The following is a 55751-nucleotide window of genomic DNA, read 5'->3' as shown; positions in this document are numbered from 1 at the left end:
GGACGCCGCCTGCTTCGTGATCGCCGACCCGGACGACCGGTACGTGTGCTCGCTCGACCTGCGGCTCTCCCCCGTCGACGCGCTGGTGGCCGACGTCGGCTTCATGACCGCACCGGCGGCCCGGGGCCGGGGCTACCTGCCCGCCGCGTTGGTCGCGCTCAGCGCCTGGGGCTTCAGCACGTTGGGCCTGGCTCGGATCGAGTGGAGGGCGAACGTGGGCAACACCGCCTCCCGCCGAGCGGCGGAGAAGGCGGGTTTCCTGGTCGAGGGGACCGCCCGGGGCGGTGTGCAGCACCGGGGCGAGCGGGTGGACGTGTGGGTCGGTGCGCTTCTCGCCAAGGATCTCGGATGATCCCGCGGCCGGTCGTCGAGGCGTACGGGGTGCGGCTGCGCCCGTTTCGCGCCGAGGACGGCGCCGACGTGGTGGACGGTTGCGCGGACCCGCTGACCCAACGGTTCGTGTCGAACCTGCCAGTGCCGTACACCGAGACCGACGCCCGCTGGTGGATCGACGTCGGCGCCCCGGCGGCCTGGACCGGCGGCGGCGCGGCGTACGCCGTCGCGGACCCCGCCACCGATCGGCTGCTCGGCGCCGTGGGGTTGAACAACCCGGTGCCTGCCCGGGGCCAGTTCGAGATCGGCTACTGGATGCGGCCGGCGGCGCGCGGGCGCGGGCTGGCCACCGCGGCGACTCGGGCGCTGAGTGAGCACGCGTTCGCCAGCGGGACGGCCCGACTGGAGTTGCTCACCGAACCGGAGAACGGCCCGAGTCAGCGGGTCGCGCTGGCCGCCGGCTTCCGCTACGAGGGTCTGCGGCGGTCGGCCGGCGCGTCCCGGGACGCCGGCCGGCACGATCTTCTGGCCTGGGTACGCGTCGCCGGTGATCCGCCCGGCCCGACCGCCCGGCTGCTGCCCGACCTGCCCGGCAGGGTGCTCACCGATCAGGTGGTGGCGCTGCGCCCGCTCGGGCCGGACGACGCGGCGCTGATGTACCGGCTGCACAGCCGACCCGAGGTGGTGGCGAACCAGGCGCCGCCGGTGCCGCCGACGCGTGAGGCGATGGAGCGGCGTTGTCGTCTCGCGCAGAGCGGGTGGCTGACCGGCGAGATCGCCCGGCTGCTGATCACGGACGTGGCCAGCGGAGAGCCCGTGGGCAGTTGCGGCCTGTCGTACACCGATGTGGCCGCCGGCGAGGCGTCGGTCGGCTACGCGTTGCTGCCCGACTGGCGCGGCCGGGGGTACGCGACGCGGGCGGTTCGGCTGCTCGCGGACTGGGCGTTCGGCCCGGCCGGTATCGCCCGGCTGTCGGCGGGCACGGTGCCGGACAACACCGCGTCGCACCGGGTGCTGGAGCGGGTCGGTTTTCGGCGCGAGGCCGTTCAGCGCGGCCGGCTGCCCGGACTGGCCGGCGCCCGTCTGGACGACCTGACCTTCGCGTTGCTCCCCGCCGACCTCCGCTGACAGATCATGGAGTTGTGGTGGGCGTCCCCCACCACAACTCCATGATCGACGCGGATCGGCTGGCGGTCAGGTGGCGAGGGAGATGATGCCGTAGTCGTACGCGTGGCGCCGGTAGACGACGCTGGGGCGGCCGGACTCCTTGTCCTGGAACAGGTAGAAGTCGTGGCCGACCAGTTCCATCTCGAACAGCGCGTCGTCGATGGTCATCGGCTCCGCCGGGTGCACCTTCTCCCGGGCGATGTGCCACGGCTGGTCGTCGTGCTCCTCTTCGACCCGCTCCGCGACCGCGGTGCCGCCGCGGGCGCCGTCACTCGGCGCGCTCAGCGCGGGGGACACCAGGTCCGCGACCGGCAGGCCCGCGGTGGCCTCGGCGACGGAGATCGGCGCGTGCCGACCCCGGTGTACGCGGCGGCGGTCGGCCGCGCGGCGCAGCCGGGTGTCGAGCTTCGCGATGGCCGCGTCGAGCGCGCTGTAGAAGTCGTTCGTGCAGGCCTCGGCCCGAATTACCGGGCCCCGGGAAACGCAGGTGATCTCCACCCGCTGGCAGTGGTCGGCCTGGCGCGGATTGCGCTCGTGAAACAGCTCGACATCGACGCGAATAAGTTTGTGGTCGTAGCGTTCGATCTTCGCGAGTTTCTCGGCTACGTGTACCCGGTAATGATCCGGCACTTCGACGTTTCGACCCTTGACCACGATGTCCACGTGACCTCCATTGTTCGGACGGTCTTCGATCCGGTTACCCGGCCGCGCGCCGTGGGGAGACCCGCTGGCGTCGACCGGTTGGTACGGCTACGCCTCCTCTCACCGCCAGGGGCGGTTGGAACGACCTCCTACCCCCGACAGCGAAACGCTAACTCCTGTTCCCTCAACAGTCACCCCGTGTTGCCGAGACGGCCCAGATTTTTCGTAGCTCATACACCAACGGGTGAAACGGAAACACGATCGGTTACGACTGGCGTCTTTTCTCGGTCGCCGCGAGCACCACGGCGACACTCGGTGCCCATCCCGTCGCGGTCAGCACCCTGCTCGCCGCGGCGAGGGTCACGCCGGTGGTGACGATGTCGTCGAGCAGCACCACGACCGGCGCCGCTCCCGCGACACCACCCCGAAGCGGTCCGGTCGAGCGGGGCTGGAAGGCCGCCTCGGCCGCCGCCGCCCGGCCGGCGCTGTCCAGGGTGACCGAGTCGGGCCGGGGCAACGCCCGCAGCGGACGGCGCACCCGCACCGCCCAACCGCCCCGGTTGAGCCTCGCCGCGCAGTGCCGGGCCAGCCGGTCGAGGTGGTCCCCGTAACGGGACCGGGCCGCCGCGGCGGTGTCCGGGACCGGCACCAACGCCAGCGGCCGAGCCCCGCCGACGGCCGCCGCGACGACCTCGGCGAGCAGGGCGCCGAGCGGGCGGGCCAGCCCGTGCCGGCCGTGTTCCTTGTACGCCAGCAGAGCCTCACGCAGCGGACCCGAGTACGGGCCGAGGGCGACGCAGGACGGCAGCCCCGGCGGGGCGGGGGTCGGACGGACCACCCGGGGCCGCAGGTCGCCCAGCGCGGTGACACAGGCTGGGCAGACCCCGTGCCGCAGACCGGGTCGGCGCTCCCGACAACCGGCGCAATCGGCGGGCAGCACCAGGTCGGCGAGGTCCGCCCAGAGCCCGCTCACCTGATCAGTAGAGGAAGAACGGCGCCGACGGGTTGCTCGGCCGCACACCGGCCGGCACCGGGGCGATGTCGCGTACCCGGCTGGGCTCGATCCGTTCGAATGGGCTGCTGCGGTAGGCCACCCCGTTCGCCTCGTACATGTAGGCCCCGCTGGGCACCCGCACGCTGGGGTTGGTCGGGTACGCGGTCAGGTGGTTGACCTTGGCACCGAGGTCGGTCCGCAGCGGCGTCTCCAGGGCACCGTCGACACTGATCTCGTAGATCGCCGGCTGGCCGACCGATCCCGCCACCACCAGCTGATCCTCCCTGCCCCAGTCGACCGCCGTGGGGTTGGTCAGCGAGGTGACCAACTCTCGGGGCGGGCCGATGGAGACCCCGCCATTGTCGAGGTTGACCGCGGCGACGTAGAGACGGCCGCCGGCGATCAGCGCGACCCGCTGGCCGTCCAACGCGGCGGCCACCGCGGTGGCCTCGGTGGAGGGCAGGTTGAGCGGCACCGGATACATCCGGGCCAGCTCGTCGAACCGGTAGAGCTGCCCGTCGGCCACCACCAGGCCGCTGCCCGGGCGGGAGTCGACCGTACGCAGCCAGACCGGCCGGCTCATCGAGGAGTACTCGGTGCCGCTGCGGCCCAGCACGGAGACCGGGTTGGCGCCCGTGCCCACGGCGAGTCGGTACCGGTTCTTGCTGCTGCCGGTGACCACCATCGCGGCAAGGACTCGCTGGTCCTTGGCCAGCCCGAGGCTGGCCGAGACGACGTTGCGGTTGATCTCGGGCGTCAACGGCACCGTGCCGCTGGGTTCGCCTTCGAAGTCGAGTGGGTGGATCGCGCCGTCGTACAGGCCGAACCGCTGCGGGCTGGCGGCCTGGGGGTAGAGCGCCTGGGAGTTTCGTCGCTCGCTCAGGTCCACCACGGGCTGCGCGTTGTTGCGGATCTTCAACTCCAGCTGACCGGGCAGGTCGCCCAACGACCAGGCGATCTGCGTGATCAACTGTTGGATGCCGTTCTGGTCGTCACCGGACATGTCCAGGTTGACCTCCCACCGACCGTTCCCGCCGGTGGCGTTGTTGATCAGCTCGGTGCGGTCCGGCAGCCCGACGACTCCGGGGCGCAGCCAGTCGGAGGGGCCACCGACAAGCCATTTCACCACCTCGTTGACCCGCCGCTCGACCGGCACCGTCTGCGGCCGGTAGCGCTGGTCGGGCACCAGACGGGTGCGGTCCGAACTCCAGAAGTAGATCGTCTCGTCCTGGTAATACTGTCGAAGGGCGGTGTCGCTGAGCAGCAGTACGTTGGGCGGGTTGATGACGTACAGGCCGGCCCGGTCGTCGTTGACGCCGCCGTTGAACGACGCGCTGCGCAGGCCGAACTCGTACTCCGTCTCGGTCGCCACCGGCGGGGCCAGGGTGCCGTTGGCCCGCAGCACACCGATCTGCTGCACGGCGATCTTCACGGTGGTGGTCGAGTCGCTGTTGAGGGTGTAGACCGCCTCGCCCAGCCGGACCACGTTCAGCGCGACCTCGCTGCCCTTCTTGTCCTGTAGGCGGATCTTGTCCTCCGGGGCGATGAACGCCTTAACCCGCTCGTACGCCCGATCCGGCTCGCCGGCGGCGGCGGACAGGAAGTTGCGGACGAACGCCTCGTTGACGCTGCCGCTGGCCGTCCGCGTCGGCGGCTCGCTGCCCCGGCTGATCACACCGGCCTCGGTCGCGGCACCGCCCTTGCCGTCCACCCGCACGTCGGATGTCGCCGGGATGCCGCAGCCGGCACCCAGCAGCACCATCACGCCGAGAGCCCCGAGCAGAGTCGGCCGTCTCACGAGCGCACCTCCGTCCGCTGCCCGTCCCCGGCCGGAGCCGGGCCGATCGCCAGTGCCCCGCCGGTGCCGGGGCCGATGGCCAGTGGGCCACCATCGCGGGGGCCGCCGAACGGCAGCGCGGCGTCCGCCGGCACCAGCCGCAGCGGCGAGGTGGTCAGCCGGTCCCCCGCGCGGGCCGGCAGGGTGAGCCGGAACTGCGCGCCCTGGCCGGGAGCACCCCACGCCTCCAGCCAGCCGCCGTGCAGCCGGGCGTCCTCCAGGCTGATCGACAGGCCCAGCCCGGTGCCCCCGGTCTGCCGGGCCCGGGACGGGTCCGCCCGCCAGAACCGGTTGAACACCAACTTCTCCTCGCCCACCTTCAGCCCCACCCCGCGGTCGCGGACGGTGATCGCCACGGCGGTCTCGTCGATGCCGAGGGTGATCAGCACCGGGCGGGCCTCACCGTGCTCCACGGCGTTGCCGACCAGGTTGCGCAACACCCGCTCGACCCGGCGCGGGTCGACCTCGGCGATCACCGGGGTGCCCGGCAGGTCGAGTTCGATCGGTACGCCCACCCGCTCGGCCAGGCCAGACAGCCGGTCGACCACCCGGTGCACCACCGGCACCAGGTCGGTCGGCTCGGAATCCAGCATGGCGAAACCCGCGTCGAACCGACTGATCTCCAACAGGTCGGTGAGCAGCTCCTCGAATCGGTCCAGCTCGGCCTGGAGCAGCTCGGCGCTGCGCGCGACCGCCGGGTCGAACTCGTCGCGCTCGGCGAAGATCAGGTCAGCGGCCATCCGGACCGTGGTCAGTGGGGTACGCAGCTCGTGGGAGACGTCGGAGGTGAAGCGTCGCTGCAACCGGGACATTTCCTCCAGGCGCAGGATCTGCCGTTGCAGGTTGGTGGCCATCTGGTTGAACGAGGCGGCGAGCAGGGCCAGGTCATCCTCGCCGTTGACCACCATCCGCTGGTCGAGCAGGCCCGCGGAGAGCCGCTGAGCGGTCCGTGCGGCGACCCGGACCGGGTTGACCACCAGCCGGGTGACCAGCGCCGCGAGCAATCCGAGAAGGATCACCAGCGCGACCCCGGTGGCCACCACGGTGGCTCGGGCGTCGGCGGCGGTGACGTCCTGCCGACCCAGCGGCACCAGGTAGTAGAGCTCGATCTGGCCGAAGCGGGTGGGCACCGGCGAGCCGTAGACCAGGTACTTCGTGGTCTCGCCGGTGAGTCGCCCGGTGCGGATCTGGCTGGCCACCTTGCCGTCGGCGATCGCGGCCCGCAGCTCGGGGGTGATCAGCGACTGGACGTTCGCGGACGGCGAGGTACGCGTCTGGATGTCGTTGGGATAGTCGTCGGCGGTGATCGCCACCACCACCCCGCTGGTCTGCTGGGGGTCGCCGCCGGCCAGGTAGTTGACCGTGCCGTCGATGGTCTCCTGGAGCTGCGCCTCCTGCGGCTGCCCGTAGAAGGAGACCTGCTTGGCCGCGTAACTGGCACCGCTTGTCACCCGCTGCCGGACGTCGCTGCGAGCGCTGTCGAGCAGGATCGTGGTGATCTTGTCAGCGATCAGGAACGCGAACCCGCCCACCAGGAGGCTGGACGCGACAAGCGTGATGGTCACGACCCGGACCTGGAGCGAGCGGCGCCAGGTCTGGTGCGCACGGCCCACCACCCGGGCGACCCGACCGCTCACCGCACGCCAGAACTCCCCGCCGGCGCTGGGCCGGCGGGCAGCCGTACTCGGGGAGGGTGGGGGCGGCGAGGTCGACACAGTGCGACCAGGCTATCCGGTCCCTGCCTTGTAGCCCACGCCCCGCACGGTGAGGATGATTTCCGGTCGCTCCGGGTCCGGCTCGATCTTGGCCCGCAACCGCTGGACGTGCACGTTGACCAGACGGGTGTCGGCCGCGTGCCGGTAGCCCCAGACCTGCTCGAGCAGCACCTCACGGGTGAAGACCTGACGTGGCTTGCGGGCGAGCGCGACCAGCAGGTCGAACTCCAGCGGAGTCAGCTTCACCTCCTCGTCGTTGCGGCTCACGGTGTGCGCCGGCACGTCGATGGTGATCTGGTTGTCGGGCGGCCCGATGGTGAGCATCTCGGGGGCCACGTCCTCGCCCCGGCGCAGTCGGGCCCGCATCCGGGCCACCAGCTCCTTGGGCTTGAACGGCTTGACCACGTAGTCGTCGGCGCCGGACTCCAGGCCGAGCACGACGTCCACGGTGTCGCTCTTGGCGGTCAGCATGACGATGGGCACGCCGGACTCCGCCCGGATCGACCGGGCGACGTCAATACCGCTCATACCGGGAAGCATCAGGTCAAGGAGCACGATATCGGGACGGCTGTCGCGAAAGGCGGCCAACGCCCGCTCGCCGTCCGCCACAAACGAGGGCAGGAAACCCTCACTGCGCAGCACGATGCCGAGCATCTCGGCGAGCGCGGGGTCATCGTCGACCACCAGTACGCGGGCTCTCATGGGATTAATATTGCATCCTCATTCGGTTCGGTGGGACCGGCGTCGGCCGGTAACGCTTCGCGCCGCCGTCAAACCGGGGTGCCCGCGGTCCGCGGCGGCGGCGCCACGTGCTGCGGTGCCCGGCGCACGGACGGACCGTGGGCCAGGCTGCCACCATGATCCCCCTTCGGCGCCGCCCGGCGCCACCACAGGCTGGGCCGATCCGGCTGTCGCCATCCGGACGACGGTCAGCCGAACAGCCCACGCCCCCAGTGGTCGCCGCCGTCGCGTACCCCGGGCGGGCAGGCGAACACCCCGCTGGAGACGTGTCGTAGGTACTCGTTCATCACGTCGTGCCGTGCCAACTGGGTCTGGATAGGCACGAACTGGCGGCGTGGGTCGCGCTGGTAGGCGATGAAGAAGAGGCCCGCGTCGAGCCGACCGAGGCCGTCCGAGCCGTCGACGAAGTTGTAACCCCGGCGCAGCAGCTGGGCGCCGCTGTTCCGGCTCGGGTGGGCCAGCGCGACATGGGCGTGCTCGGCGATCACCGGCTTCCCGTCCGCGCCACGCGCGGCGAAGTCGGGCTCGTCGAACTCGTCGCCGCGACCGAGTGGCGCACCGCTGCCCTTGGCCCGGCCCACGATCTCCTCCTGCTCGGCGAGGGAGGTCCGGTCCCAGGTCTCGACTAGCATCCGGATCTTGCGGGTGACCAGGTACGAGCCACCGGCCATCCAGTCCGGCCCGTCGCCCGGCTGCACCCACAACTGGTCGCGCAGCAGGTCGGTGTCCTCGGCCTTGAGGTTGGCCGTGCCGTCCTTGAACCCGAAGAGGTTGCGGGCGGTGGCCTGGTCCCGCGAGGTCGACGAGGTGCGGCCGAAGCCGAGCTGCGACCAGCGGACGCTCACCACGCCCATGCCGAGCCGGGCCAGGTTGCGGATCGCGTGCACCGCCACCTGCGGGTCGTTGGAGCAGGCCTGGACGCAGAGGTCGCCACCGGAGAGCTGCGGCTGCAACGCGTCGCCGGGGAACTTCGGCAGCTCGGCCAGGGCGGCCGGCCGCCGGTCGGCGAGGCCGAAGCGATCCCGCCCGTCGGCGTCGCGGAACAGCGTCGGCCCGAAGCCGATGGTGAGGGTGAGCTGCGAGGGAGGCAGGCCGAGCGCTTCGCCGGTGTCGTCCGGTGGGGCCTCCGGCATCCCGCCGACCGCCCCCAGCACCCCGGCGTCGCGCCCCGCGGTCATCCGGGCGGCGGCGGCCGTCCACTCCTCCAGCAGTTCGACAAGCCGGGCCCGGTCCTTGGTGATCACGTCGAAGGCCACGAAGTGCAGCCGGTCCTGCGCCGGGGTGACGATGCCAGCCTGGTGCTCACCGTGGAACGGCACCGCCCCGGCCGGGTGGTCGCTCGCCGCGGCCGGGCCGTGGGCGCCGTTCAGCAGCGCCCCCGCGCCGGCCGCCACTCCGGCGACCCCAGCCACTCCGGCGCCGGCCAGGGTGATCGCCCGGCGCCGGGTCAACCTGCTCCCGCTCATCGACTCGACTCTTTCTGTCAGGTGGTCACTTCGCGACGGCCGCGGCGACCTTGCTGATCGGCTCGGCGAGCGCGTTGATCCCGTCGGAGAGCTCCTTGAGCTCGGCCTTGCTCAGCGCGGTGTGCAGCTTCCACCCGTCGCCGTCACGGTGCTTGCCGAGCAGTCCCTCGACGTTGGCGAACTCGGTGTCCAGCTGCGTGACCAGCTCCGGCGAGCGCTGCTGCAGCGCGGGACGCAGGGCGGACACGGCGGCCTTGGAACCTTCGAGGTTGGCGGCGAAGTCCCACAGGTCGGTGTGCGAGTAGCGGTCCTCCTCGCCGGTGATCTTGCCGCTGGCGACCTCGTCGAGCAGTTCCTTGGCGCCGTTGGCGAGCTGGAGCGGGGAGAGCTTCTCGGCGTTCGCCTTGGCCACGATCTCCTTGACGTCGACAAGCAGCCGGTCGGCGATCGGGCCGTCCTTGCTGATGTCGCCGGACTGCCAGAGGTCCTTCTCGATCCGGTGGAAGCCGGTGAACTCCATCCCCTCCTCGATGACCTCCTCGCGGCCGTCGATCTTGGGGTCGAGGTCGCCGAAGATCTCGGCGACCGGCTCGATCCGCTCCCAGTAGGTGCGGGCGACCGGGTAGAGCGCCTTGGACTTCGCGACATCGCCGGCCTTGACCGCGCCGACGAACTCCTCGGTCTTGTCCAACAGCGCGGCGGTCTGGCTCTTGACGTAGCGCTGGTAGTTGTCGGTGGCGTCGCCCAGCGCGGCGTCGGCGGTGAGCGGCTGCGCCGACCCGCTGACCTTGAGCGCGCCCCGGATGCCCTTGCCGCTCATCCCCGGCTTGCAGGCCGTCTGGTACGTGCCGGCCGGCAACTCGACGTGCAGCTCACGGCTCAGCCCGGGAGCGATGTTCTCCACCTCGCCCATCACCCGGTCGCCGTCGGCGTACACGTAGAACTCGGTCACCTTCGCGCCCGAGTTGGTGATCTTGAAGGTGGCGGTGCCGGCACCCAGGTCGGTCGAGCCGACCTCACAGGCGGTGTCGCTCGCCTTGACCACGATCGGTCCGCCGGACGCCGCCGGGTCACCCTTGTCGGAGTCGGAGCAGGCGGCCAGACCGGCCGTCGCCAGCACGCCGGCGGCGGCCAGCGCGAAGAACTGGGTGGTACGCATCTGGGCTGTCTCTCCTCGTGGGTCAGGCACGCTGCGGCGTGGACGCCGCCTCGGCCTCGGCGCCGGTGTCGGCCCCGCGCTCGGTGACGGTGGTGGTGGTCGCGGTGGGTACCGGCTTACGCCGGGCCGGTCGCAGGAAGAGCAGGAGCACCGGTACGGCGTACGCGACCCAGGCGATCGTCTCCAGCACGGTGGGCGCGGGAGTCACGTTGAACATGCCGGCGAGCAGAGCCGCGTACCAGGTGGTCGGGTCGAGCACGCTGGTGATGTCGAAGGCCAGGTCGTTCAGACCGGGCAGGACACCGGCCTCCTGGAAGTCGTGCACGCCGTACTTGAGGATGCCGGCGGCGACCAGGATCAGCAGCGCGCCGGTCCAGGTGAAGAACTTGCTGAGGTTGATTCGCAGGGCGCTGGCGTAGAGCAGCACGCCGAGGACCACGGCGGTGACGATGCCGCCGATCAACGCGAGCAGCGGGCCGCTGTCGCCGGCCGCGCCCTGGGCGGCCGAGTAGAAGATCAGCGCGGTCTCCAGGCCCTCGCGGATCACCGCGAGGAAGGCCATTCCGGCGACGGCGAGAGACCCGACGGCCAGCGCCTCGGTGAGCTTGCCCCGCAGTTCGCCGGCGATGGTCCGGGCGGCCCGGCGCATCCAGAAGATCATCCAGGTCACGAAGACCACGGCGGCGACCGAGGTGATCGCCTCGAACAACTCCCGGTCCTCGGAACGGGCCAGCAGCGAGGTCGACGTGTACTCGATCAGCCAGCCGAAGAGCACCGAGAGCGCCACGGCCAGGCCGACGCCCGCCCAGACCTGCGGCAACCGGTCCCGGCGCTGCGACTTCACCAGGAAGGCGACCAGGATGCTGACCACCAGGGTGGCTTCCAGCCCTTCCCGCAGGCCGATCAGATAGGTGGCGAACATCCGAGCTCCGAGTAGGTTAGGCACGCCTTGGCTGACTTAGGGCAGGCATACCTTCCTCCCTGCTCAGGGCCTTCGTCAAGTCGTCCACGACAAGCTCACTAAGCCCGTGTCGAGGCCCGGCAGCCGACCGGCGGCCGGCCGGGTGCCGGTCGGCTGTGGAAGGATCCCCGCCGTGAGGGGATTCCTGCCGTGGTTGACGGTGCTGGCCGTGGTGCTGCTGCTCAGCGCGCTACGCCTGCGGGCGCTGGCCACCGTCGTGTCGGTCGGCTGGCTGGTCTGGTGCCTCTGGACGTGGTTCCGGCCCACCCGGCGCGGCCCTCGCTCGGGCTGACCCGCCGGCAGAGGACGCTGAGCCCGCCGAACCGGCGGCGGAGACGACGAACCGGCGGCGGAGACGACGAACCGGGCCGGCTGCGAACAGCCGACCCGGTCCGGAGATGTCGATCAGTAGCGGTAGTGATCCGGCTTGAACGGACCCTCCGTGGAGACGCCGAGGTAGGCGGCCTGCTCCTTGGTCAGCGTGCTCAGCTTGGCGCCGAGGGCGCCGAGGTGCAGCCGGGCCACCTTCTCGTCCAGGTGCTTGGGCAGCACGTAGACGCCGATCGGGTACTCCTCGGTCTTGGTGAAGAGCTCGATCTGGGCGATCGTCTGGTTGGCGAACGAGTTCGACATCACGAAGCTCGGGTGCCCGGTCGCGTTGCCGAGGTTCAGCAGGCGGCCCTCGGAGAGCACGATGATCGCGTGCCCGTCGGCGAAGCGCCACAGGTCGACCTGCGGCTTGATGTTGATCCGCTCGACGTCGGAACGCTTGGCCAGCCCGGCCATGTCGATCTCGTTGTCGAAGTGGCCGATGTTGCCGACGATGGCCTGGTGCTTCATCCGGGCCATGTGCTCGTTGGTGATGACGTCGAAGCAGCCGGTGGCGGTGATGAAGATGTCGGCCTGCTCGACCACGTCGTCCAGGGTGGCGACCTGGTAGCCGTCCATCGCGGCCTGCAACGCGCAGATCGGGTCCACCTCGGTCACCACGACCCGGGCGCCCTGGCCGCGCAGCGACTCGGCGCAACCCTTGCCCACGTCGCCGTAGCCCATGACGACCGCCATCTTGCCGCCGATCAGCACGTCGGTGGCGCGGTTGATGCCGTCGATGAGCGAGTGCCGGCAGCCGTACTTGTTGTCGAACTTGCTCTTGGTCACCGAGTCGTTGACGTTGATCGCCGGGAAGAGCAGGGTGCCCGCCCGGTGCATCTCGTAGAGCCGGTGCACACCGGTGGTGGTCTCCTCGGTCACGCCCTTGATGCCGGCGGAGATCCGGGTCCAGCGCTGGCCGTCCTCGCCGAGCGAGCGGTGCAGCAGCTCGAGGATGACCGCGTACTCCTCGGAGTCGGCGGACTCGACCGGCGGGACCGCCCCGGCCCGCTCGAACTCGGCACCCTTGTGTACGAGCAGGGTGGCGTCGCCGCCGTCGTCGAGGATCATGTTGGGGCCCTGCCCGTCCGGCCAGGCGAGCACCTGCTCGGTGCACCACCAGTACTCCGGCAGGGTCTCGCCCTTCCAGGCGTACACCGGGACGCCGGCGGGGGCTTCGGGGGTGCCGTCCGGGCCGACGACGATCGCCGCGGCGGCGTGGTCCTGGGTGGAGAAGATGTTGCAGGACGCCCAGCGCACCTGCGCGCCGAGCGCGACCAGCGTCTCGATCAGGACGGCGGTCTGGATGGTCATGTGCAGCGAGCCGGTGATCCGCGCGCCGGCGAGCGGCTGCGCCTCGGCGAACTCTCGACGGATCGACATCAGGCCGGGCATCTCGTGCTCGGCGAGCTGGATCTCTTTACGCCCGAACTCGGCGAGCGACAGATCCGCCACCTTGAAGTCGCCGTCGGCGAGCGTGCTCGGCCGGGCCTCGGACGGCGTGCCGCTAGCGGACGCCGGGAGGGTGCTGGTCATGAAAGCTCCTGTCGAACGATGTCTGCGCCGACCCTCCACCTTACGCGCGTCGACGACGGGCACCAGGCACGGTCCGCGGACAGCGCACGGGGCGGTCGGTGATGGACGGACCTTCCCGCCCACGTCCCGCCCGCCCCGCGCATCCCCCCGGTTTGGTTCCCCCGCACGTTCTCGGACCGTCGTCGCGATAACGCTGCGTACCCATAGAGTCACACTCAGGCAGGGCAGCGTCAAGCTATTCCGGGAAAGTCGGACTTGTGTCGTTCCGGCGGAGGGTCAGCGCAGCCCGGACGTCGCCACGAACGCCACCCCGGCGCCGTCGATGCGCAGAGCCGCGTCGGACGACGTACCGATCGCCGCCTCGCCGGAGGCCAGCGTCAACGCTCCGGCGCCGTCGTCCACGGTGATCGAGCCGCCCGCGCAGAGCACCACCCGGGGGCCGGGCAGCGGCAGCGTCACCGAGGGCACCGCCGCGTCGACCCGTACCCGGTGCAGCGCGAAGTCGTCCACCGGCACGGGCCACCAGTCCACGCCCGGGCCGACCGGCTCCGGGGCCCGCACCGGATCGTCGAGCACCTCGAAGCGCAGCACCTTCAACAACTCGTCGACGTCCACCCGCTTCGGGGTCAGGCCACCGCGCAGCACGTTGTCGCTGGCCGCCATGATCTCCACCCCGCAGCCGCTCAGGTAGGCGTGCAGGTTGCCGGCGGGCATCCAGATCGCCTCCCCCGCAACCAGCCGCACGTGGTGCAACAGCAGCGCGACAAGCGCACCGGGATCCCCCGGGTAAGCCTCGGCCAGCCGGCGGGTCAACTCCGCGTCCGGGCCGTCGGCCGGCGATGCCAGCACGGCAGCCAGCAGGTCGTGACGCGTGGCGACAGGCCAGCCGAGCAGCGTCCGCACCGCCGTCCGCAACCCCGCCGGCCCGGTCCGCAAGGCGGCGACCACCGGCGCCAACGCCGGTACGCCGAACGCGGCGAGCGCCTCGGCCGACTCCACTGGATCCCGGAACCCGCACAGCGCCTCGAACGGGGTGAGCGCGACCAGCAACTCCGGCTTGTGGTGCGGATCGGAGTAGTTGCGCTGCCCCTCCGGGCGCCCCGCCTCCGCCGCGTAGCCGGCTTGCGCCTGCTCGGCGTCCGGGTGGGCCTGCAGGCTCAGCGGAGAGTCGGCCGCGAGCACCTTGAGCAGGAACGGCAGCCGGCTACCGAACCGCTCGGACACCCGCTGCCCGAGCCACTGCCCGGGTTCGTCCCGCACCAGATCACAGAGGCTCACCCGCAGACCGGCGCGGTCCACGTGGGCCGGGGCGCCCGGGTGGGCCCCCAACCACAGCTCCGCCTCCGGACCCGCGCTCGGCACCGACCGCCCCTGGAGGAGGGCGATGGCCGAGCGCGAGCCCCAGGCGTAGTCCCGGATCGGCCCGTACAGTGGCTCCACCCGTCAGCCCCCGGGCCGCCCGGCCGCCTCGCCCGACGCGTCCTGCGGCTGCGGCACGGCGGTGTCGGCGGCGGCACCGGTGCCGGCCTCGGCGGCGGCGGCGCTGTAGACGTCCGGCTCCAGGTAGATCACCCGGGCGATCGGCACCGCGGCGCGGATCCGCGCCTCCACGGCGTTGATGCCGCGCGCCAGGTCGTGGGCGGTCTCCCACTCCGGGACGGCGATCTTGGCGGCCACCATCAGCTCTTCCGGGCCCAGGTAGAGCGTCTTCATGTGGATGATCCGCTCCACCTCGGGGCCGTCGGTGACGGCCCGCTCGATGGCGGCCAGCTCGGACGCCTCGGCGCCCTCACCGAGCAGCAGGCTCTTCGTCTCGATGGCCAGCACGACGGCGATGACGACGAGCAGGATGCCGATCATCGCGGTGCCGGCGGCGTCCCACCGGCCGTTGCCGGTGATCAGGGTCATGCCGACGCCGAAGAGCGCGAACACCAGACCGACCAGGGCGCCGAAGTCTTCCAGCAGCACCACCGGCAGCTCCGGGGCCTTGGCCCGGCGAATGAAGCGCACCCAGGACTGGTTGCCCCGGACGTGGTTGGACTCCTTGATGGCGGTCCGGAAGGAGAACGACTCCAAGATTATCGCCGTCACCAGCACCACCACCGGCAACCAGTGCCAGGACGTGATGCCCTCCTTGTGGTCCCACTTGTGGTACGCCTCGTAGAGCGCGAACAGGCCACCGATGCTGAACAGCACGATGGACACGATGAACGCGTAGATGTAGCGCTCCCGGCCGTACCCGAACGGGTGTTCCGGGGTGGCCGCGCGCTTCGCCCGCTTGCCACCGAGCAGCAGCAGGCCCTGGTTACCGGAGTCGGCGACCGAGTGGACCGCCTCGGCCAGCATCGACGACGAGCCGGAGAGCAGGAACGCGATGAACTTGGTGACGGCGATGCCGATGTTGGCCAGTAGGGCGGCGACAATCGCCTTCGTCCCACCGTTGGCGCTCATGCCACCGCTCCGCTTCGCCGCACGAAGCCGCCCGGTCCGCGCATGGCGCGCCGCCCCCTACGTTCGTTCACTGGTTCGACAGCTCCTTCATCTCGGTGATGGCCGGCACGGCCATCGGGTCCAGCCCGTGTGCCAGAGCAAGGTAGATCGAGGCGAAATCCGGAACGGCGATCAGCGACGCCAGCCGTTCCAGGGCGGAGCCACCCTCGGCGGTCACCACGTCGCACCGCACGCCACGACGCTCCGCGAGGGTCTGCACCGCGTCCGCGCGGCGCTCCTCGACGGCGAGCGGCTCGTCGGTGTCGTCCTCGGCGTTGAGCCCGCCGTCGCGCAGCAGCACCAACCGCAGCCGGGTGCCCTCGCCGTCGTCCTCGGCCGGGTCGGCGAAGATGTCCCGCTCCCCCTCGGCCAGGCCGCCGAAGACGCCGTCGAGCAGCCCGACGCGACCCCGCCCGGCCTCACCCAGCGCACCGGTGACCACCGGATAGCGGGCGTTGGCCGACAGCGTGTCGCCGAACCGGCGGGCCGCCACCGTGGCCAGCGGAGACGAGCCCCAGACGATCGGGATCGAACCGGCCAGACCCAGTGCCAGCGACTTGGCCGGGTTGACGAAGGACTCCGCGGCGGAGCGGCAGCGGTCGGCGTCCGCGTCGAGCCGGGCCGCGGTCTCGGCCAGGTCCGCCTCGTTGACCTTCACCAGCCCGAGGGAACGGGCGGCGAGCAGGACCGGCACGGTGAGCGCCCAGAGACTGGCCCGGGCCGGGGCACGCCGGGGCACCGGAATGAACGGCGCCCGAGCCTGCTCGGCGATCGACTGCAACTGCGAGTCCGGGGCACCCACGGCGACGAGTCGGGCACCACGCCGGTGGGCCGCCTCGGCGGCGCCGAGCGCCTCCGGGCTACGTCCGGACGCGCTCACCGCGATCACCACGTCGGCCGCGCCCACCCAACCGGGTACGCCAGCGCTGCGGTGCCCGATGATCGGGACCGGGCAGCGCGGCCCGGCGACCGTGGCCAGCACGTCACCGGTACGCCCCGCGGTGCCGATGCCGGCGATCACGACGGCTCGGGGCCGCCCGTCGTCGGCGAGCACGGCCAGGTTCGCCTCGGCCGCCAGTGCGGCGCTCTCCCGAACCTGCGCACCGGCCGACGCCGTGTGCCTGAGCATCCCGCCCGGGTCGGCCTCGGCCAACGCCTGCGGGTTGTCGAGCAGGGCCTCGTCGGCGTCCCGACGTCCGCTGACCCCGGCCGTACCGTCGATCATGAGGACTGCCCGGGGCCGCCGCGCGCCTCGTCGAGCAGCAGCACCGGCACGTCGTCGCGGACCTCGAAGATCCGGCCGCACTCCGTGCAGGTCAACGTCTGCGCCTCGGCGTCGTAGGTGAGCGGGGCGTGGTGCGTGTCCGGACAGGCAAGGATCTCGAGCAACTGCGGATCCAGGGCCATGGCGCGGCTCCTTCCACGTGTGCGGCTTGACCGACGGCGGTGCCGACCGGCGCAGGCGATCTTATCGGCGAACGCGGTCGAGCACGTCGTCCCGGAGCGAGACCATCCGATCCCGGGTCGGCGCCTCGACGTTGAGCCGCAACAGCGGCTCCGTGTTGGAGGCGCGCAGGTTGAACCAGGCGCCGTCGGGGAAACGCAGGGTGAGCCCGTCCATCTCGTCGGCCACCGCGTCGGAGTACGCGGCGCGCACCTCGGCCACCGCGGCCGCCTGGTCGGCCACCGTCGAGTTGATCTCACCGGAGGCGATGTAGCGCTCGTACTCACCGGCCAACACGGACAGCGGCAGCGACTGCTCGCCCAGTGCGGCCAAGGTGTGCATCGCCGCGAGCATCCCGGTGTCGGCGAACCAGAAGTCCCGGAAGTAGTAGTGCGCGGAGTGCTCGCCGCCGAAGACGGCGTTGGTGCGGGCCATCTCCGCCTTGATGAAGGAGTGCCCGACCCGGGCGACGACCGGCTGCCCACCGTGCTCCCGGATGATCTCCGCGACCGCGCTGGAGGTGATCAGGCCGTGGATCACCGTGGAACCCGGGTGCTTGGCCAGCTCACGGGCGGCGACGAGGGCGGTGATGGCCGACGGTGAGACCGGCTCGCCGCGCTCGTCCACCACGAAGCACCGGTCGGCGTCACCGTCGAAGGCCAACCCGATGTCGGCCCCGTGCTCGACCACCGCGCGCTGGAGGTCGACCAGATTCGCCGGGTCCAGTGGATTGGCCTCGTGGTTGGGGAAGGAGCCGTCCAACTCGAAGTAGAGCGGCACGATCTCCAGCGGCAGCGGCGACAGGGCCGCGTCGCCCAGCACGGTCGGGACGGTGAAGCCGCCCATGCCGTTGCCGGCGTCGACGACCACCTTCAACGGTCGGATGCCCGAGAGGTCGACCAGCTTGCGCAGGTAGCCGGCGTAGTCGGGGAGCAGGTCGCGCCGCTCGGCGGGCCGGGTCGGCGCACCGGCGGGACGGGCGTCGCCCGAGTCCAGGAGGGCCTGGGCCCGCTCCCGGATCTCGGCCAGACCGCTCTCCTGGCCGATCGGGCGGGCACCGGAGCGGCACATCTTGATGCCGTTGTACTGCGCGGGGTTGTGGCTGGCGGTGAACATCGCGCCGGGCAGGTCGAGCGAGCCGGACGCGTAGTAGAGCAGGTCGGTGGAGGCGAGGCCGATCTCGATCACCGAGCGCCCCTCGGCGCGTACGCCGGTGGCGAAGGCGGCGGCCAGGCCGGGCGAGGTGGCCCGCATGTCGTACCCGACGACGACCGCGTCGCCCGGCTCGTCGGTGGAGTTGAGCAGTTGGGTGAAGGCGGCTCCCAGTGCCTCGGCGACCCGTTCGTCCCACTGGTCCGGCACCGTCCCGCGGACGTCGTACGCCTTCACGATCTGGGACAGATCAGACACGTGTTCCACTCCTTGGCCGCAGGTTAGACACCGATCCTGAGCCTAACGGAGGGGCCCGGCCGTACTCCGCTCAGCCGGGGAGCCGGGGCATGAAGACGGTGTGCCCGCCCCCGTCGGCCGGCGGGTCACCCGGCCGACCGTCGGGCCGACCCGGCATCGGCTGCGTCGCCTCCGGCACGGGACCGGGGGCGTCCGGCCGGACGCCGTAGACCCCGCCGGTGGCGGGACGCGGGGACGGCACCGGACCACCCCAACCGGCGGCCGGCGGCTGCTGGCCGTACACCTGGCCGGGGCGACCGGGCGCGGCCGGCAACCCACCTCCGGCGCGGTAGGTGGTGCCGCCGGGGTTGCCCGGCAGGGTCCCGGGCCCGTCGTCGGACGGCTTCCGGTCCTGCCGCGAGCGACGAACGAGCAGCACGATGAGCAGCAGTCCAACCGCCACCAGCACAACGCCGAAGTACATCACCGGCGATCCTCCTCCGGACGATTCGGCGGCAGTCGCCGTGGTGTTCGGCGCGCCGGACACCCCGCCCAGCGCCGCCGGGTTCACCGCGTCGTCGACGGTCGCGACCTCGGTCGGGCTCGGGGTGGGCGTCGGCTTCTTCGACCGCGACGGAGTCGGCGACGGAGTGACCCGCGCTCCGGTCACCCGCGCCGCGTCGGTGGCGTGACCCAGCGTCTGGCCGGCGGCGCTGACGCCAGCACCGGTGACCACGAGACGGCCGCCGGGCGCACCTGCCGCGAACCCCACCCGGTAGCGCACCGTGATGCCCTTGCCCTTGCACAGCGTCGGCTTCAGGGGTGACGTCTGCGCGGTCGACACGCTGCCGGTGCCACCGCTGACGGCCACCGGGAACCAGCGCCCGCCCGCGTTGACCTCGACCGCCACCTGGTTCGGCTGGAGACCCGCCAGGCTGAAGCTCAGCGCGGTACGCAGCAGGACGCACCCGTCGGTGCGCTTGCGCACCGCGACGTTCACCCCCTGCGCGGAACCACCGGCGGCGAAGCTGCTGGCGGCGCCCACCCGGACCGAGTCCTCGTCGGCCAGCGCCGGCGACGCACCGAGCATCACCAGGCCGCCCGCCAGACCGCAGACCGCCGCGAGCCGTGCCACGCGTCGACGCACTGTCATGATCACCTCGCCGTTCTCCCCGGGTGGGGTCCGCGGGTCAGGCTACTACCGGCCCACCTAACCCATCGGTCATAGAGCGGCCCGGATGTGCGCGGCGTTACGGTTTACCGGCCGACCCGCCGACCTGCTGTTTGCCGGACTGACCAGCCGATCAGCCGTCCCGCTGCGCCAGTCAGCCAGCCTGGCTCCGCTACTCAGCCGGCCTTGCTCCACCGGTCAGCCTTGCTCCGTGGGTGAGCCTTGCTCCGTCGGTCAGCCTTGCTCCGTCGGTCAGCCGGGCCGCTCGGCCTCGGCGAGGGCGTCGCGGCAGAGACGGTCCGCGGTGCGGGTCGTCTCCGGCAGGCGGTAGCGGGGCGTCAACGCGAGCACCTGCGCTGTCGCGTTCTCCAGGCTCATCCGATGGCCGACGCTGACGAAGACCGGCTTCACCCCGTCCCGGGTCCGCAGCACCCGACCGACGACGTCACCACCGTCGCGCAACGGCGACCAGGAACCCCGCTCGGCGGAAGGCGGATCCCACGTCCCGACCAGTGGCGTCTTCCCCACCCCGATCGCGGGCAACCCGGTGACCACCCCGAGGTGGCACGCGAGCCCGAACCGGCGCGGATGGGCCAGCCCGTGCCCGTCGCAGACCAGCAGGTCCGGAATGGTGGTGAGCCGGTCGAGCGCACCGAGCAACGCGGGCAACTCACGGAAGGCGAACAACCCCGGCACATAGTCGAAAGCGGGTCGTCCCACACCGACCGCCGAGTCGACCACCGCCAGAGTCCGGGCATCCAGGACCGTCACGGCCGCCGCCAGCAGGACCTGGCGGGGGCGGCTCCGGGACGGACGGTCACCACCCTCGGCGTACGCGACGTCCAGGCCGGCCACCGTCGCGGGCGCGCTCGGCCCCGGCCCGACCAGGTCCACCAGCGACCGCAACTCCTCCTGTACGGCCACCGCTTCGGCAACACTGCCCGGCCCCGCGATCCCCGCGCCCGGCGTGGCCCTCGCGCCCGGCGTGACCGGCGTGCCCGGCGTGCCCGGCGCTCGCGATGATCCACTCGGGTTCACGGAAGTCGGGCTGTCCCACGCGTCCGGATGCCCCGACATCAAGGAACCCGAGTCGATCACCTTCGGCCGGAGGCGTCGATGCCATCCCCGGCGGCGCTGCCGCCCGGGCCACCCCGGGCAGGGTCACCGTCGGCCCGGTTCCTGATCGCGCCCAGGCCGAGCGCGAAGGCAATGCCGAGGGCGACACCGAACGCGACGCCACCCTTCGGCCCGAAGACGGGAATGCCGATCGCCAGGCCGATCAGGATGCCAACCGGCCAGGCCCAGACAGTGGGCCTGATGCTCTGCGTACCGGATCTCGCCATGCGTCGATCTTATTCGTGCTCCGCCAGGCCCTCACCGATCGCCGTTCACGACACGGCGACCCGCGGTCAGGCAAGCCCCAACTCGTCGCGGGCCTCCTCGACCCACCGGCCAACCCCGTGCGCGCCGCTGTCGGCCGCGAGCCCGGCCGCCTCGTTTAGCAACTCACGGGCAGCATCCCGATCACCGTCGCTGGCGGCGAGATCCGCCAGACCGATCAGATTCGCCGCGACTCCCGCGGTGAAGGACAACTTCCGACGCAACCGGGTCGACTCCGTCAGCAACTCCCGCGCCCCGTCGACACGACCGGCGGCCTGCTCGCCGAAACAGAGGTGCCGCAGCACGTACGACAGCGTCAGCTCATCCCCCGCCGCGGTAGCCAACTCGCACGCCCGGGCGAAGGCCGGGTCAGCGGACGCCTGGTCCTGCCGAATCACCTGGTGGACCGTGCCCACCCAGAAAAGCGACTCGCCCTCACCACGGGCGTCACCCAACTCCTGGTACAGCCGGGCCGCCCGCTCGAAGAGCGGCAGTTCCTCCGCGTCCTCCAACCCGGTATCCAGGAAACGGGCGTGCAGAAGCCGCCCCCGGGCCAACGCCACATCCGCGTCCAGCGCGGTGAGATCCCGCTCCGCCTCGTCCAACGACTTCGCGTCGCCACCGAAGACCGCCTGCTCGTACCGCACCTGCGCCCGTACCAGCCGAGCGTCGAGTCCTTCGGCCATCAGCGGCCACCCCTTCCGTCTGTCCATCGGCGAAGCATGCCTACGCCACTCTCGCTATATCAGGGTCCGCGCCAGGATCACCGGCCGCACGGAGCTGCTCCTCGAACATGACGAACGTCCGCTGCCGGATCCCGCGAATGAGCGCCTGCTCCTTCGGCGTCAGGTGACGATCTTCGGCCTTCGCCACGTCCCTGACCGCCTGCACCGTCTCGTACAGCGCGAAGATCGGACCTTCGCCCTCGAGATAGTGCGCCCGGAAACGCTCTACCTCCTGCACGAAGTCCTCTGCGGTACGACGAAATACGTCGCCTCCGATGTCTAGCGTTATCTCAACAAAGAGTTCGTTCTTCTCATGCCAACCTCCAGAGTCGATAGACAGCCGCCAGACCCTGGCACCGCCGTCGGGAGTCTCGACGATCTTCACCGGCGATTGGTAGTAGAGATAATACGAAGGGAGGGAAAGCCCTCCGCCCATGAGGATTCACCACCTCAGCGATCGCCGCCGCCCTTGAACATGGCGCGGATTGAACCTTCGTCAGGCAACTTCTCACCACCGGTGACTGCGTCAACCACCGCCTCAGCGTCAGCGCGGCTCACGTTCTTGTAACGGTCCGCATTCCGATAGTCATCGAGGAAGCGCACTACAAGTCCGGGATCATAGGCCCACGCTCGGGCGCGATGATCCCAGAGAACGGCCTGACCTAGGCCCGCATCCATGACGAAGAGGCCCGCCGGCCCGCTCTGCTCATCAACCCGGTAGATCACGTAGTAGCTCAACAATCTCCTGCTCCAACTCTTCGGCTACCTGCGGCGCTATGGGGAAGTCACGAGACCTTAGCCCCAGCCCTTGCACCACCTGTGCGAGGCTTGTCCCTTGGCGAGTCAGCCAGGCGCGGTACTCGCGCCAGACGTCGGCGTTCTGGCTGATCCACTTGGCGAAGGTGGCGTCCTTGGCCGGAAAGCGGAGATCGAGCCCGCCCGGCAACGCATCCGGCAGGCCACGTGCGCGGTTCGCACTGAGCATCCGCAGAAGCGCGTCGACTCGTCGTTCGGGACTGTTCGACGGACGCCGCAAAACTTCGTACTCCTCATGGGTGGTCAGCCACGCTTCTCGCGACACCGAAGTGTGCAATTGCAACTCGATCAGCATCCCGTCGGGGGAACGAAGTGTGCAGTTGAGTCCGTAGAATCGGTTTCCCTCGTGCCAGAAGTTTTTGCAGGCTGACGTCGGCACTGAGAAACCAGCTTCGGTGAGACCGGCAAGAACCAGGTCGACGGCGTTGCTGTAGTGCCGGCCTGACGGCAGCTCAAAGCAGAACCTCAGGACGTCATTGACGCTTGCCACGAAGTCCGTTGCGTCGATCGTGGCGACGCGGGCCTCGTCGAGGTACTTCCGAGCCAGCGATTCCAGCCCCTTGACGCGATACTCGCGGTCCCGTAGGTGGATTGGGTCGCTCAGGCCGAGCGCGTCGGTCACGTTCTGCCCGACCTGAGCCAGAGCATCCTCGACGCGGTCAGCAGCGCCCAGAGCACGCTCCCGGAGTTCCGTCAGTACCGCCAGCTCGGTAGTCGTGAGCTGGGCGAGGTTGGGCGTTGACTGAGCAACATCACCCGATTCGGCCCGGCCGGAAGCCGCACCCGAAGAGCCAGGGCCGTCGAGGAGCAGGTACATCCGGTTGATGTACGGGTCGCCGTGGCCGCCGTCGTCGTGCGTCGGCGGGTGATCCGGCAGGTCGGGCCGCTCGCTGAACCGGCCTCGGGGCAGGCCGCCGAGCGGCATCGGTCGGCCGTCGCCGCTCAGCACCAGCGCGTCGATGCCGACCACGTCGGGGTAGAGCGGCCGGTCCCGGACCACGCCGTTCTGCGGGTCCACGTAGAGCACCGTGCCGTTCTGGTTGAGCGCCACCCAGGCGTGCGAGCCACCGTGCGCCCACTCGGTGACCAGGAACGAGTAGCTGCCGTGGCCGCCCAGCAGGAGTTGGTCGTGCAGGTTGCGGTAGCCCCGGTCGGCGGCCTGCCGCGCCTGGGCGGCGTCCGGACGTTGGTTGGACGCCGGGGCGAGGAGTTGCTGGAAGCGCCCCCCGGTCACGTCCTCGACCCGGCCCGGGCCGCCCGCCTCGCCACGGATGGGGCGCCGGATGTCACCGTCGAGGTAGCCGTCGAAGGTACGCGGCGCCGACACCCGGGGCCGGCCGTGCACCCACGTCTCGAACAGCGACAGCGTGCAGTCCAGGCAGTTGATGCCCCGGGTGGCGTCGGCTGCGGGACCGCCGTCGTTGAGCAGCCGGAACCAGCCGCCCTGTCGGGGGTCGGGGGTGCGGGTGACGGTGCCGTCCAGCTCGCGGGGCATCTGCCGTTCGACGTCGACCTGGTGCAGGGCGAGCGGCGGCCGGAGTCCTCCGGGCCGCCCGTACGGCCGGGAGTCGTCGATCGGCGGCGGATGGTCGTCGCCGGTGAGCCTGGACGGGCCGGTGGTCTCCACCGCGCCGAGCGCGAGCGCGCCCACGTCCCGGTTGGCGTGCTCGAAGGTGGCGCTGATGTCCACGACCGGCGGGGCCGTGCTGCCGGCCAGCACCGCGTCTGCCAGGTCACGCCATTCGGAGTACGCGCGAGTCTCCTCGTTCGCGGCGCGTTGCCAGCCGTCGGCCCACTGCCGGTTGCCGGCCTGGTGCAGCTGTCGGGCGTAGCTGGCGTACTCGACGGCTCGACGATCGTGCTCCGCGGCACGGGTGCGCAGTCGGGCGGCCTCGGCCTGCCGGCGGTTGTTCTCGAACCCGATCCGCAGCGATTCGTAGTGGTCCTGGTAGCGCCGACGCTCGGCGGCTTCCGCCGCGGCTGCCCACTGCGCCGCGTACGAGTCGTCGGTCTCGGGCTCACGCACCGACGGGGCACCGAACGCGGCGACGTCGACGGGGATCGACGCCCTTCCCCGCGCCGGATGGTCGGGCGCTCGCACCGGTGCCGGCGTCTCCCGCGTCGGAACACGCGACGGCACGGCGAACCGACCGACCACCGGTGGGGTGGAGGCGACCGGCAGTGGCCCGTTGGTGGTGGTCGGGACGCCGGAGGTGACCGGCGCCGCCGAGCCTGGGGTGACCGTGGGGGCGGAGGGGCCGACCGCCGGTGACCAGGTGGTCGGTCCGGAGGTCGTGGCGTGCGGCGAGCTGCCGGGGTGGGCCGGTGGCGCACCGGTGGCAGCCGGCCCGCCGCCCGATTCGAGGGGACCGGCCACGGGCGCGGCCGCCGACGAGAGCCTCGGGTCGACGGTCACCGACGAAAGCCTCGGATCAGCACCCGCCGCCGACCGGCCCGGATCGGCACCCACCCCCGACGTAGCCGGATCAGCACCCACCGACGTAGCCGGATCGGCACCCACCGCCGACATGGCCGGGTTCACCGCGGAGAGCGTGGCGTCGACCGTGACGGGGTGCGTCTCCCCGAACGGCCCGTCCGTCGACGGCGTCGCCTCGGACACGCGTACCGAATGGTCCACCACGTCCACGTCGGACACGGCACCTACCGGCATCGGTGCCGACGTGTGCACGTCGGGCGCTAGCGGAGGCGCCAGCCCGGCTCCCCGTGACTGCTCGATGCCCGGGGGCGTCGGCGCAGCCGGCTGGTTCGGCGCCGACGCGGCGATGGCCTCCGTCGCCTGCACCGGAACGCCGGAAGCCGTAACCAGACCACCCGAGGCCACACCACTGGCGGACCCCGCGGACGAGATCGCCGAGGAGGAAGACGCTCCCGCCGAGGCCGCATCTCCCGTGACAGGCAGCACGGACGGAAGGTAGGGACCCGCGAACGACGCTCCGGCGAGGGCGTTGGCCTGCGCGTCGAGCCGGGCGCGGAGCGCGTGGTCGGTCTGGCCGGTCGCCGAACCGGTGGCCCCGGACGCGGCGGCACGCGCCACGTCCTCCATGGAGGTCAGGCCCTGACCGGTGGCCAGACTGGCCGCGCTGTCGGCGAGCACCTCGCCGGTCATCTCGCGACCCAGGTGCTCCCCGACCTTCGCCGCTCGCCCGGTCGCGTGCCGGCCCAGGCCGGCCAGCGGCGCCGCCGCCCCGCCGGCGAGCCCGCCGACCGCCGACGCCCCGAGATCGGTGAGGTCCAGGCCGTGTGCCCGCCCGGTGGAGTTCTGGTACGCCTGGGTGGCCAGGGTGACCCCGGCCTCCTCGGTGGCCTCCTCCAGCCCTTCACGGGCGGCCCGCTTGGCGAGCCCGCGTGCACCGCCTCGGGCGACCTCCTTGGCGGCCCGCTCGCCGGCCTCCTTGAGTCCGTGCTTGAGGGATTTGCTGGCCAGTTGGCCCATCAGCCGCTTGAAGATCTGTTGAACCAGCAGTCGCGCCGCGGTGATCGCCGCGCCGGCGGCCGGGGTTGCGGCACCGGCGGTCAACACGGCTGCCACCGCCACGGTGAGCAGTTCGATGACCAGGATGCCCAGCTCGATCCAGACTTCCAGCTTGGCGCCCTCGATGTCGCAACCGCACTCCTCGACCAGTCGACCCAGGTCGGCCGTGACCGCGAGCAGCACGGGCAGGGGGGCGTCGGCGCCCTCGGCGATCCCCCGCCAGGCCGCCTCGAACGCCGCGTCGACCGCCCCGACAGCGCCGTACCCGTTGTGCACCTCGACGGCGGCCGCGGCGGCGTCGGCGCGCGGCCCGGCGAGCACGGAGGCGACCGCGTACCACTGGTCGGCGACGTCCCAGACGGCTCGTTCGTTGCCCTCCGGCCACTGCACGCCGACCACCCAGTCGAGGGCCTGGTAGATCCAGCCGGGCACGTCCCACGGCGCGTAGTCCAGTGGGTGCGGGATGGGACTCGGCAGCACGCTCATCGAAATCGCCGGCCGTCAGCGTCGGTCAGCGGTCCGACCGACCCGGGCGGCGCTGGCCCCGTCGGTCTGCACGCTCGCGTCGACGGCCTCGACCACGTCGCTGCCCAGCTCGGTGAGCCGGTGCCCGACGCCGGCCCAGGCCCGCAGCACCGTCTGCTCGAACCCGCGGTAGTTGCGCTCGAAGGCCGCGCCGATGTCGTCGCGGCCCCAGGGCCGGGCACCGCTGGCGGCCTCGATGGCACCGCCCTCCGCCGCACGACGGGCCGTCACCGCCTCGCCGGCGAGCGCCAGGTCGGCACCTCCCCGGCGGGCCCGGGACGGATCGAGCCAGAGTTGCCCGTCGGTCATGCCTTCGCCTCACCTTTGCCGAGTGCGGCGTCGGCCCGACCGAGCAGCGCGGCGTAGTCGCCGGTCTTGAGGAAGTCCGTCGCCCCGGAGCCGGCCGGCATGCTTTCGGCGACGAGGTCGCGGGTGGCGTCGGCGGCGGCGGTCGCGGCAGCCCGGATCGTTTCGGTGACTTTTCGGCCGAGCGCCCCGGCGTCGCGGTCCCGGTAGATGGCCGACGTCAGCTCGACCTCGATCAGCTGGCCCTGCGCGCCCACCGTCGCCGTCACCTGCCCGTCGGCCGACCGGCGGGTCACCCGCAGTGCGGCGAGCCGCGTCTGGAGGGTGTCCAAACCGGACCTGAGCTGCTGATATTGCCCATAAACGTCGTCGAATCGGGCCCGTAGCTCGCGATTGACGCCCCGGTCCGCCTGTTCGTCCACCGCCGCCCCTCCCGTCACCGTCGGTAGAGCGAAACAATACCGGCCGCCATCGATCCGTGTAGTCCGGTAGTTTCAATGCGTGATCGACCGTCAACAGGCCGAGCAGCTCGCGGCCACCTGGGCCCGCCGTGACTCGCAGCGCCTCGGCCACGAGTGCACCGCGATGGTCGACGAGTTCGACCTGGGTTACGTCATCACGTCCGTCGTGCCCACCGAGGTGCGCACGGTGCCGGGTGACCTGCCGACGACAGTCATCGACAAGCAGACCGGCAAGGTCACCACCTGGCCCCGGGTGCCGAGCACTGTGGTGGCGGAGCTGTACCGGCGTAGCCAACCCGCCGGGCCGACCGCTCCCCGCACTGTCGATCCGTCCAGCCTGCTGGTCCGGGAGATCCACCGGGGCGCCACCCCGAACACCGCCGCGCACCTGACCATCGACGGGCGGATCTGGACGGCCCAGGGCACGAAGGCCGACGTGCCGCTCAACCATCACCCGCTCGTCCGCGACTACCTCCACCAACTGCCCCCGGGCGAGTTGGTTCGCGGCGGTGAGGCCCACGCGGAGCTGATCGTGGTCTCCGACGTCCTGCACGAGTACGACCACCGCCGCGCCGCCGAGGGCATCGCGCCGATGGGGCGGGCCGAGGCAGCCGCGCTGTTGGAGAACGCCCGCTTCGAGATCTTCCGGATCCGTGAGCCGGGTGATCCCGCTGGTGGGCCCGCCGAGCGGCCCTGCGACTCGTGCATCAGCTTCCTGATTCGGGCCAACGTCCTGCCGGAGTCGACTCGCGCCTACACCGAGACCTGGCGGGCACCCGAGGCACCCGACCCCGATCCCGGGCGCTTCCCGGCGGAGGTCGCGGACGCGCTGGTCGCGGCCGGGTGGCGGCCACACATCGGGGATCAGATCATGGCCGCCGCCGCGGTACGGGACGTCACGTCGGTGCACGGTCGCAACCATCGGCACGAGGTCTTTCCCGCCGCCGTGGAGGCGCTGACCGCGTTCCCCAGCCTGGTCGGCGCGCGGCGCGGCCGGGGCGAGCAGGTGTGGATCTCCCGTTTCGACATCCGCCCGCACGCCATCGCGCACACCGCCGACACCCTCGCGGACTTCGGCGCGGTGCTCGGCGTACGCCTCTTTCCGATCGGCACCGAACAGCAGGACAGCATCCTGGCGGTGGACGAGCGCGGTCGCGTCTTCGCGCTCGACCAGGCCGGCGAGTGGTTCCTCGGCGACACCATCGACGCCGCGCTGACCACCCTGCTGCTGGGCCGCGCCCCCGCCCGGGTTCGCGACGACGGCACCTGGCCGGCCGACTAGCGCGGCAGCGCCGCCGGCCTGAAGGGCAACACCGCCGGCCTAACGCGGCAGTGCCGCCGGCCTAGAGGGCGAGGCCGGTCAGCACCATGACCCGGGGCTCGGTGTAGTCGTCCATCGCGCTGCGCAGCCCTTCCCGACCGACGCCGCTACCCTTGACCCCGCCGTACGGCATCTGGTCGGCGCGGTACGACGGCACGTCGCCGACGATCACCCCGCCCACCTCCAGCGCGCGGGCGGCGGCGAAGGCCACGTCCAGGCGCCGCGTGAAGACGCCGGCCTGCAGGCCGTACGCCGAGTCGTTGACCGCGGCGAACGCGGCCTGGTCGTCGGCGACCGGGGCGACCACCAGCACGGGCCCGAACACCTCCTCGGCCACCACCTTGGCGCTCGCCGGCACGCCGGTGAGGATGGTCGGGGGGTAGGTCGCGCCGTCGCGGAGGCCGCCCACCTCGACGGTGCCGCCGGCGTCGACGGCCTCGGCCACCCACGTCTCCACCCGGCGGGCCGCGTCCTCGGACACCATCGGCCCGACGTCGGTCAGCTCGGACGCCGGGTCTCCGGTCCGCAGCCCCCGCACCGCCGCCACCAGCCGGGGCAGGAAGTCGGCGTAGCGAGCGTGGTGCACGTACACCCGCTGGACGGCGATGCACGACTGGCCGGCCTGGTAGTTGGCGAACGTCGCGATGCGCTGCGCGGCGAAGTCCAGGTCCTCGTCGGCGGTCCAGTCCGCGCAGAGCACCGCGGCCGCGTTGCCGCCCAACTCCAGCGTCACGTGTTTCTCGGGCGCGGCCCGGCGGAGAGCCGCGCCGACCGGCCCGGAGCCGGTGAACGACACCACGGGTAGCCGGGGGTCGGTGACCAGTTCGGCGGCGCGGTCGTTGGGCAGCGGCAGTACCGAGAACATCCCGGCCGGGAGGTCGGTCTCGGCCAGCAGCTCGCCGAGCAGCAACGCGGTCAAAGGCGTCGCGGGCGCGGGCTTGACGATGATCGGCGCGCCGACGGCGATGGCCGGCGCCACCTTGTGGGCGACGAGGTTGAGCGGGAAGTTGAACGGCGTGATGCCCAGCACCGGCCCGCGCGGCACCCTCCGGACCAGCGCGATCCGCCCGCCGGCGGCCGGGTCGGTGTCGAGTCGTTGCAGTTCCCCGGAGAAGCGGCGGGCCTCCTCGGTGGCCCAGCGGAAGGTCGACACCGCACGCCCGACCTCGGCGCGGGCCCACTTGAGCGGCTTGCCGTTCTCCGCGGTGATCAGGGCGGCGATCTCGTCCGCGCGCTCGGCGAGCCGCCGGGACACGTGGTCGAGGGCCGCCGCGCGGGCGTGCGCGGGCAGGGCCGCGGCCTGCGCGGCCACCCCGGCCGCCGCGGCGACGGCGGCGTCGACCTGGTCGGGCGTGGCAATCGTGGTACGCCCCACCGGGCGGCCGTCGTACGGGTGGTGGACGGTCAGCTCACCCTCGCCGGTGACGGGGCGGGAGGCGACGAAGAAGGGTGTGGGCTCCACGCCGAGCAGCGTAACCGAGGGACCTGCCGACGGAAACAGTCGCGATAACCCTTGTCTGCCGCGAATTCGGTGGCCAAGATGGCAGAGAGATTGCGATAACCGCCGCAGAACCGCGCCCCCGGCCCCCTCGGAGTGATCCCGCCATGAGTGACCAGCAGCAGCTGCGCAACTTCGTCAACGGCTCCTACGTCGACCCGGTCGATGGCGGCTACGCCGACCTGATCGACCCCTGCACGGGTGAGGTGTTCGCCCAGGCCCCGGTCTCCGGCGCCGCCGACGTGGACGCGGCGATGAGCGCCGCCGCCACCGCGTTCGAGAGCTGGCGGGAGGTCACTCCCGCCGAGCGGCAGCGGGCGCTGCTCAAGCTCGCCGACGCCGTGGAGGCGCGGGCCGCCGAGCTGGTCGACGCCGAGGTCCGCAACACCGGCAAGCCCCGCCAGCTCACCGCCGAGGAGGAGCTTCCCCCGGCGGTGGACCAGTTCCGGTTCTTCGCCGGCGCCGCCCGGATGTTGGAGGGGCGGTCCGCCGGGGAGTACCTGGCCGGGCACACCTCCTACGTGCGGCGTGAGCCGATCGGCGTCTGCGCGCAGGTCACCCCCTGGAACTACCCGCTGATGATGGCGGTCTGGAAGATCGCCCCCGCGCTCGCCGCCGGCAACACGGTGGTGCTCAAGCCGTCGGACACCACGCCGGTGTCGACGCTGCTGCTCGCCGAGATCGCCGCCGAGTTCTTCCCGCCCGGGGTGTTCAACGTGGTCTGCGGCGACCGGGACACCGGTCGTACCCTCGTGTCGCACCCGACCCCGCAGCTGGTGTCGATCACCGGCTCGACCCGCGCGGGCATGGAGGTCGCCGCCGCGGCGGCCCCCGACCTGAAGCGCACCCACCTGGAATTGGGCGGCAAGGCCCCGGTGGTGATCTTCGACGACGCGGACGTGGCCGCGGCGGCCGAGGCCATCGCGCTGGGCGGCTACTTCAACGCCGGGCAGGACTGCACGGCGGCCACCCGGGTGCTGGCCGGGCCCGGCGTCCACGACGACTTCGTGGCGGCGCTCGCCGAGCAGGCCCGCAGCACGAAGACCGGCGCCCCGGACGACGCCGACGTCCTCTACGGTCCGCTGAACAACGCCAACCAGCTCACCCGGGTCAGCGGCTTCGTGGACCGCCTGCCGGACCACGCGGCGATCCAGACCGGCGGGTCCCGGCAGGGCGAACGCGGCTACTTCTACGCGCCGACGGTGGTCTCCGGGCTGCGGCAGGCCGACGAGATCATCCAGGACGAGGTGTTCGGGCCGGTCATCACCGTGCAACGCTTCTCCGACGAGGACGAGGCGGTGCGCTGGGCCAACGGCGTCGACTACGGCCTGTCCGCGTCGGTCTGGACGCGGGACCACGGCCGGGCCATGCGGATGACCCGTCGACTGGACTTCGGCTGCGTCTGGGTCAACACGCACATCCCGTTCGTCTCCGAGATGCCGCACGGTGGCTTCAAGCACTCCGGGCACGGCAAGGACCTCTCGGTCTACAGCCTGGAGGACTACACCCGGATCAAGCACGTCATGCACAACATCGAGGGCTGAACCGTGAGCGCGAGGAGTGAGCCGGGTTTGCGAGCCCCGCAGCCGCGAACGAAAAGCGGCGCCGCGCCGTCTTCCGAGGAGTTGCACAAGCGGCGCGGCGGTGCCGTGGCCCGGGGTGTCGGCAGCGTGATTCCGTCCTACGTGGACCACGCGTCCGGCGGGACGATCACCGACGTCGACGGCCGGGAGTGGATCGACTTCGCCGCCGGCATCGCCGTGACCAGCGTGGGCAACTCGGCTCCGAGGGTGGTCGAGGCGGTCCGGGCGCAGGTCGAGCGGTTCACCCACACCTGCTTCATGGTCGCGCCGTACGAGTCGTACGTGGCGGTGTGCGAGCAGCTCAACGTGTTGACGCCCGGCGGGTTCGAGAAGCGCTCCGCGTTGTTCAACTCCGGGGCCGAGGCGGTGGAGAACGCGGTGAAGGTCGCCCGCCACGCCACCGGGCGGCCGGCGGTCGTGGTGTTCGACCACGCGTACCACGGCCGGACCAACCTGACCATGGCGTTGACCGCGAAGAACATGCCGTACAAGCACCGGTTCGGGCCGTTCGCCGGTGAGATCTACCGGGTGCCGATGTCGTACCCGCTGCGCGATGGCGGGCTCTCCGGCGCGGAGGCGGCAACCCGGGCCATCGAGATGATCGAGAAGCAGGTCGGCGCGGAGAACGTCGCCGCGCTGCTCATCGAGCCGATCCAGGGCGAGGGTGGCTTCGTCGTACCCGCGCCGGGTTTCCTGCCCGCGCTGCGTGCCTGGGCGACGGCGGCCGGGGTGGTCTTCGTCGCCGACGAGATCCAGACCGGTTTCTGCCGGACCGGTGACTGGTTCGCCTGTCAGCACGAGGGCGTCGAGCCGGACCTGGTGACACTGGCCAAGGGCATCGCCGGTGGGCTGCCGCTGGCCGCGGTGACCGGTCGGGCGGAGCTGATGGACGCGGTGCACGTGGGCGGGCTCGGTGGCACGTACGGCGGCAACCCGATCGCCTGCGCCGCAGCGCTGGCCACCATCGAGACCCTGCATGAGCTGGACTTGGCCGGTGCGGCCCGACGGATCGAGTCGGTGCTGGTCCCTCGGCTACGGGCCATCGCCGAGCGGGATCCCCGGGTCGCCGAGGTACGCGGCCGCGGCGCGATGCTCGCCGTGGAGCTGGTGCTGCCGGGCACGCTCACCCCCGACCCGGTCGCCACCGCGGCGGTCTCGGCGGCCTGTCACGCCGCCGGCCTGCTCACCCTGACCTGCGGCACGTACGGCAACGTGCTGCGCTTCCTGCCCCCGCTGGTGATCTCCGACGAGCAGCTCAGCCGGGGTGCCGATCTCCTCGACGCCGCCTTCGGCTGACCGGGGGAGGGGCCCGGTGCACGGGCCCCTCCCCCGACGTCAGCGCAGCACCTCGACCGTGTTGCGGCGCACCAGGTTCTTGCCCGGCTCGCGGATCTGCTCCATGGCGGCGGAGTTGAGCAGCACGCAGCTGCCGGACGGGCCTGTCACCGTCACCGTGGTCGCCCGGTTGTTGTCCAGGTTGGTCACCCGCAGCCGGGTGCCCACCGGGAACTGCCCGCTGGTCGCCGCCGGCCCGGCCGCCTCCTCGAAGAAGGTGATCGCTCCCGAGCACGCCGACCGGGGCGCCGGACCGGGCGCGCCGGGCGACGCCGCGCCGGGGCGGACCGTGCCGGGTGCCGGTGCGGCGGCGGGCGGTGCCGCGCCGTCGACGCGTTCCACCACGTTGCGGCGGATCACGTTCTTCCCCGGCTCCCGGACCAGCTCCATGGCCGCCGCGTTGAGCAGCACGCAACTGCCCGACGGGCCGGTCACCGTCACCGTGGCCGCCCGGTTGTTGTCCAGGTTCGTCACCCGCAACCGGGTACCCACCGGGAACCGGTCGCTGGTCGCCGCCGGCGCACCGCCCTCCGCCGAGAAGGTGACCGAGCCGGAGCAGACCGACGACCGTGCCGGGGCCGTGTCGGCGAACCCGAAGCTGGTCCCCACCGACACGCCCACCGCGGCGAGCACCGCCACGCTCGCCGCCAGCACGTGCCTGCGCTGCACCCTCATCGCCGTCACTCCCGTCCTCGGTGGTGTCCTTCACCCACCGGTACGGACCGGAGCGTCCTACCGTTCAGCCGGCACGGGTATCGATCGTGCGGCGGCCAGGTCAACCGGCCCGTACCGGGTGTGCGGCGCCCCGGTGATCAACGCCCAGTAACGATCGCCGTACGACCAGTGCCACCACTCGGTCGGGTAGTTCACCATCCCGGCGCCGCCGAGGGCGTCCACCATGATCTGCCGGTGCCGACGGGCGGCGCCGCCGATCGTCGGCGCGTCGGTGAAGCAGGCGTCGGCGCTGTCCTCCGGGGTCGCGTCGATGGCCGTACCCAGGTCCAGCTCCACACCGTCGTCGGTGCAGAGCGTCAGGTCCACCGCGCCGCCCGTGCTGTGCGGGGCCACCTCGACCGGTGAGACGAACTTCGTGGTCTCCCGGTGCAGCCGCTCCGGTGACCAGTCCGGGTGCCGTCGGCGCAGCTCGTCCCGGTAGCCGGTGAAGATGGCCAACTGCGCCTGGTACGGCCGGTAGCCCTCGACCACCAGCAGGCGCAGCCCACCGGGCAGGGCACGCTGCGCGGCAAGCAGGCGGTCCACGACACCGGCCCGCAACCGGGCGTACGCCCCGGCCGGGTCGGCGGCCCGGGCGTCGAGCCGCAGCTCCGGCAGCTCACGCAGGTCCACGAACTCCTCGCCGTCGTCGGCGCTGGGCACGGCCGCCACCCGGGGATCGGAGAGCAGGATCATGGGGCGCTCCCCGTCGTGCTCGCGGACCGTTCCGCGTGCCGGACCCGGGCCAACTCGACAAGCCGGTCCACCACCTCCCGATAGCTGACCCCGACGGCGGCCCACACCTTCGGGTACATCGAGTGCGCCGTGAAGCCCGGCATCGTGTTCAGCTCGTTGACGTACAGCTCACCGGCCGTCTCGTCGTAGAAGAAGTCGACCCGGGCCAGACCCCAACCGCCGATCGCGGCGAACGCCCGCAGTGACAGCTCGCGGACCCGCGCGGTCACCTCGTCCGGCAGCACGGCGGGAACGATCATCGGGTCGGCGTCGCCGAAGTACTTCTGCTGGTAGTCGAACCAGCCGCCGGTGACCCGTACCTCGCCCACCGCCGACGCCTCGGGACGCCAGCCGCCGAGCACCGCGCACTCCAACTCCCGGCCGGCGACCCCCTGCTCGACCATGACGAGTTGGTCGTGGCGAAGCGCCTCCTCCACGGCGGCGGCCAGGTCGTCACCCTCGCCGACGCGGGAGATGCCGATCGACGAACCCATGCTGGCCGGCTTGACGAAGAGTGGCCGACTCAGCCCGGTCACCAGCTTCTCCGGATCGTCGACCGCCCGGTAGGTGTGCGCGTCGAACGCCACGTACGGAGTGACGGGGATGCCCTCGGCGCGCAGCGCCCGCTTCATCGCCACCTTGTTCATGCCCACCGCCGAGGCGAGGATGCCGCACCCGACATACGGCACGTTCAGCGACTCCAGCAGCCCCTGCACCACACCGTCCTCCCCGTACGGACCGTGCAGCACCGGGAAGACCACGTCCAGCTCGGCGTGCACCGCGCCGGGGGCGTTACCGGCGGACACCTGCACGACGCCCGGACGCGGACCGGCCCGCAGCTCCACGGCCGGCCCGGTCACCACCAACTGGTCGTCGATGGCCCGCTCACCGGCCGGCCGGTCGCGCAACTCGGCCAGCAGCGCGTCGGGCATCAGCCGAAACCCGCCGCTGCGGGTGACGCCGATGGCGACCGTGCGGTAGCCGCCGCCGGCGAGCGCCCGGGCCACCCCGAGCGCCGAGGCACACGACACCTCGTGCTCCGCCGACGGTCCACCGAACAGGATTCCGATCCGAATCGGCGCGCTCACGCTGCCGCCCCTTCCCCAGCCAGGTCGACGGAACGCGGGGCCATCAACCGGGCCACCAACGCCGCCTCCACGTTTCCGCCGGTCAGCACCACGCCGATCGTCCGCCGCCGGTCTTTCCCCGGCGGAAGCCGAAGGGCGCCGGCCAGGCCGGCCGCCCCGGACGGCTCGGCCAGCACCTTCAGCTCCGTCAGGATCAGCCGGAACGCCGCAGCGATCTCGTCGTCGTCGACCCGGACGACTCCGCGCAGCGCGTCCCGCACGATGGCGAACGGCAGCTCACCCACGCAGGACGGCCGCAGTCCGTCCGCGATGGTGGGCGCCGACACGACCGGCACGCGAACACCTGCCGCCAGGCTGCGGGCGAGCGAGTCGCAGCCCACCGGCTCCACGCCGTACACCTCGATGCCCGAGCCGGCGGCGGCCAGGCACGCGCCGGCCACCCCGCCACCACCACCGACCGGTACGACGAGCGCGTCCAACGGCGTCCCCGCGCGCTCGGCCTCCTCGATCAGTTCCAGGCTCGCGGTGCCCTGCCCGGCGATCACGTCCGGGTGGTCGTACGCGTCGATGACCGGGTGACCACTCTCGTCGCTGAGCCCGTTGGCCACCGCCACCCGCTCCTCGACGCCGGTGCCGGCGAAGACCACCCGGGCCCCCGCCGCGCGTGCCCGGTCGACCTTCGTCGGCGCCGCGTCCACCGGCAGCACCACTGTCGCCGCGAGCCCGTGCTGCCGGGCCGCCAACGCCACCGCCACCGCGTGGTTGCCGGTGCTCTGCGCGATCACCCCGCTGTGGCCGGCAGCGGCGAGGCGGCCGACCGCGCGCAGCGCGCCCCGCATCTTGTACGAGCCGCCGTTCTGGAGGTTCTCGGCCTTGAGCAGGACCCGCGCCCCGGCGAGCTCGTCGATCACCGGGGACCGCAGCACGGGCGTGCGGACCACGCGGCCGGCAAGCCAGCGGCTGGCCTCCTCGACATCGGCCCGGACCTGGCCAACGGTGCGTGACATCGTCTCTCCTTTTCGGGCACACCACAGGCGGGATCCAGCGGTACGTGGACCCCGGGAAAGGTGGGTGGAAGTGTCAGGTCAGAGTGGGTAGCTGGACGTCGACCCGCAGACCGCCGTACTCGGCGGGCCGGGCCGCGATGATGCCGTCGTGCGCCTGTGTGATCGAGCGGGCGATGGCCAGGCCCAGACCGGCCCCGCCGCCCTGGGAGGTCCGGTCCCGGGCGAGCCGGCGGAACGGCTCGAACAGACCGGCCACCGCCTCGGCCGGCACGGGCTGGCCGGTGTTGACCACGGACAGCGCGGGCACGCCGCTCACCACGACGGTCAGCGAGCCGCCCGGCCGGTTGTACTTGATGCCGTTCTCCACCAGATTGGTGACCAGTCGCTCCAGCAACACCCGCTCGCCGACGACGACTCGGGGCGCGAGGTTGGTCTCGATGGTGATCTCGGCCTCCCGGGCCCGGTCCAGGTACCCGGCCAGCACCGCCTCGACGATCGTGTCCAACCGCTGGGGTATCCGCGAACGGAGGCCCTGGTCACTCTCGCTGAGCGCGAGCAGGCCCTCGATCAGGCGTTCGTTGCGCTCGTTGGTCTCCAGCAGCTGACCGGTCAACAACTCCAGCTGCTCGCCGCTGAGCGCCCTGGCCATGCCGACCTCGATGAGCGTCCGCTGCACGGCGAGCGGCGTACGCAGCTCGTGCGAGGCGTTCGCGGCGAACCGCCGCTGCCCCTCGTACCCGGCGGAGACGCGTTCCATCATCTCGTCGATCGCCCGGGCCAGCCGGGCCAACTCGTCGCGGCCCCGGGGCCGGATCCGGTGGCCGAGGTTCTGCGGGCCGAGGTGCCCGATCGGCCCGGCCAGGTCGGCGACCGGGCGCAGGCACCAGACCGCGCCGAACCAGAGCCCCACCAGGGCGGCCACTGTCACGAGCAGTACCGCCGCCAGGGGCAGCACGAACGCCCCCGGCCGCACGTCGCGGCACACCGTTGACAACCCGGGCATGGGCAGGTCACAGAACTGCTGCCCCCAGGTCCAGGTCACGCCCGTCAGCCACTTGCCGATCGCCGGCAGCAGCGGCCCAGCCAGCAGCGCCAGCAGCCCCACCAGCAGCACCCGCCGTCGTGGCGTCCAGCTCACGCCGTACCACCGATGCGGTAGCCGGCCTTCGGAACGGTGTGGATGATCGCGGGATCGCCGAGCTTCTTGCGCAGGGTCATCACGGTGACCCGTACGGCGTTGGTGAACGGGTCGGCGAACTCGTCCCAGGCCTGCTCCAGCAACTCCTCGGCGCTGACCACCTGACCGTCGGCGCGCAGCAGCACGTGCAGCACCGCGAACTCCTTGGGGCTCAACGCCAGCGGGCGGCCTTCCCGGGTGGCCACGTGCCGGCCCACGTCCAGCACCAGGCCGTCCTGGGCGAGCACCGGTGGCAACGCCGGCGTGGACCGTCGCCCGAGGGCCTGCACCCGGGCCACCAACTCGGCGAAGGCGAACGGCTTGGTCAGGTAGTCGTCCGCGCCGAGCCCGAGGCCCTCCACCCGGTCCCGGATGCCGGCCGCCGCGGTGAGCAACAGCACCCGGGTGCCGACCTGTGAGTCGGCGATGCTGCGGCACACCTCGTCGCCGGTGTGCCCGGGCATGTCCCGGTCCAGCACCGCGACGTCGTACCGGTTCACCCCGACCCGCTCCAGCGCACCGTCACCGTCGTAGCAGACGTCGACGGCCATCGAAAGGCGACGCAGCCCTTCGGCCACCGTGTCCGCCAACAACCGCTCGTCGTCCGCCACCAGCACCCGCACGTTTTCCGCTCCCCCAGTTCGGCTTGCCCGGCATACCGTCGCAGGCCCGGGTTAAGGGTTCTGTAAGCACCCGCCGCAGCCATCCTCCACGCGAGTGTCCAGCCGGCAAACCACCACAAGCCAGGCCCGGTCGACTTCGTACCCGTCTCACGCCATCTACGCGGTCCGTCCCAGTAACCACGACGGCCGGCGCGAGGGGTGACCTGCGCCACGACGCCCTCCGGGCCCCCCGAAGCACCCGCCCCTACCCCCCCCCCGTCGATCTTGCACTTTGTGTTGTCGAAATGTCTTCAAGGGCGTTATTTGTCGGAGCAGAAAGTGCAAGATCGACGGGGGTGAGGCGGGGGTGAGGGCAGGGCGGGCGGGCGGGTGGGGGTGGGTGGGTGGGTGGGTGGGTGGGTGGGTGGGTGGTTAGGAGAGGGCTGCGCGGATGGTGGCTTTGATGTGTTGCGGGCGGCGGTAGAGGTCGCGGTCGGTGAAATAGCGCATCCGCCAACCCGCTGCGTCCAGCCAGTTGACCCGCTCCCTGTCATGCCTGAGCCGGTTACGGTCCAGGTGCGACAATCCGTCGTACTCGATGCCGACTCGGCGTTCGCGGTAGCCCAGATCGAGCCGGTACAGAGGGATGCCATAGCTGTCGACCACCCATAGTTGCGGCTCCGGTGGGGGCAGCCCTCCGTCGATCAGGATCAGCCGCAGCTGGCTTTCCTGTCGGCACTCCGCCCTGCCGTCCGCCAGCGGTATGAGTTGCCGGGCCTGGCGGACACCGCGCAATGCGTTGTGGGCCGAGACCTCGGCCATCAGCTCATCCTGGCTAACCGAGCCCGACCGGAGCGCGGCGTCGAGCACCGGGAGTGCGTCGAGCCGCCGGGCGGCGCGAGCCAGGTCAACCGCACAGCGAGCCGCCGGTACGCAGGGCAGACCTCCGACGAAGACCGGCCGAGCGGGTAGCACCGTTCGGTGAACGACCACCCCAGGTAGACGGGGCTTTGGCACCTCGGCGGGCAACTGGATGTGGATCAGGTCGTCGCGCAGTACCCCGAAGCCATAACGGCGAGCGGCACTCTGCCTCGCCAGCATCGCTCCATCGGGTAGCCGGAGCATCAGGGCACGCAGTTCGTCATCGTCGTCGCAGGGCTTGTCTGCATAGACCCCTCTACGCACACGCACCAATTCGTCGCGATCGAGCCGGGTACGGATCCGCCCGACGGTGAGCTCCCGCATCAGCGCGTCAGTGCGCCACAACTGAGTAGCCATGGCAGCAAGCTGACCAACCCAAGACCCCCGGCATCGCCCCTCAACGACTAGCTGTGGAAAACCGTCCCCCCTGTGGACAACCCCCAACCCGGCCCGACCCGTGCTAAGCACCCCACCCCACTCCGCGATCTTGCACTTCCTGTTGCCGATACGCCCCGATAAGAGGCGAAAGATGAGCACAGAAAGTGCAAGATCGCGGGGGGCGGGGGGCGGGGGCGGGGGGGGCGGCCGGGCCGGGTCGGGGGTTAGTCGCAGGCTATGCCGTCGCCGTCTCGGTCCAGGTCGTAGATGTCGTCGCCGATCACCCTGATCGGCCCGCTGACGTAGGCGGGGCCGTTGCCACTGCCGCCCGCGCAGTCGACGTCGCTGGCGATCGGGACGCAGCCGCTGTAGTTCGGGTCGCACTTCGACGACTGCGGCTTCTTGGTGCCGACGGCGACGACCTGGGTCACCGGCTGCTTCGCCACGACGGACTTGACCAACTTCTTGGCCGTCCGCACGCCGTCGGTGGTGGTCACCTCGTAGGTCAGGGTCCGCACGCCGTTCACGCCCTTGGTGCGGACGACCCGCTTGCCCTCGGCCAGCGACGAGTCCTTGACGGTCCGCTCGCCGTACCGGATCGCGGCCCGCTCCGTCACGGTCGTCACCTGCACCACCGGCGCGGCTGCCGCCGACGAGGGCACGCTGGAGGGCACGGCGACCGGCGACTCCGCCAGGGCGAGGGCCTCCTCCGTCGGCTCGCCGGACGCCGCCAGGATCGGCTGCTGCGGCTGCTCGGCGGCGGTGCCGGTCTTGCTCGGCTCCGGCTCGCCGGTCAACGCGCCGACGATGGCGGTGCCGGTGCAGCAGAGCAGGAGGATCGACAGGGTCACCGAGCCGAGGATCACGGCGACTCGGCTGGCGGGCGTGGCTCGGCGGAACCAGTTCGGTCGGGGTGCCTGGCCGAACGACTGCGGGTACGGCGGCCCCGGGTTCTGTGGTGGTTGCATCGTCACGGCGATGAGTGTCGTCGCAAACACAGCGTGCAATATCCACCGTCGCGCTTGTCACCTGCGCCTTTCGCTCATCGCGCAAGATCCGTGGGCACGCTCACGGTGGACGAGTCGACAGGCGCGGCAACCCGGCGGGTCAACAGAGCAGGGCCGATCGTGCGCGTGTCGGCACCAACAAAAGCCGCAGACCCCCACGCACCGGAGCGACAAGCGATCGGGTGTCCAACGGCGGCGACGTAACTGTCGCGATGCCGTCAGCGGGGCGGACTCACCGCTCCTCCATCGCCCATGGTGACCCGTAATCAACCAGCAGGTCGAGGAAGGGCATCGGGGGCAGCGCCTCCGGGCCGAGCACCCCGACACCGGCCCACGCGCCGGTGGCGAGCAACTCCAACGCGACGACCGGGTTGACGGCGGTCTGCCAGACCACCGCCTGGTGCCCGTACTCCCGCATCGACCACTCGTTGTCGACCACGTGGTAGAGGTAGACCTCGCGGGGTTGCCCGTCCGGGCCGAGGCCGCGTACCCAGGTGCCGGCGCAGGTCTTGCCGCGCATCCGGGCGCCGAGCGTGGCCGGGTCGGGCAGGCTCGCGGCCACCACGTCACGCGGGGAGACGTCGACGCCGCGGACCCGCACCGGGGAGACCGCGTCCAGACCGAGCTTGTGCAGCGTCTTGAGCACGTCGATGAACTCGTCGCCGAGGCCGTACTTGAAGGTGACCCGCCGCGCCTTGACCCAGCGCGGAATGAGCAGCACCTCCTCGTGCTCGACGTTGACGCACTCGACCGGCCCGATTCCCTCCGGAAAGTGGAAGACCTCCGGCTCGGAGAACGGTTCGGTGGTGAACCAGCCCCGGTCCCGCTCCCAGACGACCGGCGGGTTGAGGCACTCCTCGATGGTGGTCCAGATGGAGAACGAGGGCGCGAAGTCGTACCCGTCGACGGTGAGGTTCGCGCCGTCCCGGACGCCGATCTCGTCAATCTCGCTGAACAACTCGTCGGCGGCGTAGCGGGCGAACACGTCGGAGAGGCCGGGCTCGACCCCGATGCCGCACAGCGCCAGCCGACCGGCCGCCGACCAGGTGTCGGCCAGCGCGAACTGTTCGTCGCCGAGCTTCACCCCGGTCTCGGCGTGTGACAGCGACATCGCCATGTCCAGGTAGTCCGCGCCGGCCGCGAACGCACCGTTGAAGATCGGCATGACGAACCGCGGGTCGACGGCGTTCAGCACGTGCGTGATCCGGTGCTCCCGGCACAGCGCGGTGACCGCGTCGGTCGAGGAGGCGTCCACCTGGGCGGCGACGAACCGGGCACCGTGCCCGGCTACGGCCCGCTCGGCGCGAACGGGGTCGTGGTCGGCGACCACCATGATCTCGAAGAAGGCCCGGCGGGCGGCGATGGCTACGGCGGCGGAGCCGACGCCACCGGCGCCGACGAGGAGGACACGCATCAGGAATCAAACCCCAAACCGAAACGATCGAGAGTACGGAGCCAGAGGTCGCGCCGGCCCTCACGCGCGTCGGCGCGGGCCAGTGACCAGCGGGTGAGATTGATGCCGACCGCGCGGACGGGTTCCGGCGGGAACGGCAATGGCTTGCGGCGAACCAGATCGAGCCCGGTCAGCGGGGTGTTCCCGCCGTCGAGCAGGTCGAGCAGCACCCGGGCGCCGAAGCGGGTGGCCCCGACGCCGAGGCCCGTGTAGCCGGCCGCGTACGCCAGCCGACCGCCGTAGGCGGTGCCGAAGAACGGGCAGAACCGGGTGCAGGTGTCGATGACCCCGCCCCAACGGTGGCTGAACCGCACGTCGGCGAGCTGCGGGAACGTGGTGAAGAAGTGGCGGGCGAGGGTGGTGAAGGTGGCCGGTCGTTGCTCCAGCTCGGGCGCGACCCGATTGCCGTAGTGGTAGACGGCGTCGTAGCCGCCGAAGAGGATCCGCCCGTCGGCGGTGAGCCGGTAGTAGTGGAACTGGTTGGCGGTGTCGGCCAGCCCCTGCCGGTTGCGCCACCCGATGGCGTCGCGCTGGGCCGGGGTGAGTGGCTCGGTCATCAGCACGTGGTCGTAGACCGGCACCAGGTACGCCCGCAGTCGGCGCAGCAGCGGCGGGAACGCGTTGGTGGCCAGCACGACCCGGCGCGCCCGTACCGAGCCGGGTCGACCGGTGACCCGGGTGCCGGCCCGGCCAGGGTCGGGCGGCTGGGCGGCTGGATCGGTGCCCAGGGTGCTGGCGTGCAGCGCGGCACCGTCGGCGCGCAGGCCGGTGACCCGGGTGTGCTCGTGCACGCGTACGCCGAGGTCCAGGCAGGCGCGGCGCAGACCCCAGGCCAGCTTCGCCGGGTCCACCATGGCCACCCGGTCGGGGTCGAACATCCCACCCAGGTACGTCGGTGAGTGCACCTCGGCGCGCACCTCGTCGCGGTCCAGGAGCCGCACCCGGTGGCCGTACCGGCGGGCCAGGTCCGCGTCGGCGGCCAGCCCGTCGAGTTGGTACGGCTCGACGGCGACGGCCAGCTCACCGGTGCGCTCGAAGTCGCAGTCGATGTCGAACGTCGCGACGGTGGCGGCGATGGCGTCCAGGTTCTCCCGGCCGAGGCGTTCCAACTCGCCGACCTCGTCGGGAAACCGGTCGACGCCGTTGGCGAGGCCGTGGGTCAGCGAGGCGGCGCAGAACCCGCCGTTGCGCCCGGACGCGGCCCAACCGCAGGTCCCGGCGTCGACGAGCAGCACGTCCCGGTCCGGGTCCGCCTGTTTCGCCAACAGCGCGGCCCACAGTCCGCCGTAACCGCCGCCGATCACCAGCAGGTCGGCGGAGTGCCGGCCAGCCAGTGGCGGCAGCGGGTCGGGGCGGTCCGGGCGATCGAGCCAGTACGGCACCGGTGCCGCGTCGGCCAGTGCCCGCCCGGTATGCGGGAGCGTCATGACGGCCCACCGGTCGGCCGATCCGGAGGCCGAACCGCATGCGGGGGCGTCATGACGGCACACCGGTCGGCCGAACCGCAGGCGGGGGCGTCATGACGGCCGACGCGCGGGAGTTGCCGGCCCGGCCAGCAGGTTGGCGCGGCGGGCCCGTCGACCGCGCAGCGAGCTGAGCCCCACGAGCAGCAGCGCGACCGCGAACATCGCGGTGCCGATCACGTTGACCTGCGGGGGGATGCCACGCTGGGCAGCGCCCCAGACGTACATCGGGAACGTGACGGTGGTGCCGGCGTTGAAGTTCGTGATGATGAAGTCGTCGAAGCTCAACGAGAAGGCCAGCAGCGCGGCGGCCACGATGCCGGGCAGCACCAGGGGCAGGGTGATCCGCCGGAACGTCTGCCACTCGTTGGCGTAGAGGTCCATGGCGGCCTCCTCCAGCCGCCGGTCCATCCCGGCGAGCCGCGCCTTCACGGTGACCACCACGAACGACACGCAGAACATCACGTGCGCGATCACGATGGTCCAGAAGCCCTGCGGTACGCCCGCCGACACGAACAGGGCCAGCAGCGACGTGCCCATCACCAACTCGGGGGTGGCCATCGGCAGGAAGATCAGCACGTTGATCCCGGACCGGCCACGGAACCGGTGCCGGACCAGCGCGAACGCCATCAGGGTGCCGAGCACGGTGGCGACGACGGTGGCGATAAAGCCGATCTGCACACTGCGGACCACAGCCTCACACATGTCCGAGGTGGCGCACGGCTGCCGCCAGTTGTCGAGGGTGAACTCGTTGAAGTCGTACGACAGTCGGCTCGACGGCCGGTTGAACGACAGCGCGGCCACCACCAGGATCGGCAGCGCCAGGTAGCCGAGCACCAGCAACGCCACGATCATCACCCAGCGGTCCGCCAGCCAGCGGGAAACCCTCATCGGAGCAGCCCTTCGTTCGCGACTGCGGGGTTCCGCTGCGCTGCACTCCTCGCGCTCACAGCACCTCCTCCGTGCCGGCTCGACGGAGGTAGCCGAAGACCACCGCGAGGATCGCCGCCATCAGCAGGAACGACAGCGCGGCGCCCTGCGGGTAGTCCAGTCGGACCAGGAACGCCGAGTCGATGACGTTGCCGATCATGTATTCGTTCGGGGTGCCGAGCAGTTCCGCGTTGATGTAGTCGCCGCTGGCCGGGATGAAGAAGAGCAGCGTGCCGGCGACCAGACCGGGCATGGACAGCGGCAGGGTCACCCGACGGAACGCCTGCACCGGGCTCGCGTACAGGTCGGTGGCCGCCTCCAGCAGCCGGTGGTCCAGTCGCTCCAGGCTCGCGTACAGCGGCAGCACCAGGAACGGCAGGAAGTTGTACGTCAGGCCGAGCACCACCGCGAACGGCGTGGCCAGCAGCCGCCCGTCCGGGGCGAGCAGGTGCACGTCGCGCAGCAGACCGACGAGCGCGCCGTTGTCCGACAGGATCGTCTTCCAGGCCAGCGTCCGGACCAGGAAGCTGGTGAACATCGGCGCGACGACGCACACCAGCAGCAGGTTCTTCCAGCGGCCGGCCTTCTGCGCGATGGCGTACGCCAGTGGGTAGCCCAGCAGCAACGCCAGCACCAGGGCCAGCCCGGCGTAGCCGAACGAGCGCAGGAACTGCGGCCAGTACGCCTGCACCACGTCCGGGTAGTTGCCGACCGCCCAGGTCATCGCGTACCCGGTGGAGAGCGAGCCGCTGGGGTCGTACAGGCTGGCCGCCGCCAACTGCACCAGCGGCACACCGAAGAAGATGAGCAGCCAGGCCGCGCCGGGCAACAACAGGAGGTACGGCAGGAGTCGGCGCCGCCCGGACCGGGCTGCCGGTGGCGCGGGTGGCGGGTGCCCCGCTCCGCTGGGGGCCAGCAGGGTCACGACGACGCACCCACCGGCGCGTCGAGCACCGGCGACGTCCGGTCGCTGTCGGCGGCGTCGCGGGGCAGCAGGAACGCGTGCCGCGGATCCCAGTACGCCACGGCCTCGCTGCCGACCGCCACCCGCGCCGACGTCCCGCTGTTGGCGGCGAAGACCGACAACTCGGTGCCCCAGCCGGTGCGCAGCAGGTACTGCGTACTGACTCCCACGTAGGAGGCGTCGGTGACCACTCCGGTGACGTGCTGATGCCCAGCGGGCACCTGGTCGGCGGAGCCGACCAGGATCAGCTTCTCCGGGCGTACCCCCAGGTGGACCGGGCCGTGGTCGGCCCGCGACCGGCCGGCGGGCACCGAGAAGCGCGTGCCGTGCGCCGTCACCGCGACGTCGCCGCCGCTGGCGCCGGTGGCCTCGCCGGCGAGCAGGTTGGACTGGCCGAGGAAGTTCGCCACGAAGGCGGTGGCGGGAAACTCGTAGAGGTCGGCGGGAGGACCGAGTTGCTCGATCCGGCCGGCGTTCATCACCGCGACGGTGTCGGCCATGGTCATGGCCTCCTCCTGGTCGTGGGTGACGTGGACGAAGGTGATGCCGACCTCGGTCTGGATCCGCTTCAGCTCGATCTGCATCTGTCGGCGCAGCTTGAGGTCGAGAGCGCCCAGTGGTTCGTCGAGCAGCAGCACCTGCGGCCGGTTGATCAGCGCGCGGGCCAGCGCGACCCGCTGCTGCTGACCACCGGAGAGCTGGGCGGGGCGGCGGTTGCCGTAACCGTCGAGTTGCACGAGCGACAGCATCCGGGTGACCTCGTCGTCGACCGAGCGGATGCCGCGTCGGCGCAGCCCGAAGGCGACGTTCTCGAAGATGGTGAGGTGCGGGAAGAGCGCGTAGCTCTGGAATACGGTGTTGACCGGTCGTTTGTACGGCCGCAGCCGCGCGATGTCCCGGTCACCGAGCAGCACCTGGCCGCTGGTCGGCTCTTCCAGGCCGGCGATCATCCGCAGGGTGGTGGTTTTGCCGCAGCCGGATGCGCCGAGCAGCGCGAAGAACGAGCCCTGCTCGATGGTCAGGCTCAGGTCGTCGACAGCGGTGAAGACGCCGAACCGTTTGGTGAGGTTGGCCAGGCGCAGGTCGCCGGCGGGTGTCTCGCGCGCCATCCTCGTCACGCCCCGATGACCTGTTGGAACTTGCCCTCGTACTCCTTCTCCTGCTTCTCGTCCAGGGCCATGAACACCTTGGACTTCGACAGCAGCGCCTCGTCCGGGAAGATCAGCGGGTTGGCGGCCAGCTCGGGGTCGATCTTCTCCATCTCGGCCTGAGCGCCCTTGACCGGGCAGATGTAGTTGACGTACGCGGCCAGCTTCGCCGCGACCGCCGGCTCGTAGTAGTAGTTGATCAGCGCTTCGGCGTTGCCCTTGTGGGTGGCCTTGTTGGGGACCATCATGTTGTCGCTGTAGAGCATCACGCCGGAGTCCGGCGCGACGAACCGCACCTTCTCGTCCTCAGTGGAGAGCTGGATGACGTCGCCGGACCAGCCGATGCACGCGGCGATGTCGCCCTTGGCCAGGTCGGGCGCGTAGTCGTTGCCGGTGAACTTGCGAATCTGCCCGGAGTCGACGGCCTTCTTGAGCTTGTTGAGGGCGTCGTCGAACTGGGCGGCGGTGAAGTTGGCCGGGTCGTGCCCGTTCGACCCGAGCAGCAGGCCCATGGTGTCGCGCATCTCGCTGAGCGCGGTCACCTTGCCCTTGAGGTCGGGGCGGGTGAGCAGCTCGTCGACCGTCCGCAGTTCCTTCGTGACGTTGCCGTTGTACGCCAGGCCGGCGAGGCCGGACTGCCACGGAATGGAGATTCGATTCTCGGCGTCGAAGGGGCGGTTGAGCAGCGACGGAAGCAGGTTGGCCTGCACGTTCGGGATCTTCGCCGGGTCCAGCTTCTGGATCCAGCCGAGCCGGATCATCCGGGCCGCCATCCAGTCGGTCAGCACGATGATGTCGCGGTCGGTGCTCTGACAGGCGGCGAGCTGGTTCTGCACCTTGCCGAAGAACTCGTTGTTGTCGTTGATGTCCTCGGTGTAGGTCACCTGAATGCCGGTCTTCGTGATGAACTCGTCGAGGCTCGGTCGCTTGGACTCGTCCTTGTCGTCCACGTCCATGTACTGCGGCCAGTTGGCGAAGGCCAGTTTCTTCTCGGTGCCGGAGAGGTCCTCGCTGACGCAGCCAGCTTCGGTCTGCTGGGCGCCCTTGGTGCCGCAGCCCGCGAGGCTGCCGCCCATGGTGAGCAGGGCGGCCGAACCGAGAGTGCCGGTGAGCAGTCCACGCCGGGAGAGGGGCCGGAGGGGAGTACGCATGACGACTCCTAGGGGGTCATCGTCGGCGGGCGGGACGGGGAGGCACGCCGGCGGGAATATCGGGAGGGTCAAGTGCCATGGACGACTGATCCTGACATGAGGTGACCTCCCTTACAAGGGATTCCGTTGCGGGAATAGCGATGCACGACGAAATACGCCAGACTGCGCGGGGATACACGCGCGACATCACGATTCGGGACATGGGGAGCGGGCAATGACAAACCGGCAGCACGAGAACAGCAACGGCGGTCGACGCGTCGCTGTCCGTGAAGGCGCCAATCACGCTCTGCTGGATGACGTGGCCAAACAGATCATCGAGCAGCTCCAGGAGGACGGCCGCCGCCCGTACGCGACGATCGGCAAGGCGGTGGGGCTGTCCGAGGCGGCCGTCCGTCAGCGGGTGCAGCGACTGCTGGACTCCGGCGTGATGCAGATCGTGGCGGTGACCGACCCGCTCCAGCTCGGCTTCAACCGGCAGGCGATGATCGGCCTACGGACCGACGGCGACCTGGAGGCGGTCGCGGACCGGCTGGCCGAGCTGGACGAGGTCGACTACGTGGTGATCACCGCCGGGTCGTTCGACCTGCTCACCGAGGTGGTCTGCCGCAACGACGACCACCTGCTGGAGATCCTGCAACGGCTGCGCGCGGTGCCCGGGGTGCTCTCCACCGAGGCGTTCGTCTATCTCAAGCTGCGCAAGCAGACCTACACCTGGGGTACGGCCTGAGCTTCCCTTGATCCACTCGGTTTTCCGGAAGTCGGGGTGTCCCGGCCGCCGTGATGCCCCGGTTTCCGTGAACCCGAGTGGATCAGCTGCCGGCCACTCGGGCCGCGTCGGCCGCGGGGATCGCTTCGACGAACGACGCCCAGGCGGTCGGCTTGAAGGTCAGCGTGCCGCCGTCGCGATCCTTGCTGTCGCGCACCAGCACCCGACCGGGCAGGTTGTCGGCCACCTCGACGCAGTCACCGCCGTTGTTGCTGCTGCGGGTCGCGGTGCGCCAACGGGCGTCGGTCATGTCCATGTCGTGGCCACTTCCCTGATCAGCTCGATCGACCGCCGTTGGGGGAACGCCTCGCCAGTGACGCTCTCCCACCTGCATCCCAGGCTAGCGACGTCGAGGGGATCGGTCACGACCTGACCGCGGAGCTGGTTGTCGAGATACGCCAATTCGGTCCCGTCGGGCAGCCGACCCAGCACGAAGGGGCCGGCCAGTCCGGTGTGCCACGGGCTCTCGGCCGGGATGACCCGGACCTGCACGTGCTCCCACTCGGCCACATTGGCGAGGTGGACCAGTTGGCCGGCCATCACGGCGCGGTCGCCGACCGGTCGGCGCAGCACCACCTCGTCGATCACCGCCACGAGCTGCGGTGGAGCGTCGCGGCACAGGACCGCCTGCCGTTCGAGGCGGCCCGCCACGATTGCGTCCACCTCGGACGGTGCCACCAGCCCACCGGTGCCCAGGATCGCCCGGGCGTACCCCTCGGTCTGGAGCAACCCCGGCACGAGCAGCGGCTGGTAGGACCGGAGCGAGGTGGCGTCCTGTTCCAACTCGGCCCACGGCCGGAACCACGGCAGGTCACGGCGGCGGAACGGCTCCGGCCAGAGCTCGGCCGCGTCCCGGCGCAGAACCTCGGCCACCGCCACCCGGGTACGCGGATGCGGGATGCGCCCCGAAGCGAGCCACCGCGCCGCCGTCTTGGGGTCGACGCCAACCTTCTCGGCCAGCGACTCGACCGTCTCCCCCGCCTCGGCCATCGCCACCCGCAAAGCCTCGTTCGCCACCGGACCCTCCCGCCGCTCCTCCGTGCCGTAACGGACGATCCGGAATCCTCCGCCGCCCAGCAGGCGCGCTGTGACGCCGCTCGATGCACGTTGCGGCGGACGATAGCCACGCTGCGTGTCCGTGTCTGCGACCTACCGGCGTGTTGCGGTGTGACGTGTTGGCGCGCTTCCAGAGTGCCCCCGGACCGTCCCCGAAGTGCCCCACCAGCGTCCTTATGACCCGCTCCCGGGCCCCGGCCCGCGCCGCCTGACCTCCCGCGCTTGATCCACTCGACTTCATTGATATCGCGGTATCAGCCGCGCCCGGACACCGCGATTTCAGCGAACCGGCGTGGATCGAGCCGGCGAGAGCGGGAGGCGCTACCCACAGGCGGGCCCTTTGGAGCTGATGCCGCAAACGATTCCGCCCCAAAGGCAGCCACCAGCACACCTCCGACTCCTGCCGGCCACCGATCAGAGCGACCGGCGGGAGTGCGGATTCCGTTGCGTCCATGACACCTGCGCGCTAAATCCGTCGCCAACTGACCGTGATACCGCCGATAACACTTGCTTCGGAGGACGAGACTGTGCGATAACCGTTGGCAGAGCGGCCGGCCTCACCCCTTTGACCGGCCCGACGACCGATGGGGCTCTGACATGGCCAACGCCACCGACCACCTCTGGATGCACTTCACCCGGATGGCGAGCTACTCCGCCGGCGAGGTGCCGACGATCGTGCGCGGCGAGGGAGCGTACGTGTGGGACTCGCAGGGTCGCCGCTACCTGGACGGGCTCGCCGGGCTCTTCGTGGTCAACGCCGGCCACGGCCGCACCGAGCTGGCCGAGGCTGCCGCGAAGCAGGCCGGCGAGCTGGCCTACTTCCCGCTCTGGTCGTACGCGCATCCGAAGGCCATCGAGCTGGCCGAGCGAATCGCCGCGCTCACCCCCGGCGACCTCAACCGGATCTTCTTCACGACCGGAGGATCCGAGGCCGTCGAGGCGGCGTGGAAGCTGGCCCGCGCATACTTCAAGCGCACCGGGAAGCCCAACAAGTACAAGGTGATCAGCCGGTACATCGCCTACCACGGCACCTCCATGGGCGCTCTGTCGATCACCGGCCTGCCGGGCATCAAGAGCGACTTCGAGCCACTGGTGCCGGGCGCGATCAAGGTGCCGAACACGAACTTCTACCGGGCGCCCGAGCACGGCGACGACCCCGAGGCGTTCGGCCGCTGGGCCGCCGACGAGATCGGTCGGGCCATCGAGCGGGAGGGGCCGGACACTGTCGCCGCGGTCTTCCTGGAGCCCGTGCAAAACTCCGGCGGCTGCTTCCCGCCGCCGCCCGGCTACTTCGATCGGGTACGGGAGATCTGCGACGCGTACGACGTGTTGCTCGTCTCGGACGAGGTGATCTGCTCGTGGGGGCGGTTGGGTGAGTACTTCGGCGCGGTGCGCTACGGCTACCAGCCGGACATCATCACCACCGCCAAGGGCATCACCTCCGGCTACGCCCCGCTCGGCGCGATGATCGCCAGCGACCGGCTGATGGAACCGTTCCTCACCGAGACCGGCATGTTCGCCCACGGGGTGACCTTCGGTGGCCACCCGGTCTCCTGCGCGGTGGCCCTGGCCAACCTGGAGGTCTTCGCCCGCGAGGACCTGGTCGGGCACGTACGCGCCAACGAGGACGCCTTCCGGGCCACCCTGGAGAAGCTGTACGACCTGCCGATCGTCGGCGACGTCCGCGGCGACGGCTACTTCTACGGCATCGAACTGGTCAAGGACAAGACCACCCGGGAGACGTTCAACGAGGCCGAGTCGGAGCGCCTACTGCGCGGCTTCCTCTCCACCGCCCTGTTCCAGGCGGGCCTCTACTGCCGGGCCGACGACCGGGGCGACCCCGTCATCCAGCTGGCCCCACCCCTGATCGCCGAGCAGCAACACTTCGACGAGATCGAGCAGATCCTCCGCACAGTCCTAACCCAAGCCTGGACCAAGCTCTAACCCCACCCCACCCCACTCCCCTGTTGATCATGAAGTTATTGCCATGACACGCCGAGGCGGAGGGCAATAACTTCATGATCAACCCCGGAAGGGGTACGGGGTTAGTGGTTGGGGGGGATTACTCGGAGGTGGCCTCGGCGGCCGGTCTGGTGGGGGTTCTCGGGACGGTTCTGGTCCGGCTCCGGCGGGCGGGGTGCCGGGCGGGCGGCTTCGCGGACCGCTTCGGCCAGCGCGACCAGGTCGTCCGTGGTGGGCGGCGGCGGCTCGAACTCGCCCTCGTGCCGGACGACGTCCCAGCCCCGCGGCGCGGTGAGGCTGCGGGCGTGCGGCTCGCACAGGTCGTACGTGTGCGGCTCGGCGAACGCCGCCAACGGCCCCACCACCGCTGTCGACTCGTTGTAGACATAGGTCAATGTGGCGACCGCTTGCCGGGGGCAGCCGTTACGGGAGCAGCGCCGTGGTGACCTCACGTGCGGCAGGGTATCTCCATTACCGGGTCCAGCGCATCGCTTCGCGTTGCGACACGCCCGTCATGGTGATCACAGTCGACCGTCCTGGGCGCGCCGCGCCACGGGAGCGGCGCTGCCGCTGGCCAGCCCGACGCGGGCGCTACCCTTTGCCTCATGACGAGCCCGGAACACCGCCGCCCCGGCTCCGGCCGGCGTGTGCATCGTGACCGGCACGGGCGCGGCCTGCGCGGACGGCTGGTGCCGGCCACCGTGCCGCTGGCGCGGACCAAGGCCGAGGTCTTCGACGACCTGGTCCTGGACACCGTGGAGACGCTGGAGCGTCGGTTCGCCAAGGAGCTGGCCGGGGTCGAGTTCGCGGTGGAGGACGTCCCGCCGGACCTGAACGTGTACGACTCGGATGTGCTGGAGGACGGCGAGGTCCCGTTGGCCCGGCTGCTGCCCGGCCGGCCGGGCCGGCAGGAGGTGCCGCCGCGGATCGTGCTGTACCGGCGGCCCCTGGAGTTCCGGGCGATGGACCGTGAGGACCTCGCCGATCTCGTCCATGACGTGATCATCGAACAGGTGGCGAACCTTCTCGGGGTAGACCCGGACGAGCTCGCCTGAGCCAACCCCCGAGCAGACCCAACCCCCGAGCCGGACCCACCCCCCCGAGCGGAGAGTCGGGCGGCCCCCACCGCCTCGACCTCACACCACCCGGGCAGCCCCCCGCCCAGACCTGGCACCGCTCAGGCGGCCCCCCGCCTCGATCTCACACCGCTCAGGCGGCCCGTCGCTTCAACTTGCGCCGCTCCCGCTCGGAGAGCCCTCCCCAGATGCCGAACCGCTCGTCGTGCCCCAGAGCGTATTCGAGGCACTCGGTCTTGACCTCGCAACGCGAACAGATCCGCTTCGCCTCGCGGGTCGAGCCGCCCTTCTCGGGAAAGAACGCCTCGGGGTCGGTCTGCGAGCACAACGCCCGCTCCTGCCACTCCGGCGCGTTTCCGAGCAGGTCGGCCACCTCAAGCTGGCCGTCCATCAAATGCCTCCTTGTCGCGCACCGGCGTCATCGCCGCTGCAACCCCCCACGCGAAAGGCGTGCTTGTCCGTCCGGTCCCGTTTTGTTGCGTTCCGTGCGAACAACCCCATTCAAATTACACGCGTGTAATGCGTGCGCCGTCAAGCCAAACTTGATAATGGAGTCGCCCTCCCGACACCCCCGGCCGGCCACTCGGGCCGTCCAGCCTCGCAACCTGCCCTATCGATTCAGACCCCGGCCGAGTAACGCCCTTCCCGGCGAGTTGCCCGACTTTTCTGCCGTGGCGCTTCCCCGACGAGTCGCCGACCGGACGGCACCAGAGACCTCCACCCCTAAGCTGATCTTGGTGGGGGACAGGTTAACGCGGCGCGGCGCAGACTGCCCGTCGAGCTGCGGACAGCACTCGCGCCCCGTCCACATCGTGGACGGGGCGCGAGGGTGAAACCGATGCGTCGAGGTCAGCCGGCGGCCCCAAAACCGCTGCTGGGCCAGGCGAACTCGGCTATCGCTCCACCATGGACAGAAATCGTGCCGGCGGGCGTACGATCGTCCCACCAGACGGTATAGATCCCGCTCGGCAGATCGGGATAGAGCGCACTGTGGAACGAGCCGTCCCGCACCCGACGTTCGCGTACCGCCGAGTGGACGCGCCGGTCATCCTCGCGACTGATCTCGATCTCCCGGCCGTGCAGATCCCGACCCGTGTAGACGATCAGGGCACCGGTGTCGCCGCCCAGGTCGAGGACGACGCTCCCGGTCTCCGACGGCCCGTACGCGTGCTCGTGCATCCGCTCGCCCCCGCGCCGATCAGGACGCCGCCGGCGGGTTGTTGAACCCGTCGTACGGCGTACCCAGGTAGGGGAAGTTTCCGAGGAACGGCGCGGTCACGTCGGCGGCGCTCAGCCCCGGGGTGACAGCAGCCGCCGCCGCGTCCGGTCGGAACGTCTTGTCCACCAGCGGGACGGTGACCCCGGCGATGGCCCGCAACGCGATGCTTACCACGTCGTCGCCGACACGCCTCCCGTTCGGGAACCCGGCCAGGTCGCCACCGAGCACCCCGAACCTGTCCGGACGCTTCGACGGCGGGATCGCGGTGTTCAGTCGCAGCATGTCGGCCTGCACCTCGCCGGTGGCGTTGGTGAAGCCGTCGATCAGCCCGGACGGCACGCCGGTGAGCAGGATCGCCACCAGGTCTGCTCGGGCCTTCTTCGCCTTGGTGAGCTTGTCCAGGTTGGGGAAGACGTCCGGGTAGAGCGCCGGGAGCAACGCCGCCAACTCCGGCTGCTCGACGAACTGGGCGAACCGCTTGTCCTCCGACGGCGGCAGCGAGTTCCACAGGTCCTTCTTGGACATCGGCACGATGACCTCGTTGAACAGCGGGTTGCCCAACCGCGAGACCTGGGTGAACGGGCCGGTGGAGGTGTCCGCCCCGCCCCGGTCGCCGAGCACCCGCACCTGCCGGCGCGACGCCGACGTCCACACCCCGATCACCGATGCCCGGTCGGCGGCACCGTACCGGTTGGCGCGCCGACGCACCCGATCCAGCGGCACCTGCACCGCGATGCTGTGCACGTTCATCCGGTCGGTGGCGTTGACCGGCTCCCCCTCGGCCTTGAAGATTTTCTTCCCGGCGACGTGCAGTTGCTGGAACGGCCGCAACGTGCCGAGGTCGAAGATCGCCCCGAGGTCGACGAAGAACCCGTCGGCGCGCTGCCCCGCGAAGACCCGCTCCCCCGTGGAGAGCGAGTAGGTGGCCTGCCGCACCAGGTCCGCGTACTTCGGGGTGGACAGCGGGCCGACGTTGCACGGCGGGCACTGCAGCTTGTGCGCCAGCCGGTGCTCGCGGCCGTCGGCCACCCGGGTCAGGCTGTAGAACTGCCGCCGGTTCCAGTTCTCGCTGTCCAGCGAGTCGATCGGGCCGGTGTTGTAGAGAAAACTGTTCGGATTGGTGGTCTCGGTGGTGAATTCGAACCGGTAGGTGACATCCGGACGACCGTCGCCGTCGTTGTCGATATGGATCTCGTACCGCACGTCGTCACCGAACTCGAAGAAGTTCGGGCCCCCGGAAGGGAGCTGCAACGGCACGTAGTTGGCGATCAACGTGACCGTATCGCGTTTGTCGGGGCTGACGAACGCGTACAGGTCGGAGCTGTCGGCGACCGGATCCTTGGCTATCTCCGGGGCCTCGCGGTGGGAAGACATGACGGACCAACCTCACTGGGCGGGGACAGGATGGCGGGGCGAACGGTCGGGTCAGCGCCGGGCGGCGCGCCGCAGCCGATCCGCCAGGCCGCGGTCGCGTACCTCGATCCGCGTCTCACCGACGAAGACGTCCATCGTTCCGGAGTCGGCGTCACGCAGGTGCACGACGATCGGTTCGTCGGCTCGACCGGCCGCGCCGGGGGCGTTCTGCGCGGCCGACAGGCCCGGCACGGTGAGCGCGGCGGCGCCGAGGGTGGCGCTGGCCGCGGCGGTCAACGTCTGCCGGCGGGTCAGTCGCGGCCACTGCCGCTTCCGCTGATCACTGGTCATGGGCAACCTTTCCGGCGGTGGCGCGAGCGCGCCCGCGGAGACGGAGGGTCCGGTGCCGTCTCGCGACGCCGCCGGGCCCCTGAGGGGACACCGGCGGCGGTCCTCGCCACGACCGCCGCCGGCACCGCGTGGTACGGCCGGTGGCGGGGAAAGGTTCGACGTCAGGGGCGGGCGTGACCGTACGCAGTCGACCGCTTGCGCGCCGGACGACCGGCGGCCTTCGCGATGGCACGCAACTGCTCCTCGGTACGCGCCGACCCGTTGTCGGAGCCGGCCATCCGGGAGATCGTCTCCTCCATCAGCGTGCCGCCGAGGTCGTTGCAGCCACCCTGGAGCATCGCGACAGTGCCCTCGTCACCGAGCTTCACCCAGG

General features: G+C 71.1%; 55 protein-coding genes (2 of these 55 running past the window's edge). 9 read left to right on the top strand and 46 right to left on the bottom strand.

All coding sequences use genetic code 11. The features are described 5' to 3' along the window. Together ACFYL6_RS04235 and ACFYL6_RS04230 are read left to right on the top strand one after the other, a co-directional pair. Window positions 1–352: the end of a GNAT family N-acetyltransferase gene (locus ACFYL6_RS04235; protein WP_387167215.1), read on the top strand. Its footprint begins 797 nt before the window's first position; only the last 352 of its 1149 coding nucleotides appear in the window; its start codon lies off the left edge, out of view; its stop codon occupies window positions 350–352. After that, entirely contained in the window at window positions 349–1461 is a 1113-nt protein-coding gene (locus tag ACFYL6_RS04230; RefSeq protein ID WP_387167212.1) for a GNAT family N-acetyltransferase, read from the top strand. Before ACFYL6_RS04235 ends, ACFYL6_RS04230 begins: the two co-directional genes overlap by 4 nt. A gap of 66 nt (window positions 1462–1527) precedes the next feature. Here the strand turns inward: ACFYL6_RS04230 and hpf are convergent, their stop codons facing one another. The 8 genes from hpf to efeU form a co-directional block, all read right to left on the bottom strand. Then, on the bottom strand, window positions 1528–2163 hold the full coding sequence (gene hpf / locus ACFYL6_RS04225) for a ribosome hibernation-promoting factor, HPF/YfiA family (RefSeq protein ID WP_387167210.1): 636 nt from the start codon (window positions 2161–2163) through the stop codon (window positions 1528–1530). Window positions 2164–2407: 244 nt separating this feature from the next. Next, window positions 2408–3115: a ComF family protein gene (locus ACFYL6_RS04220; RefSeq protein WP_387167207.1), complete on the bottom strand. Its 708-nt coding sequence runs from the start codon at window positions 3113–3115 to the stop codon at window positions 2408–2410. A gap of 4 nt (window positions 3116–3119) precedes the next feature. Continuing rightward, window positions 3120–4898: an LpqB family beta-propeller domain-containing protein gene (locus tag ACFYL6_RS04215; protein WP_387168245.1), complete on the bottom strand. Its 1779-nt coding sequence runs from the start codon at window positions 4896–4898 to the stop codon at window positions 3120–3122. Between the two features lie 32 nt (window positions 4899–4930). Continuing rightward, complete coding sequence (gene mtrB / locus ACFYL6_RS04210; protein WP_387167204.1) at window positions 4931–6688, bottom strand: MtrAB system histidine kinase MtrB; 1758 nt, start codon at window positions 6686–6688, stop codon at window positions 4931–4933. Window positions 6689–6700: 12 nt separating this feature from the next. Next, complete coding sequence (mtrA, locus tag ACFYL6_RS04205; protein WP_030331519.1) at window positions 6701–7390, bottom strand: MtrAB system response regulator MtrA; 690 nt, start codon at window positions 7388–7390, stop codon at window positions 6701–6703. Window positions 7391–7617: 227 nt separating this feature from the next. After that, window positions 7618–8895, bottom strand: a complete 1278-nt coding sequence (gene efeB, locus ACFYL6_RS04200; RefSeq protein ID WP_387167201.1) for an iron uptake transporter deferrochelatase/peroxidase subunit — start codon at window positions 8893–8895, stop codon at window positions 7618–7620. Between the two features lie 25 nt (window positions 8896–8920). After that, entirely contained in the window at window positions 8921–10054 is a 1134-nt protein-coding gene (efeO, locus tag ACFYL6_RS04195) for an iron uptake system protein EfeO (protein ID WP_387167198.1), read from the bottom strand. Between the two features lie 22 nt (window positions 10055–10076). Then, window positions 10077–10976, bottom strand: a complete 900-nt coding sequence (gene efeU / locus ACFYL6_RS04190) for an iron uptake transporter permease EfeU (RefSeq protein WP_387167195.1) — start codon at window positions 10974–10976, stop codon at window positions 10077–10079. A gap of 172 nt (window positions 10977–11148) precedes the next feature. Between efeU and ACFYL6_RS04185 the strand changes: the two genes are divergently transcribed. Beyond that, complete coding sequence (locus ACFYL6_RS04185; RefSeq protein ID WP_387167192.1) at window positions 11149–11307, top strand: hypothetical protein; 159 nt, start codon at window positions 11149–11151, stop codon at window positions 11305–11307. A 113-nt stretch (window positions 11308–11420) separates the two neighbouring features. On the opposite strand, the gene ahcY is transcribed toward ACFYL6_RS04185, so the two are convergent. The 15 genes from ahcY to ACFYL6_RS04110 all read right to left on the bottom strand — a co-directional run bounded on the left by ahcY (window position 11421) and on the right by ACFYL6_RS04110 (window position 27081). Beyond that, complete coding sequence (ahcY, locus tag ACFYL6_RS04180; RefSeq protein ID WP_387167189.1) at window positions 11421–12920, bottom strand: adenosylhomocysteinase; 1500 nt, start codon at window positions 12918–12920, stop codon at window positions 11421–11423. Between the two features lie 276 nt (window positions 12921–13196). Next, a complete protein-coding gene (gene manA / locus ACFYL6_RS04175) occupies window positions 13197–14360 on the bottom strand; it encodes a mannose-6-phosphate isomerase, class I (protein WP_387167186.1) in 1164 nt (387 codons plus the stop codon). A 3-nt stretch (window positions 14361–14363) separates the two neighbouring features. Continuing rightward, window positions 14364–15371, bottom strand: a complete 1008-nt coding sequence (locus tag ACFYL6_RS04170) for a cation diffusion facilitator family transporter (RefSeq protein WP_387167183.1) — start codon at window positions 15369–15371, stop codon at window positions 14364–14366. A 67-nt stretch (window positions 15372–15438) separates the two neighbouring features. Further along, a complete protein-coding gene (locus ACFYL6_RS04165; RefSeq protein WP_091394020.1) occupies window positions 15439–16635 on the bottom strand; it encodes an SIS domain-containing protein in 1197 nt (398 codons plus the stop codon). Continuing rightward, on the bottom strand, window positions 16632–16817 hold the full coding sequence (locus tag ACFYL6_RS04160) for a Trm112 family protein (RefSeq protein ID WP_091394023.1): 186 nt from the start codon (window positions 16815–16817) through the stop codon (window positions 16632–16634). Before ACFYL6_RS04160 ends, ACFYL6_RS04165 begins: the two co-directional genes overlap by 4 nt. Window positions 16818–16878: 61 nt before the next feature. Beyond that, window positions 16879–18264 carry a phosphomannomutase/phosphoglucomutase gene (locus tag ACFYL6_RS04155; protein ID WP_387167180.1) on the bottom strand — a complete coding sequence of 462 codons (1386 nt, stop codon included), beginning with the start codon at window positions 18262–18264 and terminating at the stop codon, window positions 16879–16881. A gap of 70 nt (window positions 18265–18334) precedes the next feature. Then, the gene (locus ACFYL6_RS04150) at window positions 18335–19396 is read right to left on the bottom strand and encodes a hypothetical protein (protein ID WP_387167177.1); all 1062 of its coding nucleotides are present in this window, start codon (window positions 19394–19396) and stop codon (window positions 18335–18337) included. Between the two features lie 270 nt (window positions 19397–19666). Then, window positions 19667–20491 carry an endonuclease V gene (locus tag ACFYL6_RS04145; protein ID WP_387167174.1) on the bottom strand — a complete coding sequence of 275 codons (825 nt, stop codon included), beginning with the start codon at window positions 20489–20491 and terminating at the stop codon, window positions 19667–19669. Between the two features lie 17 nt (window positions 20492–20508). Beyond that, window positions 20509–20757: a hypothetical protein gene (locus ACFYL6_RS04140; protein ID WP_387167171.1), complete on the bottom strand. Its 249-nt coding sequence runs from the start codon at window positions 20755–20757 to the stop codon at window positions 20509–20511. A gap of 66 nt (window positions 20758–20823) precedes the next feature. After that, a complete protein-coding gene (locus ACFYL6_RS04135; protein ID WP_387167169.1) occupies window positions 20824–21507 on the bottom strand; it encodes a tetratricopeptide repeat protein in 684 nt (227 codons plus the stop codon). A gap of 13 nt (window positions 21508–21520) precedes the next feature. Further along, window positions 21521–21904, bottom strand: coding sequence for a hypothetical protein (locus ACFYL6_RS04130; RefSeq protein WP_387167167.1), 384 nt, complete (start codon window positions 21902–21904; stop codon window positions 21521–21523). Between the two features lie 65 nt (window positions 21905–21969). Continuing rightward, window positions 21970–22257 (bottom strand): hypothetical protein, encoded by a 288-nt coding sequence (locus ACFYL6_RS04125; protein ID WP_387167164.1) that lies wholly within the window; start codon window positions 22255–22257, stop codon window positions 21970–21972. Continuing rightward, complete coding sequence (locus tag ACFYL6_RS04120; RefSeq protein ID WP_387167162.1) at window positions 22229–26314, bottom strand: toxin glutamine deamidase domain-containing protein; 4086 nt, start codon at window positions 26312–26314, stop codon at window positions 22229–22231. Before ACFYL6_RS04120 ends, ACFYL6_RS04125 begins: the two co-directional genes overlap by 29 nt. A gap of 15 nt (window positions 26315–26329) precedes the next feature. Continuing rightward, window positions 26330–26662, bottom strand: coding sequence for a hypothetical protein (locus ACFYL6_RS04115; protein WP_387167159.1), 333 nt, complete (start codon window positions 26660–26662; stop codon window positions 26330–26332). Further along, a complete protein-coding gene (locus ACFYL6_RS04110; RefSeq protein ID WP_387167157.1) occupies window positions 26659–27081 on the bottom strand; it encodes a YbaB/EbfC family nucleoid-associated protein in 423 nt (140 codons plus the stop codon). The genes ACFYL6_RS04115 and ACFYL6_RS04110 overlap by 4 nt, the downstream gene beginning before the upstream one ends. Before the next feature lie 79 nt (window positions 27082–27160). Between ACFYL6_RS04110 and ACFYL6_RS04105 the strand changes: the two genes are divergently transcribed. Further along, on the top strand, window positions 27161–28402 hold the full coding sequence (locus ACFYL6_RS04105) for an SUKH-3 domain-containing protein (protein ID WP_387167154.1): 1242 nt from the start codon (window positions 27161–27163) through the stop codon (window positions 28400–28402). Window positions 28403–28463: 61 nt separating this feature from the next. Here the strand turns inward: ACFYL6_RS04105 and ACFYL6_RS04100 are convergent, their stop codons facing one another. Beyond that, complete coding sequence (locus tag ACFYL6_RS04100; RefSeq protein WP_387167150.1) at window positions 28464–29903, bottom strand: aldehyde dehydrogenase family protein; 1440 nt, start codon at window positions 29901–29903, stop codon at window positions 28464–28466. Window positions 29904–30046: 143 nt separating this feature from the next. Between ACFYL6_RS04100 and ACFYL6_RS04095 the strand changes: the two genes are divergently transcribed. Then, window positions 30047–31483 carry a gamma-aminobutyraldehyde dehydrogenase gene (locus tag ACFYL6_RS04095; RefSeq protein ID WP_387167147.1) on the top strand — a complete coding sequence of 479 codons (1437 nt, stop codon included), beginning with the start codon at window positions 30047–30049 and terminating at the stop codon, window positions 31481–31483. Window positions 31484–31510: 27 nt separating this feature from the next. Next, window positions 31511–32818, top strand: a complete 1308-nt coding sequence (gene gabT / locus ACFYL6_RS04090) for a 4-aminobutyrate--2-oxoglutarate transaminase (protein ID WP_387168242.1) — start codon at window positions 31511–31513, stop codon at window positions 32816–32818. A 39-nt stretch (window positions 32819–32857) separates the two neighbouring features. Here the strand turns inward: gabT and ACFYL6_RS04085 are convergent, their stop codons facing one another. From ACFYL6_RS04085 to ACFYL6_RS04020, 14 genes are all read right to left on the bottom strand, one after another. Further along, window positions 32858–33532, bottom strand: coding sequence for a hypothetical protein (locus ACFYL6_RS04085; protein ID WP_387167144.1), 675 nt, complete (start codon window positions 33530–33532; stop codon window positions 32858–32860). Window positions 33533–33589: 57 nt separating this feature from the next. Next, window positions 33590–34267 (bottom strand): M15 family metallopeptidase, encoded by a 678-nt coding sequence (locus ACFYL6_RS04080; protein WP_387167140.1) that lies wholly within the window; start codon window positions 34265–34267, stop codon window positions 33590–33592. Then, entirely contained in the window at window positions 34264–35394 is a 1131-nt protein-coding gene (locus ACFYL6_RS04075; protein ID WP_387167136.1) for a D-alanine--D-alanine ligase family protein, read from the bottom strand. The genes ACFYL6_RS04080 and ACFYL6_RS04075 overlap by 4 nt, the downstream gene beginning before the upstream one ends. After that, window positions 35391–36401, bottom strand: coding sequence for a threonine/serine dehydratase (locus tag ACFYL6_RS04070; protein ID WP_387167133.1), 1011 nt, complete (start codon window positions 36399–36401; stop codon window positions 35391–35393). The genes ACFYL6_RS04075 and ACFYL6_RS04070 overlap by 4 nt, the downstream gene beginning before the upstream one ends. A 73-nt stretch (window positions 36402–36474) precedes the next feature. Then, complete coding sequence (locus tag ACFYL6_RS04065) at window positions 36475–37539, bottom strand: sensor histidine kinase (RefSeq protein WP_387167130.1); 1065 nt, start codon at window positions 37537–37539, stop codon at window positions 36475–36477. Next, a complete protein-coding gene (locus tag ACFYL6_RS04060; protein WP_387167127.1) occupies window positions 37536–38201 on the bottom strand; it encodes a response regulator transcription factor in 666 nt (221 codons plus the stop codon). The genes ACFYL6_RS04065 and ACFYL6_RS04060 overlap by 4 nt, the downstream gene beginning before the upstream one ends. 411 nt (window positions 38202–38612) lie before the next feature. After that, on the bottom strand, window positions 38613–39458 hold the full coding sequence (locus tag ACFYL6_RS04055; RefSeq protein ID WP_387167124.1) for a DUF559 domain-containing protein: 846 nt from the start codon (window positions 39456–39458) through the stop codon (window positions 38613–38615). Between the two features lie 245 nt (window positions 39459–39703). Then, the gene (locus ACFYL6_RS04050; RefSeq protein ID WP_387168239.1) at window positions 39704–40447 is read right to left on the bottom strand and encodes a G5 domain-containing protein; all 744 of its coding nucleotides are present in this window, start codon (window positions 40445–40447) and stop codon (window positions 39704–39706) included. A 271-nt stretch (window positions 40448–40718) separates the two neighbouring features. Next, window positions 40719–41900, bottom strand: a complete 1182-nt coding sequence (locus tag ACFYL6_RS04045) for a saccharopine dehydrogenase family protein (RefSeq protein WP_387167122.1) — start codon at window positions 41898–41900, stop codon at window positions 40719–40721. Next, a complete protein-coding gene (locus ACFYL6_RS04040; protein ID WP_387167118.1) occupies window positions 41900–43366 on the bottom strand; it encodes an NAD(P)/FAD-dependent oxidoreductase in 1467 nt (488 codons plus the stop codon). Before ACFYL6_RS04040 ends, ACFYL6_RS04045 begins: the two co-directional genes overlap by 1 nt. Window positions 43367–43456: 90 nt before the next feature. Beyond that, entirely contained in the window at window positions 43457–44293 is an 837-nt protein-coding gene (locus ACFYL6_RS04035; protein ID WP_387167115.1) for an ABC transporter permease, read from the bottom strand. A 55-nt stretch (window positions 44294–44348) separates the two neighbouring features. Then, window positions 44349–45257, bottom strand: a complete 909-nt coding sequence (locus ACFYL6_RS04030) for an ABC transporter permease (RefSeq protein WP_387167112.1) — start codon at window positions 45255–45257, stop codon at window positions 44349–44351. Next, window positions 45254–46405: an ABC transporter ATP-binding protein gene (locus ACFYL6_RS04025; protein WP_387168236.1), complete on the bottom strand. Its 1152-nt coding sequence runs from the start codon at window positions 46403–46405 to the stop codon at window positions 45254–45256. The genes ACFYL6_RS04030 and ACFYL6_RS04025 overlap by 4 nt, the downstream gene beginning before the upstream one ends. A 5-nt stretch (window positions 46406–46410) precedes the next feature. Continuing rightward, window positions 46411–47595, bottom strand: a complete 1185-nt coding sequence (locus ACFYL6_RS04020) for an extracellular solute-binding protein (RefSeq protein WP_387167109.1) — start codon at window positions 47593–47595, stop codon at window positions 46411–46413. A 214-nt stretch (window positions 47596–47809) separates the two neighbouring features. Between ACFYL6_RS04020 and ACFYL6_RS04015 the strand changes: the two genes are divergently transcribed. Continuing rightward, window positions 47810–48322 carry an Lrp/AsnC family transcriptional regulator gene (locus tag ACFYL6_RS04015; RefSeq protein ID WP_238659941.1) on the top strand — a complete coding sequence of 171 codons (513 nt, stop codon included), beginning with the start codon at window positions 47810–47812 and terminating at the stop codon, window positions 48320–48322. Window positions 48323–48404: 82 nt separating this feature from the next. Here ACFYL6_RS04015 and ACFYL6_RS04010 read toward each other — a convergent pair whose 3' ends face one another. After that, window positions 48405–48617: a DUF397 domain-containing protein gene (locus ACFYL6_RS04010; protein WP_387167106.1), complete on the bottom strand. Its 213-nt coding sequence runs from the start codon at window positions 48615–48617 to the stop codon at window positions 48405–48407. Next, window positions 48608–49351, bottom strand: a complete 744-nt coding sequence (locus ACFYL6_RS04005) for a Scr1 family TA system antitoxin-like transcriptional regulator (protein WP_387168233.1) — start codon at window positions 49349–49351, stop codon at window positions 48608–48610. Before ACFYL6_RS04005 ends, ACFYL6_RS04010 begins: the two co-directional genes overlap by 10 nt. A 663-nt stretch (window positions 49352–50014) precedes the next feature. On the opposite strand from ACFYL6_RS04005, the gene ACFYL6_RS04000 reads away from it, so the two are divergent. Continuing rightward, window positions 50015–51361, top strand: a complete 1347-nt coding sequence (locus ACFYL6_RS04000) for an aspartate aminotransferase family protein (protein ID WP_387167104.1) — start codon at window positions 50015–50017, stop codon at window positions 51359–51361. A gap of 101 nt (window positions 51362–51462) precedes the next feature. Here the strand turns inward: ACFYL6_RS04000 and ACFYL6_RS03995 are convergent, their stop codons facing one another. Next, window positions 51463–51831 carry a DUF3499 domain-containing protein gene (locus tag ACFYL6_RS03995; protein WP_091394110.1) on the bottom strand — a complete coding sequence of 123 codons (369 nt, stop codon included), beginning with the start codon at window positions 51829–51831 and terminating at the stop codon, window positions 51463–51465. Between the two features lie 153 nt (window positions 51832–51984). Between ACFYL6_RS03995 and ACFYL6_RS03990 the strand changes: the two genes are divergently transcribed. Next, entirely contained in the window at window positions 51985–52434 is a 450-nt protein-coding gene (locus tag ACFYL6_RS03990; protein WP_091394113.1) for a metallopeptidase family protein, read from the top strand. A 154-nt stretch (window positions 52435–52588) separates the two neighbouring features. Here ACFYL6_RS03990 and ACFYL6_RS03985 read toward each other — a convergent pair whose 3' ends face one another. From ACFYL6_RS03985 to ACFYL6_RS03965, 5 genes are all read right to left on the bottom strand, one after another. After that, complete coding sequence (locus ACFYL6_RS03985) at window positions 52589–52846, bottom strand: WhiB family transcriptional regulator (RefSeq protein ID WP_007455784.1); 258 nt, start codon at window positions 52844–52846, stop codon at window positions 52589–52591. 458 nt (window positions 52847–53304) lie between these two features. Then, window positions 53305–53634 carry a phospholipase gene (locus tag ACFYL6_RS03980; protein ID WP_387167100.1) on the bottom strand — a complete coding sequence of 110 codons (330 nt, stop codon included), beginning with the start codon at window positions 53632–53634 and terminating at the stop codon, window positions 53305–53307. Between the two features lie 19 nt (window positions 53635–53653). Then, on the bottom strand, window positions 53654–55048 hold the full coding sequence (locus ACFYL6_RS03975; RefSeq protein WP_387167098.1) for a DUF4331 domain-containing protein: 1395 nt from the start codon (window positions 55046–55048) through the stop codon (window positions 53654–53656). Window positions 55049–55099: 51 nt separating this feature from the next. Further along, window positions 55100–55378, bottom strand: a complete 279-nt coding sequence (locus ACFYL6_RS03970; RefSeq protein WP_196921188.1) for a hypothetical protein — start codon at window positions 55376–55378, stop codon at window positions 55100–55102. 161 nt (window positions 55379–55539) lie between these two features. After that, on the bottom strand, window positions 55540–55751 hold the 3' end of the coding sequence (locus tag ACFYL6_RS03965; RefSeq protein WP_387167095.1) for a bifunctional FO biosynthesis protein CofGH. 2332 nt of this gene lie beyond the right edge of the window; 212 of the gene's 2544 nt are visible here — the last part of the coding sequence; its start codon lies beyond the right edge, outside the window; it ends in the stop codon at window positions 55540–55542.

The sequence above is a fragment of the Micromonospora sp. NPDC007208 genome, assembly GCF_042869175.1.
GTDB classification, from domain to species: Bacteria; Actinomycetota; Actinomycetes; order Mycobacteriales; family Micromonosporaceae; genus Micromonospora; species Micromonospora foliorum.
This window is presented reverse-complemented; position numbering and strand designations above follow the sequence as displayed.

Bases quoted from the DNA above. Each gene is read 5' to 3' on its own strand.
- ACFYL6_RS03985 (WP_007455784.1), bottom strand. From the start codon at position 52,846: ATGGACGGCCAGCTTGAGGTGGCCGACCTGCTCGGAAACGCGCCGGAG.
- efeB (WP_387167201.1), bottom strand. From the start codon at position 8,895: ATGAGCGGGAGCAGGTTGACCCGGCGCCGGGCGATCACCCTGGCCGGC.
- ACFYL6_RS04120 (WP_387167162.1), bottom strand. From the start codon at position 26,314: ATGAGCGTGCTGCCGAGTCCCATCCCGCACCCACTGGACTACGCGCCG.
- ACFYL6_RS04010 (WP_387167106.1), bottom strand. From the start codon at position 48,617: ATGGACATGACCGACGCCCGTTGGCGCACCGCGACCCGCAGCAGCAAC.
- ACFYL6_RS04170 (WP_387167183.1), bottom strand. From the start codon at position 15,371: ATGAGCGCCAACGGTGGGACGAAGGCGATTGTCGCCGCCCTACTGGCC.
- ACFYL6_RS04095 (WP_387167147.1), top strand. From the start codon at position 30,047: ATGAGTGACCAGCAGCAGCTGCGCAACTTCGTCAACGGCTCCTACGTC.
- ACFYL6_RS04000 (WP_387167104.1), top strand. From the start codon at position 50,015: ATGGCCAACGCCACCGACCACCTCTGGATGCACTTCACCCGGATGGCG.
- ACFYL6_RS04035 (WP_387167115.1), bottom strand. From the start codon at position 44,293: ATGAGGGTTTCCCGCTGGCTGGCGGACCGCTGGGTGATGATCGTGGCG.
- ACFYL6_RS04150 (WP_387167177.1), bottom strand. From the start codon at position 19,396: ATGACAGTGCGTCGACGCGTGGCACGGCTCGCGGCGGTCTGCGGTCTG.
- ACFYL6_RS04015 (WP_238659941.1), top strand. From the start codon at position 47,810: ATGACAAACCGGCAGCACGAGAACAGCAACGGCGGTCGACGCGTCGCT.
- ACFYL6_RS04050 (WP_387168239.1), bottom strand. From the start codon at position 40,447: ATGCAACCACCACAGAACCCGGGGCCGCCGTACCCGCAGTCGTTCGGC.
- ahcY (WP_387167189.1), bottom strand. From the start codon at position 12,920: ATGACCAGCACCCTCCCGGCGTCCGCTAGCGGCACGCCGTCCGAGGCC.
- ACFYL6_RS04230 (WP_387167212.1), top strand. From the start codon at position 349: ATGATCCCGCGGCCGGTCGTCGAGGCGTACGGGGTGCGGCTGCGCCCG.
- ACFYL6_RS04140 (WP_387167171.1), bottom strand. From the start codon at position 20,757: ATGGCGAGATCCGGTACGCAGAGCATCAGGCCCACTGTCTGGGCCTGG.
- ACFYL6_RS04215 (WP_387168245.1), bottom strand. From the start codon at position 4,898: ATGGTGCTGCTGGGTGCCGGCTGCGGCATCCCGGCGACATCCGACGTG.
- ACFYL6_RS04115 (WP_387167159.1), bottom strand. From the start codon at position 26,662: ATGACCGACGGGCAACTCTGGCTCGATCCGTCCCGGGCCCGCCGGGGA.
- ACFYL6_RS03975 (WP_387167098.1), bottom strand. From the start codon at position 55,048: ATGTCTTCCCACCGCGAGGCCCCGGAGATAGCCAAGGATCCGGTCGCC.
- ACFYL6_RS04165 (WP_091394020.1), bottom strand. From the start codon at position 16,635: ATGATCGACGGTACGGCCGGGGTCAGCGGACGTCGGGACGCCGACGAG.
- ACFYL6_RS03970 (WP_196921188.1), bottom strand. From the start codon at position 55,378: ATGACCAGTGATCAGCGGAAGCGGCAGTGGCCGCGACTGACCCGCCGG.
- ACFYL6_RS04135 (WP_387167169.1), bottom strand. From the start codon at position 21,507: ATGGACAGACGGAAGGGGTGGCCGCTGATGGCCGAAGGACTCGACGCT.
- ACFYL6_RS04080 (WP_387167140.1), bottom strand. From the start codon at position 34,267: ATGATCCTGCTCTCCGATCCCCGGGTGGCGGCCGTGCCCAGCGCCGAC.
- efeO (WP_387167198.1), bottom strand. From the start codon at position 10,054: ATGCGTACCACCCAGTTCTTCGCGCTGGCCGCCGCCGGCGTGCTGGCG.
- ACFYL6_RS03990 (WP_091394113.1), top strand. From the start codon at position 51,985: ATGACGAGCCCGGAACACCGCCGCCCCGGCTCCGGCCGGCGTGTGCAT.
- ACFYL6_RS04020 (WP_387167109.1), bottom strand. From the start codon at position 47,595: ATGCGTACTCCCCTCCGGCCCCTCTCCCGGCGTGGACTGCTCACCGGC.
- ACFYL6_RS04085 (WP_387167144.1), bottom strand. From the start codon at position 33,532: ATGAGGGTGCAGCGCAGGCACGTGCTGGCGGCGAGCGTGGCGGTGCTC.
- efeU (WP_387167195.1), bottom strand. From the start codon at position 10,976: ATGTTCGCCACCTATCTGATCGGCCTGCGGGAAGGGCTGGAAGCCACC.
- ACFYL6_RS04055 (WP_387167124.1), bottom strand. From the start codon at position 39,458: ATGGCTACTCAGTTGTGGCGCACTGACGCGCTGATGCGGGAGCTCACC.
- ACFYL6_RS04040 (WP_387167118.1), bottom strand. From the start codon at position 43,366: ATGACGCTCCCGCATACCGGGCGGGCACTGGCCGACGCGGCACCGGTG.
- ACFYL6_RS04145 (WP_387167174.1), bottom strand. From the start codon at position 20,491: ATGTCGGGGCATCCGGACGCGTGGGACAGCCCGACTTCCGTGAACCCG.
- ACFYL6_RS04070 (WP_387167133.1), bottom strand. From the start codon at position 36,401: ATGTCACGCACCGTTGGCCAGGTCCGGGCCGATGTCGAGGAGGCCAGC.
- ACFYL6_RS04045 (WP_387167122.1), bottom strand. From the start codon at position 41,900: ATGCGTGTCCTCCTCGTCGGCGCCGGTGGCGTCGGCTCCGCCGCCGTA.
- ACFYL6_RS04160 (WP_091394023.1), bottom strand. From the start codon at position 16,817: ATGGCCCTGGATCCGCAGTTGCTCGAGATCCTTGCCTGTCCGGACACG.
- mtrA (WP_030331519.1), bottom strand. From the start codon at position 7,390: ATGAGAGCCCGCGTACTGGTGGTCGACGATGACCCCGCGCTCGCCGAG.
- ACFYL6_RS03980 (WP_387167100.1), bottom strand. From the start codon at position 53,634: ATGCACGAGCACGCGTACGGGCCGTCGGAGACCGGGAGCGTCGTCCTC.
- ACFYL6_RS04005 (WP_387168233.1), bottom strand. From the start codon at position 49,351: ATGGCCGAGGCGGGGGAGACGGTCGAGTCGCTGGCCGAGAAGGTTGGC.
- ACFYL6_RS04025 (WP_387168236.1), bottom strand. From the start codon at position 46,405: ATGGCGCGCGAGACACCCGCCGGCGACCTGCGCCTGGCCAACCTCACC.